Origin of the sequence: Sphingomonas sp. 28-62-11, from assembly GCF_002278865.1 — a bacterium.
Taxonomy (GTDB): domain Bacteria; phylum Pseudomonadota; class Alphaproteobacteria; order Sphingomonadales; family Sphingomonadaceae; genus Sphingomonas.
Genome location: NZ_NCGB01000008.1, coordinates 1 through 57,543, shown reverse-complemented (window position 1 = coordinate 57,543; position 57,543 = coordinate 1). Strand labels below are relative to the sequence as shown.

The following is a 57,543-nucleotide window of genomic DNA, read 5'->3' as shown; positions in this document are numbered from 1 at the left end:
CACGCCCATTGCCAGACCCTTTGGCGGCTGACGCTTCAGATCCTTGAGTTCATAGGGCTGATATTCGGGGCCACGCTGCACGGCATCGGCCTGACCCCGCACGTCGCGCGCAATTGCCACTTCATCCATGCCGATCGCGCGGGCATAGGCCTTGGCGAACCCGACCGAGTACGTGTGCGACGGCAAACCCGAATAGTTCGACTGCTCGATCGCCTCCAGATGGCGCAGCGGCACGCGGGTGCGCGCGGCCACTTCAGCAAGCGTCAACCCTTGCGATTCGCGGGATTCGCGCAACCGTTCGCCCGCCGTTTTGGGGAACAACGTTGCTTCTTCGCGCGGATCAGAATCTTGCATTGTCTTCTCCGGCATGGGGAATCGTGGCGGCTATGTCCCAAAGGGCATGAAGAGTGTCAACGCGTGAAAACCGGCTTTGGTTCTGCATCATACCAATTCGACGCCGTGGTCACTCGCCCACTCGCTGAGCGCCGCGCGCATATCCCGCGGCGGATGGGCGAGCATGACGGCCACATCCTCGATCAGTTTCGCCCGGTCGAGCGACCGGATCATCGCCTTTACGGGGCCAACCGCCGCTGGCGTGATCGACAGCCGCTCAATCCCGAGCCCGATCAGCGCCATCGCTTCAAGCGTGCGCCCGCCCATTTCCCCGCACACCGCAAGATCGACGCCCGCCGCACGGGTAGGGCCGACGACACGGGACAGGAAGCGTAGAATCGCCGGGCTCAGCCAGTCGTAGCGCTCGGCGAGCTTGGGATTGGCCCGGTCGGCCGCGAACAGGAATTGCGTCAAATCATTGGTGCCGATCGACAGGAAATCGAGCCGAGGGAGCAGCACATCGAGCATCTCGGCAAGTGCCGGGACTTCCAGCATCGCGCCGTAGCGGATCAACGTTGGCAGCTTGCGCTGGCGCGAGGCAATCCAGGCGCGTTGCGCCTCGAACAGCGCCTGCGCCTCGTCAAACTCCCAGGGTTCAGACACCATCGGGAACATCACATTGAGTGTCCGTCCCGCCGCCGCCTCGATCAGCGCACGCGCCTGTGCCTTCATCAACCCGTCGCGTTCCAGCGCCAGCCGGATCGCGCGCCAGCCCATTGCCGGATTTTCCTCATCGCCGTCATCGCCCTTCAGATAGGGCAAGGCCTTGTCCCCGCCGATATCGACGGTGCGGAAGATGACGGGCCGGTCACCGGCGGCATCAAGCACATCCTTGTACAATCGCTGCTGGCGCTCGCGCTGCGGCAGGGTGGCGGACACGAGAAACTGGAATTCGGTACGAAACAGCCCAATCCCGTCGGCCCCGGTCAAATCGAGCGCGGCGACATCATCGCGCAGGCCGGCATTCACCATCAGCGTAAGCCGAGTGCCGTCGCGCGTCGTCGGCGGCTCGTCACGCATGGCCGCAAACGAAGCACGCCGCTTCTGGCTGAGCAGCAGCTTGCCCTCAAACGATTCCTCGATCAGCGCGGTCGGGCGGGCGAATACGGTCCCCGCCGTCACGTCAAGCAACAGCAGATCACCGTCGCCGATCAGGCGACGCACATCCTTGACTCGGCCGAGCACGGGCACGCCCATCGCGCGCGCCACGATCGTGACATGCGCGGTTAGCGATCCTTCCTCCAGGATCACCCCCTTCAGCCGCCGCCGGTCATATTCGAGCAGTTCTGCGGGCCCCAGGTTGCGCGCGATGAGGATCGAATCCTGCCGCAGCCCCATTTGCGCTGCCGTACCCATCTGGCCTGACACGATCCGTAACAGACGATTGGAGAGATCCTCCAGATCATGCATCCGTTCGGCGAGCAACGGATCGTCGATCTGGCGCATCCGCATCCGGGTGCGCTGCTGGACGCGCTCGATCGCCGCTTCGGCGGTCAGCCCGCTGTCGATCGCCTCGTTGATGCGGCGGCTCCACCCTTCATCATAGGCGAACATCTTGTAGGTCTCGAGCACTTCGTCATGCTCGCCGCCCTTGCCGAACTCGGCCTGCGCCGCCATCCGCTCGATCTGCTCGCGCATCTTGTCGAACGCGCCATAAACGCGGTGCCGCTCGGCGTCGGCGTCCTCGGCGACGGTGTGCTCGATCGTGATGCGTGGCTGATGATACACCGCCACGCCACGCGCCATGCCGTCGACCAGCTTCAACCCAGATATGCGCATCGCCGCCGTTGATTGCGGACGAGTCGTGGCAGCACCCGTCGCATCGATCAGATCGGCATTGGCGATCAGCTCCGACAGTACCATCGCTACCGTCTGCAGGGCCTCCACCTCGACATCGGCATAACGGTGCGGCTCGATATGCTGGACGCAGAGCACGCCCACTGCGCGCTCGCGCCGGATAATCGGCACGCCCGCAAAGCTATGGAATTTATCCTCGCCGGTTTCGGGCTTGTAGGCGAAATCGGGGTGCGAAGCGGCTTCGTCGAGGTTGAGAATCTCGACATCCTCGGCAATCGTGCCGACAAGGCCCTCGCCCAGCGCCAGTTTGGTCACGTGCACCGCCGCCTGATCGAGCCCCTGGGTCGCGAACAGCTCAAGCACGCCGTCGCGCAGCAAATAGATCGAGCAGACCTCGCTGTCGGTGGCCTCGCCGATGATCTTGACGACGCTGTTGAGCTTGGCCTGCGCGGTGGTGCGCGCCGCCATCACATCGTGAAGCCGGACGAGCATCTCGCGGGCAGAGGAGGAAGCGGCTATCGGCACGGTATCGGGCTAACAGAAAGCATTGCGTGATGACAGCGCCCCAAAGGACCGTTCACCGGTCGAGCGCCGAAAACCGGCTGTGCTGGCCAACGCGCCATTCGAATTCGACCGGCTGATCCGTCAACGGCCGACCATCGCGCATCGGCGGGCGCATCCTCAACAGCGGCAAGCCTTTGAGGACGGCGGTGCGCACGCCCGGAATCGTCGGCGATTCGCTCAAGATGCGGCAATCGATGCGGGTATCCGCCGCGACCAGGCAGCGCAGCCGGAAGGTGACGTCCATTGGCACGCGCCACAGATCCTCCTGCATCAACGGGAAGAATTCCTCGTCGGTGATCTTGCGAATCCAGCGTGCTGGCGCGAGCCCGACCGGGGGCGATCGGGTGCGGCCGCCACCCATCACGATATCGCCGTCGGGGCTGGGGATTGTCGACGGTGCTGCAGGAGCGGCGGGAGGGGTTGGAACGGGTAACGCTACCGGGCGGGGCGTCTCACGGATGGGCGGGGTTGGTTCGGCTGCGTTCTCAGGCGTCGAAGGTGCGGGCTTCGGGGCCGATGAAGCGGCGGGCGGCGCCGGTGCCTCGCTGGCAGGCAGGGGTAACAGCCTAACGATGAATGGGCTCGCGCGCTCAGCGACGCGCCTGACCGCCGGGGCGAGCGTAAGCAGCAATAGCAATGCGAGATGCAGGGCGATAACAATCGCCAATGTCGACACCCGGCGCAGCGCCCCCGCGATGCGTCCGTCCAACCATCCCGGCGATGCTGCTATCGCATTCATCCGGCGATACTATCCATCAAAGGTACAGCGCCACAACGGCTAAACGGGCTGGATCACGCCGCGCGCTTCTCCAGCGCCTGCGCTGCCTCGTCCATAAGCTGGGCGATGATCTCGGCCACCGGCTCTTCCTTGGTCACCATGCCGACCGATTGGCCCGCCATCAGCGATCCATGCTCGACATCGCCGTCGATCACCGCGCGGCGTAATGCGCCTGCCCAGAAATGTTCGATCTGCAATTGTGCCTCGCCCATCTCGACACTGCCAGCATCAAGTAAGGCGGCGACTTCGCGCTGCTTGGCGGTGAAAAGGTCAGCGCCCGCATTCTTCAGCGCGCGTACCGGGATCACGGGCAAGCGCGGATCGATCTGGACGCTGGCGATCGCGTCACGCGCCGAGGCGCGGAAAAACGCCTTTTTGAAATTGGGATGCGCGATGCTTTCGGTCGCGCAGGCAAAGCGCGTGCCGAGCTGCACGCCCGCCGCGCCCATGTCGAGATAGGCGGCAATCGCCTCGCCTCGGCCGATGCCGCCTGCGACGAACACCGGCACCTGATCGGCGACTTGCGGCAATATCTCCTGCGCCAGCACGCTGGTCGAGACCGGGCCGATATGGCCACCGGCCTCCATCCCCTCGACGACCAGCGCATCGACGCCCGATCGGATCAGCTTCTTCGCCAGGCTGAGCGCCGGGGCAAAGCAGATGACCTTTGCACCGCTCGCCTTGATCGCATCGAGCGCGCCCGCTGGCGGCAGACCGCCCGCCAGCACGACATGCGTCACCTGATGCTTGGCGCACACCGCGATCAGATCGAAGAGTTGCGGATGCATCGTGATCAGGTTCACGCCGAACGGCTTGCTCGTCAGTGCCTTGGTCGCCGCGATCTCGGTATCAAGCAGCGCGGGCGTCATCGCCCCGCACGCGATCAGCCCGAATCCGCCTGCGTTAGAGATCGCTGAGACAAGGTGGCGTTCGGACACCCATGACATCGCGCCACAGATAATCGCGGTCTCGCTGCCGAGGAAATCACATCCACGCGCCATGCGCGCGGCGAGCCGATCGGCGCCGCCGCTCAAGCGACCTCCTCCGCATCGAGCCCATAGGCCGTGTGCAGCACCCGCACCGCGAGTTCGGTATAATCCTCCTCGATCAGCACGCTGACCTTGATCTCGCTGGTCGAGATCGCCTGAATGTTGATGCCGCGATCGGCGAGCGCCTTGAACATCGTCGAGGCGACCCCGGCATGGCTGCGCATGCCGACGCCGACCACCGAGATTTTCGCGACCTTGGTGTCATGCACCAGGCTTGAATAGCCGATATTGGCCTTTGCCTTGTCGAGCGCATCGAGCGCGCGGGCCAGTTCGGCCTGTGGCACGGTGAAGGTAACGTCGGTCGATCCGCTGTTGTGCGCGATGTTCTGGATGATCATGTCGACATTGATGTTGATATCGGCGAGCGGGCCGAAAATCCGCGCGACCGCGCCGGGCTTGTCGGGCACCTCGATCAGCGTGATCTTGGCTTCGTTCTTGTCATGCGCGATGCCGGTGATGAGCTGGCGTTCCATATCGTCTCCGATTTCGTCGTCACCGACGATCATTGTACCAGGCAGCGTATCCGCCGTGGCCGAGTTGTTGGGATCATCGAAGCTGGAGAGCACCTGAATGCGCACCCCTTCCTTCATCGCCAGTCCCACCGACCGGGTCTGGAGCACCTTGGCACCGACGCTCGCGAGTTCCAGCATTTCTTCGTAAGTCACGCGGGTGAGCTTGCGGGCGCGCGGCACGATCCGCGGATCGGTGGTGTAGACCCCGTCGACATCGGTGTAGATATCGCAGCGATCGGCTTTCACTGCCGCCGCCACCGCGACGGCCGAGGTATCCGAGCCACCCCGGCCAAGCGTCGACACCCGGCCCGCCTCGGTCATGCCCTGAAAACCGGGGATCACCGCGACCTCACCCGACTCCATTGCGGCCACCAGCGCCTCGGTGTCGATATCGTCGATCCGCGCGGCGGCATGCGCACTCGACGAGCGGATCGGCAATTGCCACCCGAGCCAACTCCGTGCCGGGACGCCTGCCGCCTGCAGCGCGATGGCGAGCAGCCCGCTCGTTACCTGCTCCCCGCTGGCGACGACCACGTCATATTCGGCCGGATCATAGAGTGGCGATGCCTCACGGCAGAAATTGACGAGCCGGTCGGTCTCGCCCGCCATCGCCGAGACCACGACTGCGACCTGATGGCCCGCCGCCACTTCGCGCTTCACCCGCGCGGCAACATTCCTGATCCGCTCGATCCCGGCCATCGACGTGCCGCCGAACTTCATCACGATGCGCGCCATGGGGAAACGGAAATCCTTGGGTTGGGAAGGGGCGGCTGATAAGTGGGGGTCATGACAATGGCAAGCGACTCCGCAACGATCCCCACGACCATCAACCCTGACGAGGCTGCGCATTTCGGTAAACTCGCGGCCGATTGGTGGGACCCCAAAGGATCGTCAGCAATGCTCCACCGGCTGAACCCGGCGCGGCTTGGCTTCATCCGTGCTGCTGCGAACGCACACTGGCAGCTCGACAACCGCAGCTTCACGCCGCTGGCGGGCAAGACCGCGCTCGATGTCGGGTGCGGCGCCGGACTGCTGTGCGAACCGCTGGCGCGGTTGGGCGCCCGGGTGACCGGGCTCGATGCCGCCCCCGAAAACATCGCCGCCGCGCGGGCCCATGCCGCGCAATCGGGCCTGACAATCGATTACCGCGCCGGCAGCGTTGAAAACCTCGGCAGCGAGCGCTTCGATCTCGTCACCTCGATGGAAGTGATCGAGCATGTGACCGATCCGGCAGCATTCATCGCCGGGCTGGCGGCAGCGCTGGCTGATGACGGGCTGTTGATCCTCTCCACCCCCAATCGCACCGCACTGTCGCGGATCGGGCTGATTACCGTGGCGGAGGGGCTGGGCCAGATCCCGCGCGGCACGCATGACTGGGACAAGTTCCTGACCCCCGACGAACTCACCGCGCTGGTCGAGGCGGCGGGGCTTCGGATGACCGATGTGCGCGGCCTCAGCTTCTCCCCCGCCAAGGGCTTTGTGGTGGGTGACGATATGAAACTGAATTATCTGATGACCGCGGTTCGGGGGTAAATCACGCCCCACAGAAGCTTACCGTCACCCCGGAACGAGTCCGGGGTGACGGCTCAACCGCGTTAACTCCTCTGTACCTTCACCCCATCACATTCCGGCCGCGCATCACCGTCGCGGTGTGCCCGATGGTCGCCGCGACCGATGGTGTCTTGATGGTGTCGACGAAAATCCAGTCGTTGCTCACCTTGGTGGGCGTGATCGTCATCGCCATATAGCCGCGGCGGCTGGTGTCGCACCATTTCAGTTCAGGATTGGTATCGACCAGTGCCTTGGCAACGATCTTCGGATCGACGCCGAGCGCGCTTTCGAAGCCGGGTGACGTAACGCCCTGCCCGGCGAATTCAACGCCTGCGGCCTTGCCGTCCTGCCCCAGATCATAGGCCCAGGCATTGTGGCTGTCACCCGACAGCACGACGAGATTCGCCCCCATGCCCTGCGCCGATTTCAGGAACCGCGAACGGGCGGCGGGATACCCATCCCATGCGTCGAGGTTGAACGGCAGGCCCGCCTTGGTCGCGGCAATGCCGGCGCGCATATAGGCCTTGGCGCGCGGATCGGCATCGGGGCCAAGCCAGCTTTCGGCGCTGAGCGGGGTCTTCGTCTTGCCCATGATCGTCCCGAAGCCGACCACCTGCCACTTGGTGCCGGACTGCACCGATGCGCGCATCGCATGCGCCAGCCAGTCTTCCTGCTGCGATCCCATCATCGACGATGCGGGATCCTGCCAGCTGCCGTTGCGGAAATCGACCAACGCCTTGGCGGGATCGGCGCTGAACAGCAGCGGCGCGAGTTCATGCGGCTTGGTGCGGCCGATCAGCCGGGTTTCGGTCCGGAACAGCGTCGCGAGCGTGCCGATCGAATAGGCTTTCCAAGGCTCGTCGGAAATCGGCATCCATTCGCGGTACGCCTGCATTGCCGCCGAGCGGCGGGTGCTCCATTCGCCTTCATTCTTCTGGTGGTTCTGCGCACCACCTTCCCAGCTGTCATTGGTCGATTCATGATCGTCCCACTGGACGATCATTGGCACCAGGCTGTGGAGTTTCTGCAGATCGGGGTCGCTGCGATAGCTCGCGAGGCGCAGGCGGTAATCGGCGAGCTGGACGATCTCGGCAATAGGCTGCGGCGTGCGACCACCCACGACATCCTTGACCGGCGGGTACACCCCCGGCTGATACTCGTAATAATAATCGCCGAGATGGACCGCGAGATCGATATCATTGCGCGCGGCGGCATGGGCATAAGCGTTGAAATAGCCGAACGGCATGTTCGAGCAGGAGAAGATCGCCACCTTGAACGACTGTGCCGCGCCGACGGGCAGTGTCTTAGTGCGGCCCACGGGCGAAAAGCTGCCATCGGGGGCGACGAAGCGGAAATAATAACGCGTGCCGGGCTTCAGCCCTGCGACGGTGATCTTGCTGGTGAAATCGCGCCAGCTGCCGGTGATCTGCGCGCCGCCCGACACGACCTTCGCAAAATCCGCAGTTTCGGAAATTTCTGCGGTCAGCCGGGCCGAATCACCCGTCGTCGGTACGTAACGCGTCCAGAGCAGCACCGAATCGGCGGTTGGCTCGCCGCTGGCGACAGAATGGGTGAAGCCGCGCGCATCGGCGACGTTGGGGGTCTGCGCAAAACCGGGGATGGCAAAGGCACCAAGGCCGATCGACCCGGTTACAATGAACGAACGACGATCGATGCGGATGGTCATGCTGTCTCTCCCCTTGGCCTTGTTGGCGGCCATTGCACGCCGACATGGACGATATGTGACAGCTTTACGCAAGACCGACTTTGGACAGATGCGTCGCCAAAAGGCATGAGGGATGCGATGACCCTGCCTTCACGCCGTGCCACCGATCATCCCGACGCCCCCGCTATGTCGGCGCTCGCGCTGGTGGCATTGCTGGGCAGCACATTGGCGATGCTCGCCATGGCTAGGCCGATTGACCATGACGAGAGCCAATATGTCGCGGCTGCCGTGCTCGCCTGGGGAAAGCTGCCCTATCGCGATTTTGCGTATCTGCAGACACCGCTGCAACCTTTGGTCTTTGCGCCCATCGCGGCGATGGCGGGCACCTTGGTCTATCCCGTACTGCGGCTCGTGAATGCGCTGCTCGGGGCAGGCACCGTTGTCGCCATTTATGCCGCGGCGTGCGCGGGAGGTGTCAGCCAAAGAATCGCGTTGGCCAGTGCCGGTCTTTTTGCATCGTGCGATATCTTTCTGTTCAGCATATCGGTCGCGCGCAACGATGCCCTGCCAGCGGCGATGTTGGCGATCGCCTGCTGGCTGATCATGCGCGCCGAAAACGGGAAGGCGAACACGGTAAGCGCAGCCCTGATCGGTGCGCTGCTGGCAGGCGCAGCGGCGGCGAAAATTTCCTATGCGATTCCAGCCGCGGCTTATGGGCTCTATGCGCTGGCCGATCGCACCCATCGCCCGGTGACGGTGGCGCTCGGGGCAGCGCCAATTGTTGCGCTGGTCGGCTGGCTTTGGGCGCTGGTGCCGGGCGCCTTCTGGTTCGAGGTCATCACTTTTCCCGCCCGCGCCCCGGTCGACTGGTACGCGGGCGGCGCACGCGCATTCAAGCTGACGCTGGCCGCAAAGTTCGGCGATACGCTGAAGTTTCTGGCGCTCGGTCCCGCGCTGCTGGCGGTGTGGGCGGCCATGCGTGGCGGGCTACGCGGTCACGCTACCCGCGTGCTCGACATCCTGATCATCGCCGGCTTGATCGCCGCACTGCTGCCAACGCCGACCTGGCGGCAATATCTGTTACCCCTGCTGCCCGCGCTGTTCATTCGGTTGGGGCTGGTATGGCAGGCACGGCCACCGGGCAGCGGCCAGCGCGTCACCGCGATCGTCCTCGCCTGTGCTGGCATCGCGCCGTCAGTCGAAGCCCTGATCGGGGCCAGCCGACACGGCCTACCGGTGGTGCAGGCCGCGCATGAAAGCGCCGCCATCGCCGCCGCGCTCAATGCCGCCCGGATTACCGGCCCGGTCGCCACGCTATCGCCCCAATTCGTGCCTGCCACGGGCCGTCCGATCGATCCGCGTTTTGCAACGGGGCCGTTCTTCTATCGCAGTCGATCGCTGCTTCCCGCCGCGCAGGCTCGCCGATGGCAGATGGTCTCGCAGGACCAGTCGCTGCCCGTCACCCCCCCGCCTGCCGCCTTGTTGATCGGCGGGGAAGATCGCTGGACGAGCGGCAGTGCGGCGATTGAGGCGGCCTTGTTACGGCATCCGCCGTTCGATCGCTGGCGGCGCTTGCCGGTCGCCAGCGACCGGTTCCGGCTTTACGCGCCGCCTGCGGGCGAACCTTAGTCGTCGGACTTGATCGGGCCCAGCCCGCTCAATCCGCGCAGATATTGCGCGCGGATATTCGTTACGGTGACGCCGGCCCCAACCTCGATCGTCGCTGTGCTCAGCTTCGGCCGCGCCGCGCCGATCCGGATGTTACTTGGCACACCGCCGCCATCGCGCCAGAAGTTGAACTTGTTCTTGCCGTCCCGGTCATGCGTGAAGAACAGCCCGTAACGGCCGGGCTTCGGCACCTTGATGCAAATGGCGACGGCACCGGTTGCGGGCATGGTCGCCCAGACGCGGTGAAATGTTTTGCCCGCCGCAAGCAGGTTCGTGTCGCTTTCCAGAAAATCCTGCTCATTGGCTGGATAGAGCTCAAGCTTTACCCGCCCGGTACGATCCTTCAGCCCGGTGATATTGGCCTGAATCGCGGGGCCATCACCATCAATGCATGCCGCGGCGTCCTGACCGCCGACACGGGCATCGGCGCCCGATGGCAGGGCAAACAGCGCGGTGGCCAACAGGGCCACACTCAATCGAAACGTCATACGCGATTCCTAATCAACGAAAACAGGCTGAACATGGCAATCAGCCCAGCATGGATCAGCAGCGTAATCCCTGCCGTCACCGCCAGCAGCGCCGACAGTCCGTTGTCATAGCCGATCAAGGTGATGGCAAAATTGGCGAAAAGAAGGTCTTTGTTCGGCACCAGCGGCAATCGGGACACAAGCATGCGGGCCGCGCACAGCATCAGCCACACACCGATAGCGATCGTCGGCAGCGCAAAATGCCAGGCAAGCGCGAGCAGGATAGTGCCGCCAACCAGCCGCACCACATGCACCCCGAAAATCCACCACAAGCTGCGGCGGGGCAGCGTGAACACCCGTCGCGCGAAAATGAGAAACGGGAGCGAAATCGCGACCAGAATCGCCACTGACCAAGCCAGCAGCCGGAAATCTGCGGGCCGGAGCACTTCCCCCACAAAAGGCAGCGCCATCACCACCAGGGCGAGCGTGATGACATTGCCGGCCATCGCAGAGAGAATGCTGACGTCCTTTACTGCCCCGAACGGCGCCGCCACCATCCTCGACCGTGCCTTTGCCCAGGCATAAAAATAGGCCTCGCCCGAATAGCCGATGACGATTTCGTTCGCGATCCGCTTCTTGAACAGCGCCGCCAGCCCCTCGACCGGAATATGCCACAATCGGCGAAAGATGATGAAGTCACCAACCGGCAGCGCGACGTAGACAAAAACGAAGGTGATGTAGAATAGTGGGTTGGCGGGCAGCGCCTGCCAAAGCCCCTGCACCCCCGAACCGGCGATACCGCGCGCCAGCCCAGCCACCATTGCCAATGTCAGCAAGGCACCCAAAATCGCCGGCCAGCGGCTCTGCGCGGTCACTGCGCTGGCCCCTGGCAGTGGTTCATCCGGCGGCGCCGTCGCTTGGGGCTGCTCGGCCGCCTGAATTACCATTGCACCATCATCGCTTGATCATCGGCCTTTTGAGATAACAGGAAGCAGAGCCACGATGCCGCGGTGCCACAGGATAAAGACGAAATCCTGCGCTCGCGATGATGTTCCCTATCGGGCACCACCGGACGGCCACCAAATGATTACGCGACATCCGCGCCTGCGATTGCCTAGATTATCGCTTTCAACGGCAGGTATCTGGGATAAGGGCGTAATCATTACAAGATGACGTCTTTTTCCTCCCCTAAAGCCGCGCATATCCTGTCGCTGGTTCAAACGCTGCGTGGCGGCGGGGTGGAGCGCACCTTGTTACGCCTGGCGGGAGACTGGGTTGAGGCGGGGCGGCAAGTAACGCTGCTGATGGGCATGCGCGAAGGGCCGCTTGTAGCCGAATTGCCCGATGGTGTCAGAATCGTCGAACTCGGCACATCATCATTCCCCGCGCTGCGGGCGTTGCCGGCCATTGCCCGCGATGTGCAGCCCGATCTAATCTTCTGCCCCGGCAACCACTATACCAGCATCGCCGGATTCACCCGGCTTCAGCTCGGCCAGGCGGCCCCGCCCATCGTCGCCAAGATATCGAACGCGCTTGCCCGGCCCGATCACCGCTTTCCGCTGGCACAAGCCTATCGCTGGTGGTTGCGCCGACATCCCCGTTTTATCGATCATTTCGTGGCGATGAGCCCGGCAATGCGCGATGAGGCGATCTGCGCGATGCGCGCCGATCCGGCCCGGCTGAGCATCATCGCCAATCCCGCCCCACGCCTGCCGTCAGGCACATCGCCCGCCGATATCCCGGCGCGCCCTTTGCTGGTCGGGGTTGGTCGACTCGAACTCCAGAAGCGCTGGGACCGGCTGATCGACGCCATCGCGCGCATCGATGATGCGTCGACCCGGCTTATCATTGTTGGGCAGGGTAGTGCACGCCCAGCATTAGAGGCACAGATTGCGCGGCTTGGGCTTGGCCAGCGGGTCACACTGATCGGCTATCGCAGCAACCCCGCCCCCTATCTTGCGGCGGCCAGCGCGGTGGTGTTGACATCCGATTTCGAAGGCGTGCCCGGCGTGCTGCGCGAGGCACTGGCGCTAGGAACCCCGGTCGTTGCGACCGAATCGAGCGTTGCTGTCCGCGAGATCATCGCTGATCCCACACGCGGCACGATCGTCCCGATCGGCGATCAGATGGCGCTTGTGGCTGCGCTCAACTATTGGCTTGGCCCTGATGTGACCAGGCCGATGCCAGTCGCCCCGGCGGGCGAAGATGCGGCCAAAGCCTATCTGGCCCTGTTCGATCGGCTGGTCCGCGAAAGGCGCGATCCAGTGCGGACCCGAGATCGCCGATCAAAACGGAGGTAGCCGCCGGGCGTTATCGTGCGCGGCTGCTTGCACCTACCTGTGCCGCCACCTTGGGTGCTGTGTCGGCGGGCGCCCGCGCTGCCTGGAGCGACGTACCGGCACGTCCGCTACGGAATGCAGTAAACCAGCTGATCGGGTTCCAGGTGCTGCTGCCATCGACGGAGAAAGTGATAAACTCGGCCCGCCCGCCCAGATTTTCCCATGGCACCGGGCCGCCAAGCCCCTTGTCGGGCTCACCCAGCGCAAATCGGCTATCAGCGCTGCGATCACGGTTATCCCCCATCAGGAAGACATGGTTCGCCGGAATTTTGACCGCCGGGTAATCATCGCCCGGGCTATAGCCCAGCTCGACGGTATCGTACGTCCGGCCATTGGGCAGCGTTTCGGTGACGATCGGCAAATGACATTCGAACACGCCATTGCGCCCAGCCCGCAATGCCCCCGAATAATCGGTGCAGGTGGCGTTGGCATCGACCGGGATCAGTTTGTCATGGATGGGCCCGCGCTTCACCGGGGTGCCATTCAGCACCACCACGCCGCGCCGAACCTCGAGAGTATCGCCGGGCAGGCCAATCACGCGCTTGATATAATCCTCGTTCGATCCCGGCGGGGTGACGATCACCACATCACCCCGCGTCGGCAACCGGCCGAACAACCGGCCCGGAATGAATGGCAGCAGGTGAAAGGTCGGCGATACGAACGAAAAACCGTAAGGGTATTTCGTCACCACCAGCCGATCACCGATCAGCAAGCCGGGCAACATCGATTCGGATGGAATATAGAACGGCTTGGCGACCAGACTGTGAAAGCCGAGCACGGCGAGGATCAGCCAGAAAATGCCGCGTGCCTCGCCCAGCCAGTCGGTACCTGCCTTTGCCGCCGCCGGTGAGTCATCACCGCTATTGGCATCGTGCTGACCAATACCGTCGACCGTCAACTCTTCACCCGACATCACTATCGTTCCTTACGCGTGTTTCCGTCTTGACGGCTTCAATGATAACAAAGGCCTGCGCCCAGGGATGATCATCGGTTAGCGTCAAATGTATGTGCGCGCGGTGGCCTTCGGGCGTCATTGCGTCAAGCATTGCCTTTGCTCCCCCGGTCAGCGCGAGCGTCGGCGCGCCGCTGCGCGCATTGACGACCCCGATATCCTTCATGAACACGCCGCGTTTAAATCCCGTTCCCACCGCCTTGGAAAATGCCTCCTTGGCAGCAAATCGTTTGGCATATGTGCCGGCGCGGCTGAATGGACGCTGAGCGGCTTTGGCGCGTTCGACATCGGTGAACACCCGGTTTTCGAACCGTGCGCCAAATCGGTCGAGCGACGCCTGGATGCGTTCGATGTTGCACAGGTCTGATCCCAGGCCGATGATCACTGAAACCCCCATGCGGCAAAGAACAGCGCCGCCAACACGGGGCAGAAAAACAGCGCAACGCAAACGATGGTCGTCGGCCCATATCGCGCCCAGGCGAGGAGCCCCATCGCTTTCATCCCGACGCTCGCAATCACCCCCGGTCCGGCGCGTTCGACCAGGATATCAATCATGCCGTGGCCGGTAAGATCAGGCTTTACCGCAATCGCCACGATCAACGGGCTGAGCGCGATCAGAACGCACAACGCCAGATCGAGCGCCACCAGCAGCCGCACCGGCACCGACATGCCTGCGCGCACGCGGCGGCCGGTTGCGTTCACCGCGCCACATCCATCGCCGCGCGCATCGCCCGCACGGCATCGCCCAACCCCAGAAAAATCGCATCGGCGATCAGCGAATGGCCGATATTCAATTCACGCAGCTGGGGGATCGCGGCGATCGGCGCAACATTATCTACCGTCAGCCCGTGCCCGGCATGCACCTCGATCCCATTCTTGGCGGCAAGCGCAGCGGCATCAATCAGGCGCTGCAGTTCGGCAGTGCGCGCATCGCCGGTCATTTCGGCATAGGCACCGGTGTGCAGCTCGATCACTGGCGCGCCCAGGCGCAGTGCTGCATCAATCTGACGGGCGGCAGGCTCCACGAACAGCGAGACGCGGATTCCCGCATCCTGCAGTGCGCTGACCATCGGGGCGAGGTGGTTATGCATGCCGGCCGCATCCAATCCGCCTTCGGTGGTGCGTTCCTCGCGCTTTTCGGGAACGATGCACGCGGCGTGCGGGCGGTGGCGCAGCGCAATCGCCAACATCTCTTCGGTTGCCGCCATTTCCAGATTGAGCGGGATCGTCAGCTCGGCGACCAGCCGGGCGATATCATCATCGGTGATGTGACGCCGGTCCTCGCGCAGATGCGCGGTAATGCCGTCGGCTCCCGCCTCAGCCGCCACCAGCGCGGCGCGCACAGGATCAGGATAACCCACGCCGCGCGCATTGCGCACCGTCGCGACGTGATCGATGTTGACGCCGAGCCTGAGGAATTCGGTCATGCCGCCAGCCCCCGGCTACCCGGCTTCACCGCCGGAATCGCCGCCAGTTCAGGCGGCAAGGCGTCGGCGGGATAGGCCGGGATGTCGAGCGTGCAGAGCGACACCAACGGCACACCGATATCGGCGCGACCGTTCGACCGATCGATCAAGCAGGCTGCGCCCAGCAATTCACCGGGATGTTGGCGGATGGCAGCGATACACTCGCGCGACGACAAGCCGGTCGTTACCAGATCCTCGACCATCACGATGCGAGCACCCACTGGAATCTCGAAATTGCGGCGCAGCTGAAATTCGCCGGCCTCACGCTCGACGAACACCGCCAGGCACCCCAGCGCCCGTGCCGTCTCATACCCCGGAATGATTCCGCCGATCGCGGGAGAGACGATTATGTCGACATGCCCAAATTGGGTAGTGATCAACTCGGCAAGTGCGGTGCACAGCCGGGCGGTCCGCACCGGATCCTGAAACACACGCATCTTTTGCAGGAAAACCGGCGACCTCAGGCCCGACGAGAGGATGAAATGCCCTTCCAGCAGCGCATCGGCGTCGCGAAACTCGGCCAGCACCTCGTCCTGGGTCATGATTGTCGTGCGTCCTTGGCCATTTATCTTGGGGGATTTAGGGCGGCGTGATAGGGTTCACCATAGTGTCGCGCAACGCCAGTGCCAAAAAAGCTGCGCAAAAGCTTGAGGCCGGGGGGGTGGGTGCGTATAGGCCCCGCCTAAAGGGCGTATCCCCGCGCAGGCGCAGGGCTGATAAGCGCTAATAAATATAGGGTAACGAATCGAGATGACCATGACCGGGCGTATGACGGGGCTGAAGACAATCGCGATAGCGGCCGGGCTGATGCTCGCCAGCGTCGCGCAGGCAGCGGCACCGGCCCCTGAACAGGCACCTGCTGCGGCACCCGGCGTGACCATTTCGGCCGAAACCGCGGCAGCACCAGCCACAACCACGCCCCCAACTGCCGCACCCGCCACAGTTGATCCGATGCTCGCCGATAATGGCGGCCCTGCGATCGCCCCCGTTACCGGGGTCGGGCAGCCAGTCGACAAGTTCATGGGCGTGCAGGATCAGGTTACGCCCACCGGTCGTCGTGCAGCGTGGATGCATGATGTTATTCTGATGCCGGTCATCACGGCGATCTCGATTTTCGTCCTGCTGCTGCTGATGTACGCGATGTGGCGTTATCGCCGCGCGGCCAACCCGGTCGCCTCGAAGACGTCGCACAACACGACCATTGAAGTGATCTGGACGCTCGCGCCGGTCGTCATCCTGGTGCTGATCGCGGTGCCTTCGATCGGGCTGTTGCAGGCCCAGTTCAAGCCAGCCCCCGCCAATGCCATTACGCTGAAGGCAATCGGCAACCAGTGGTACTGGTCTTACCAGTATCCAGACAATGGCGGGTTCGAAATCACGTCGAACATGCTGAAGGAAAAGGGCGCGACCGCGCCGGGCGAGCGTGCCCGCACCGATGCTGACGGCCCGGCGCTGCTCGCGACGGACAACCGCATCGTGCTGCCGGTTGGCGTGCCAATCCGCTTGCTGACCACCTCGAACGACGTAATCCACGCCTGGGCGATGCCTGCCTTCTGGATCAAGCTCGACGCGATTCCCGGCCGCATCAACGAAACCAGCTTCACCATCGAAAAACCCGGCGTCTATTTCGGCCAGTGTTCGGAACTGTGCGGCGCGCGTCATGGTTATATGCCGATCACGGTCGCAGCCGTGGACAAGGCAACATTTGACAAATGGGTGGTCGCCAAGGGCGGCACGGTAAAGGGTGCGGCGCCTGCTCCGGCAGCTGATGCACCTCCAGCACCTGCAGCCGACGCTGCCCCAGCCAATGCAACTGACACCGCGGCTCCTGCCGCCGGTGCCCCACAGGCGGACAAGTAAGACCATGACCGATATCGCCCTCACCCCCTCCGCTTTCCAGGCGCATGGCGACGATGCGCATCATCATGATGCCGATCACAAGCCGGGTTTCTTCGCGCGTTGGTTCATGTCGACCAACCACAAGGATATCGGCACGCTGTATCTGATCTTCGCGATCGTCGCGGGAATCATCGGCGGCGCGATTTCGGGCATGATGCGCGCCGAACTCGCCAATCCGGGCATCCAGTATCTCGGCTATTGGGCAACCTTCCTGCCCGGCGGTGAGCAGGGCCTCGATCATTCGCTACATCTGTGGAACGTGCTCATCACCGCGCACGGCCTGATCATGGTGTTCTTCATGGTCATGCCCGCGATGATCGGCGGCTTCGGCAACTGGTTCGTGCCCATCATGATCGGCGCGCCGGACATGGCGTTCCCCCGGATGAACAACATCTCGTTCTGGCTGCTGATCCCCAGCTTCACGCTGCTGCTGGCATCGCCCTTTTTCGGCGGCGCGGGCACCGGCTGGACGGTCTATGCACCGCTGTCGACCTATGGTGAGCCCGGCCCTGCGGTCGACATGGCGATCCTGTCGCTCCATCTTGCGGGCGCAAGCTCGATCCTGGGGGCGATCAACTTCATCACCACCATCTTCAACATGCGTGCGCCGGGTATGACGCTGCACAAGATGCCGCTGTTCGTGTGGTCGGTGTTGGTCACCGCCTTCCTGCTGCTGCTCGCCCTCCCCGTGCTCGCCGCGGCCATCACGATGCTGCTGACCGATCGTAACTTCGGTACCACCTTCTTCGATCCCGCCGGTGGCGGCGATCCAGTGCTCTACCAGCATCTCTTCTGGTTCTTCGGCCATCCCGAAGTGTACATCATGATTCTGCCCGGCTTCGGCATCGTCAGCCAGATCATCTCGACCTTCTCGAAAAAGCCGATCTTCGGCTATCTCGGCATGGCCTATGCCATGGTCGCGATCGGCGTGGTCGGTTTCGTCGTGTGGGCGCACCACATGTTCACGACCGGCCTCAGCGTGAACGTGAAGATGTACTTCACCGCCGCAACCATGATCATCGCGGTGCCAACCGGCATCAAGATTTTCAGCTGGATCGCAACGATGTGGGGCGGCTCGATGAGCTACAAGACCCCGATGATGTGGTCGATCGGCTTCATCTTCATGTTCACCGTCGGCGGCGTCACCGGCGTCGTGCTCGCCAATGGCGGCATCGACGATTACATGCAGGATACCTACTACGTCGTCGCGCATTTCCACTATGTGCTGTCGCTTGGCGCGGTGTTCAGCCTGTTTGCGGGCTTCACCTACTGGTTCCCCAAAATGTCGGGCAAGATGCTCAGCGAAGGGCTTGGCCAGCTGCACTTCTGGATGTTCTTCGTCGGCGTGAACGTGCTGTTCTTCCCGATGCACTTCCTGGGCCTGCAGGGCATGCCGCGCCGCATTCCTGACTATACCGGCGAATATGCGACCTATAATTATGTCGCGACGGTCGGCTATATGATCATGGCAACGAGCATGATCGTGTTCTTTGCCAATGTTTTGATGGCGCTGCGGTCGGGCAAGCCCGCGGGTGACAACCCATGGGGCGAGGGGGCGACGACGCTGGAATGGACGCTGTCCAGCCCGCCGCCGTTCCACCAGTTCGAAACACTGCCTGTGATCGAGGACGCCCCCAAGCACTGATGTGCTGAACCCCCTCCCGCATCGCGGGAGGGGAGGAAATTGACATGACGACGACGACTATTGCCCATCCGATCCCGGCCGACTGGCGGGATTTCCTCGCGCTCACCAAGCCGCGGGTGATGCGCTCGGTCGTGTTCACGGGGCTGTGCGGGATGCTTGTGGCCCCAGTCAGCCTGCCCCCGGTAATCGCCTTCACCGCGATCCTCGCGATTGCGATTGCGGCGGCGGCGGCTGGCACACTCAACCAGTGGTATGAAGCCGATATCGATGCGCTGATGAAGCGCACTGCCAAGCGGCCACTGGCCGCCGGGCGTATGGACCGTGAAAGCGCGCTGCATTTCGGCATCGGGCTGGGCGTGTTCAGCGTGCTGCTGATGGGGCTGGTGGTGAACCTGATCGCGGCGGCGTTTCTGGCCGTGTCGATCCTGTTCTACGTCGTCATTTACACGATCGGCCTGAAGCGCTTTACCCCGCAGAACATCGTTATCGGTGGCGCAGCGGGGGCGTTTCCGCCCCTGATCGGCTGGGTTGCGGCGACCGGAGAAATTTCGCTGCTGCCGGTCCTGATGTTCGGCCTGATTTTCCTGTGGACACCCCCGCACAGCTGGGCGCTCGCGCTGCTGATCCGTGATGATTATGCCAAGGGCGGCGTGCCGATGATGCCTGTCGTCGCTGGTGCGCGCACGACCCGCTGGCAGATGCTGTTCTATGCCGTGGCGATGGCGATTGTCGCGGTGATGCCCTGGCCGCTTGGCCTGGCAGGCGCATTCTACGGGATTGTCGCGGCTGTGGCATCGGCAGCATTCGTCGCGCTCAACATCTGGGTCGTGATGGTCGCCGCGCCAACGCCGGCGACGATGAAACCCGAACGCGTGCTGTTCGTCTATTCGATCGGCTATATTTTGGCGATGTTCGCCGCCCTTGTTGTTGATCGGTGGATCGCATGACGCCCGACGAAGAAAAACTGATCCGCGCGCGGCAGAAGTCGCGCTCGCTGGTGATGGCGCTGATCCTGGGCGGGCTTGCTGTGCTGTTTTTCGCGGTCACGATCGCCAAGATCCAGGCGGGTCACGCATGACGCCCAATTTGCGCATCGCGACGCTGGCGGCGATCGGCGTGGGGTGCATGACGGGCCTCGGCTATGCGAGCGTGCCGCTGTACAAGATGTTCTGCCAGGTGACCGGGCTGAACGGCACCACCCAGCGCGGCGGCACTGCCCCCGGTGCCGTGGACGCACAGGTGCGCGTCGATTTCGACAGCAATGTGAACCCCAAGCTGCCTTGGACCTTCAAGCCCGAAAAGACGTCCGAAACGGTTGCTGTCGGCGCGCGTGACATGGCGTTCTTCACCGCCACCAACAATTCGGACAAGCCGGTAACGGGCATGGCGACCTTCAACGTCACGCCCGCGATGGCAGGCAAATATTTCAGCAAGATTCAGTGTTTCTGCTTCAACCAGCAAACGCTGAAGCCGGGCGAGACGGTGCGCATGCCGGTGATCTTCTTCGTCGATCCGAAAATGCTTGCCGATCCCGATGCCAAGGATATCCGCACAATCACGCTCAGCTACACATTTTACCCTGTGGATTCCGCGAAGACCGCAGGCTAGAGCGCACTCCAACAGCTTCTAACGGGAAACGACGATGGCCGGCGCCAAGAACCACGATTACCACATCCTACCGCCCAGCATCTGGCCCTTTATGGGGGCGATGTCGTCGCTCGCATTGGCGGCTGGTGGAATCATGTGGATGCACAAGGCACCCAATGGCGGCCTGGTGTTCTATCTTGGCCTGGCAGGCGTCTTGGCGACCGCCTATCTTTGGTGGCGCGACGTGATCAAGGAAGCGCATTCGGGCGATCATACCCCGGTGGTGCAGCTTCATCTGCGCTATGGCATGATCCTGTTCATCGCCTCCGAAGTGATGTTTTTCGTCGGCTGGTTCTGGGCATTCTTCGATTTCTCGCTGTTCCCGGCACCGATCGAGGTGATGGAAGGCGAAGTGACGCGTCTGACCGAAACGGTGGTAAACCTTGCCGGCCAGTGGCCGCCCAAGGGCATCGAAGTGATCAGCCCCTGGGGCTTCCCGTTGCTCAACACCGTCATCCTGCTGCTGTCGGGCACCACGGTGACCTGGGCGCACCACTCGCTGATTCACGGCGACCGCCAGGGCCTGAAGAATGGCCTGTGGATCACGATCGCGCTCGGCCTGCTGTTCAGCACGATCCAGGGCTATGAATATGCCGAAGCGCCCTTCTCGTTCGCGGGTACCAATTTCGGCGCATCCTTCTTCATGGCGACCGGTTTCCACGGCTTTCACGTGCTGATCGGTACGATCTTCCTGATCGTGTGCCAGTTCCGCGTTTATGCCGGGCATTTCACGCCCCGCCAGCATTTCGGATTCGAGGCGGCGGCCTGGTATTGGCATTTCGTCGACGTCGTCTGGCTGTTCCTGTTCGTGTCGATCTATGTCTGGGGCGGTGCAGGCGCGCCGGTCCACGGCGGCTGAGCTACTGATGCACTCACCCTGGCAGCTTGCCCAGATCAACATCGCCCGGCTGATCGCGCCGGCGGGGGATCCGCAAGTTGCCGGGTTTTTCGATGAACTGGCGCGGATCAACGAGCTCGCAGATGCGTCGCCAGGCTTTGTCTGGCGGCTGCAGGACGGGAATGGCGATGCCACGGCGATACAGCCGACGCCTGATCCGCTGTTGATCGTCAACATGTCAGTGTGGCAGGATGCCGAAAGCCTGTTCGATTTCACCTATCGCACCGCACATACCGAAGTGATGGCGCAGCGCCGAAGCTGGATGGAAACCACCCGAACCGCTTATCAGGCGCTGTGGTGGATCGAATCGGGTACGCTGCCGACGGTCGAGCAGGGCCTGTCGCGGCTGTGGATGCTCGATCGATTCGGGCCAACCGCGCATGCCTTCACCTTCAAAGCGCGTTTTCCCGCACCGAACGACATCGGCCCCCCAATCGACATGCGCCCGGACCCGTGGTGCCTTGGCCGCGCCTGAAACCTCAGCGGTAACCCCGCCCACGCCGATTCAGGTAGCATTACACGGCCAGTGCCCGCGTTGTGGCGCGAAGACGCTTTTTGCGGGAATCACCAACTTCGCGGATCGCTGCGCGGTATGCGATCTCGATATCGGCGCCTTCAATGTCGGCGACGGTCCGGCGGCCTTCCTGACGCTGATCATCGGCACGATCGTGATGATCGGCGCGGTGACGCTGACGCTAACGATTGCGCCGCCAATCTGGGTGCACCTGCTTCTCTGGACCCCGCTGACCGCAATCGGAATCATCGGCGCGCTTCGGCTATCCAAGGGGGCGCTGATCAGCCTCGAATATCGCAACGCCGCGCACGAGGGTCAGCTGAAAAAGCCGAAACCATGAACCGCATTCCCGTCATCCCCACCATCATCGTCGGCTTGGCGGTCGCTTTGATGATCGCACTTGGTTGCTGGCAGCTATTCGATCGGTTGCCAAAGAAAGAAGCGTTCCTGGCCCAGTTGGCAGTCAACCCGTCACGACCGCCGATCGCTTTTCCGAGCATTCCGACCGACAAGTCGCTGCTGTTCCGGCGCACCGGTGCCTTTTGCCTTCAGCCGACCAGCTGGAAAACCGAAGGGGCAGGCCGCTTTGGCTGGCGTTACATCGCCCAGTGCCGCACCGGGGCGGAAGGGCCGGGCTTTGCCGTCGAAATGGGCATTTCGCGCGATCCCAATGCCAAGCCGCAATGGCGCGGCGGCGACGTGACCGGCACGATTGCACTCGCCCCTGCCAAGCGCAGCCTGATCGGCAATCTATTCAGTACCGAACTCGAAACGCTGATGATCGTGGCGGATACTCCGCCGCCGGGCTTCACCCGCGCGCCCCGCCCTAAGATCGATTCGATCCCGAACAATCATCTGGCCTATGGCGTGCAGTGGTTCCTCTTCGCCGCGATTGCGGTGGGGATTTATGTACTGGCGCTGCGCCGCAAATGGCGGGATGCGCCTGCCCCGTCGCCGCCCGCTACCTGAGCCAAGCTTGTGCAGTGCGGCACCGCCCGTTAACGCGGGCGTAATGCGCTATATCAGTACCCGCGGGGCCGCCCCCGTTCTCGATTTCGAACAGGTCACGCTGGCCGGGCTCGCCAGCGATGGCGGGCTGTATGTGCCCGAACACTGGCCCACGCTAAACACCGACCAGATCGCCGCGCTGCGCGGCCTATCCTATGTCGATACCGCGGTAGCGGTAATGACCCCATTTATCGGCGATACGATGAGCAGCGCCGATCTGCGCACCTTGTGCGTCCAGGCCTATGGCCGCTTCTCTCATGCGGCCGTCACCCCGCTTGTCCAGCTCGACCAGCAACACTGGCTGCTCGAGCTGTTCCACGGGCCGACGCTGGCGTTCAAGGATGTCGCGCTTCAGCTCGTCGGACTGCTGTTCGAACGGTTTCTGACCGGGTCGACACAGCAGCTGACCGTGATCGGCGCGACCAGCGGCGACACGGGTTCCGCCGCGATCGATGCGCTGGCGGGGCGTGCCGGGGTCGATGTGTTCATGCTCCATCCCAAGGGCCGCGTTTCCGATGTGCAGCGCCGCCAGATGACGACGGTGCTTGCCCCCAATGTCCACAACATCGCGCTGGAAGGGGCAAGCTTCGACGATGCCCAGGCGTTGGTGAAGGCGATGTTCAACGATTCGTCGTTTTCGACGCGCTTCACGCTGTCAGCGGTCAATTCGATCAACTGGGCGCGGCTGATGGCGCAGATCGTCTATTATTTCTACGCCGCCGTACGGCTGGGCGCGCCGGAGCGGCCGGTTGCCTTTTCGGTGCCGACAGGCAATTTCGGCGACGTCTTTGCAGGCTATGTCGCCGCAAAAATGGGCCTGCCCGTCGCCCGGCTGGTCGTTGCGACCAATGTGAACGACATCCTCCACCGCGCGATCAGCGATGGGGACTATTCGCAAGGAACGGTCGTCCCCACGCCGAGCCCGTCGATGGACATTCAGGTAAGCAGCAATTTTGAACGGCTGCTGTTCGATCTGGGTGGCCGCGACGGTGCTGCGATGGCAACCCAGATGCGCGGTTTCGAAGCCAGCCGCGCGATGCAGCTTACCAACACCCAGCGCGATGGTGCCGCAAGGTTGTTCGACAGTGCGCGGGTCGACGGGAATGAAATGGCGCTGGCCATGCGCTGGGCGCAGGCCGAGGCCGGGCAGATTATTGATCCGCACACCGCCATCGGTCTCGCCGCCGCGCGCCGCCTCGATCTGGGCGACACACCCGTTGTGACGCTCGCCACCGCACACCCTTCCAAGTTTGGCGATGCCGTCGAACGGGCGACGGGTATCCGCCCAGCGCTGCCCAGCCGTATCGGCAATCTGTTCGACCGGACCGAGCGCTATACGACGCTGCCAGCCACTTTCGACGCCGTGACCTCGTTTATCGCGGCGCGGGCAACAGCACGCTCGTGAACCTGATTACGCTGATCGGTGAGCCTTGGGCCGATTACGGCTTGGTGGATAGCGGCGATGGGCGCAAGCTGGAGCGATATGGTCGCTTTCGCTTCATCCGCCCCGAACCCCAGGCGATGTGGGCACCCGCCAGCGACCATTGGGAAGCCGACGGCGATTTCATCGGCGCGTCGGACGAGGAAGGCGGCGGGCGCTGGCATTTGTCAAAGGACGTGCCACGCGGCGGTTGGCATATCCGGTGGGAGGAGCTGTTGTTCCTCGCGCAGAATACCCCCTTTCGCCACCTCGCCTTTTTCCCTGACATGGCGCCGCAATGGGCGTGGATGCGTGAACGGGTGTCCGAGGGGGATCAGGTGATGAACCTGTTCGGCTATACAGGCGTCGGCACGCTTGCGCTGGCGGCGAGGGGCGCCGCGGTGACGCATGTCGACGCATCGAAGAAATCGGTCGAGGCGGGCAAAGCAAACGCGTTCCTATCCGACCTCGCTGATCGCCCGATCCGCTGGATGGTCGACGACGCGGCGAAGTTCACCGCGCGTGAGGTCCGTCGTGGCAAACGTTATGACGGCATTTTTCTGGACCCGCCCAAGTTTGGTCGCGGGCCGACCGGGGAGGTTTGGCGGCTGGAAGAAAACCTGCCTGCCCTGATCGCCGATTGCCGCGCGCTGCTCGATGCCGACAGCAAGTTTTTGGTGCTAACGGTCTATGCGGTGCGCATGTCGGCGCTAGCGATCGGCGAGCTGGTTCGGCAAGCGATGGCCGATCTGGGCGGCACGGTCGAAGTCGGCGAAATGGCTGTTCGCGAAGAAGCGCGGGGGTTGTTGCTACCCACCGCGATCTTCGCGCGGTGGACGCGCTAAAGATCAGGCTTGAAGCCAATCTTTAGCGCGTCGACGCTGCGATCAGGGCTTGGTCTTCAGAAAGGCGATCACATCCGCACGGTCCTGCGGCTTCTTCAGGCCACCAAAGGCCATCTTGGTGCCGGGCATGAACTTCATCGGCGCTTCGAGATATTTATAAAGCGTCGGCGCAGTCCAAACGACACCACTTTTCAAGTTTGCGGCAGAATATTTGAAGCCTGGCACCGTCCCAGACTTGCGGCCGACGACGCCCGCCAGCGACGGACCGATACGGTTCACGCCTTTGTCGGTTACATGGCAAACCTTGCACTGATTAAACACCTTCTGGCCCGCAGCAGCATTGCCTGCTGGCATGGGCTGCGCAGCGGCAGGGATAGCGATGACGGTGGCAGCGATGGCAGCGGGAAGCAGATACCTGACCATATTGGTTTCGTTCCTGATATTGATGGACCTCCCCAATTTAACGGGCGACGAGACGCAATCAAGCGTTCAATGAATCCAAGGCGATTTATCGGGATGAGGGCCGTTGCGGCATCGCTTCGAACCCTTCCGATGAATCCGGCTCATTCCCGCCCTACGCGGATCGCCGCGGCTGCCACCACCGGAGCGCCCACCATAAGCAGCAACGTTACCGCGCCGAGCAGCTTCAACGCCCCCTCGCCCCCCTCGATCGATCCTGCGCCAAAGATGAGCAAGGGCACCGCCAGCGGGAGCATCACCAATCCCGCAACCGAACTCGCCCCGCGAAGCCCCGCTACCAGTGCCGATGTCGCCACCGCCAGCGCGGCCAGCCCTGGCGTGCCGACCAGCAGCCCCAACTCGATCGCCCCCAATGTCGCCGCATCAATGCCCAGCAAGCCGCTCGCCACCACCGCCGCCAGCATCAGCGGCGGGCCAAAACTGATCCAGTGCGCGATCATCTTGGCCGCTGCTACCTCGACCAAACTACCGCCGCGCACCGCGATCTGATCGAGCACGCCGGCATCGGCATCGGGCGACACCAGCCGCTCGACCGGCAACAATGCCGCGAGCAAGGCCGCCGCCCAGATCACGCCGCCGCCGATCCGCGCGAGCAGTTCTCGATCCGGCCCGACGCCGAAGGGAAACAGGATGCAGGCGAGCAGGAAGAAGGCGACCGGAAACACCGCCCCGCCCCCGGTCCAGGCCCGGCGGACATCGCGCACGATCAGCAGCCAGATCATGCCACCGCCTCCACGCCCGCCAGTGTCATCTCGCGCGCGCCGGGGACGTCGATCGGCTGATGTGTCGCGATCAACACCGCCCCACCCCGCCCACGGTGTGCCGCGATGATTTCCCCCAGCCGCGCCACCGATGCCACGTCGAGTCCACTTGCCGGTTCGTCGAGCAGCCACACGGGCGCCCGCCCCGCAATCAACGGTGCAAGCGCCGCACGGCGGCGCTGCCCGGTCGACAGCAACCGCACCGGCACGGTGGCGATATGCGCGAGGCCAATCTCCTCCAGCGCCGCCGCGACCTCGGCACGCCCCGCGCTGTCGATCCGCGCCCAGAACAGCAGCGAATCGGCCAGTGTCCGTTCGGGGTCGAGCGCATGTGCTTCGGCGAGATAGGCGCGCGCCACGCTCCCCGCCACAGTCCCGGCGGAAGGTGGCAGCAACCCGGCAGCGATCCGGATGAGGCTCGATTTGCCGATACCGTTCGGGCCGCTGACGATCAGCGCATCACCGCCATCCAATGCAAACGAAACATTGTCGAACAGCAGCCGCCCGCCGCGTGTGCAGGCGACAGCGTCAAACGCTAGTCCGCTCAAGCTTGAGCTTCCAACGCATGCATATCATCATCCGACAGCCCGAAATGATGTCCGACCTCGTGTACGACGACATGCGTGATCAGCGCCTTCAGATCGACGCCGGTATCGCACCATTCGTCCAGGATCGGGCGGCGATACAGGTGAATCCGATCAGGCAGCGCGCCCGATTGCATGCTGCTTTTATCGCCGACCGGCTGGCCGTGATACAGCCCGGTCAGGCCGAACGGATCCTCGATTTCCAGATCGGCAAGCGTCTCCTCATCGGCGAATTCCTCGACGATCAGCACGATATCGGCCAGATGTGCGGCGAACGGGTCGGGCAGGCGCTTCAGCACCCCGCGCGCCAGTGCCTCGATTTGCTCTGCAGTCGGTGCTTGCCCTGTCATGGCAAGGCACATAGGCTCAGGCGGCAAGCCACGGCAAGAGGACGAAGATGGTCGAGCAGTTAAGCGAAGCGGAACGCGCCGAGGCGCTTGATGGCCTGCCCGACTGGGATTGGGACGAAGCCCGCGATGCCATCACCCGCAGCCTTGTGTTCACCGACTTCGTCGAGGCATTTGGCTTCATGAGCCGGGTCGCGCTGCTCGCCGAAAAGGCGGACCATCACCCCGAATGGTCGAATGTTTGGAACCGCGTCGATATCCTGCTGACCACGCACGATGCAGGCGGGCTGAGTCACCGCGATACCGAACTGGCGGCGGCAATCGACGCGCTGGTCGATTAGTGTGACATTTCACTAAAATCGCCCAACATCCGTTCGCCCTGAGCGAAGTCGAAGGGCACGCACAGCGCCTGGGCTTCGACTTCGCTCAGCCCGAACGGAGGAGGTTGATTGTAAAACGAAGGGCCTCGCCCCCTTAGCGCAGCGCCTGCCGCGTCTTCATTTGCTTACGCAGCCCGCCTGGCATCCAGCGCGCAGCAAAAGCGAGGCGCTTTGCCGTTTTGCCGACGAGCGTGTGCAGCTTGTCACCGTGCACCGCATCCCATGCCGCTTGTGCAACGTCGACCACGGGCGTGATTTCCATGCCGCCATCGATCACCGCTTCCTTTACCGATCGGTTCGATCCGGTGATCCCGGCCTGCAACAACGGCGTATCGATAAAGCTCGGCATCAACGATCGCACCTTGATGCCATCCGCTGCCCATTCGCCATCGAGTGATTCGGTGAGCGCCCGCACCCCGAACTTGGTGACCGCATAGATGCCGATCCCGGGCCCGCCATAAATACCCGCCGCAGAGGCCGTATTGAGCAGGCAGGATCCGGGCGTTGCCTTCAGATAAGGATAGCCGATCTTCGCGCCGTTGATGACGCCCATGAGGTTGATGCCGACCACCCGGTCGATCTCATCGAAGCTGTTGTCGGCCAGCGTGCCGCCTGCCGCGATCCCGGCATTGTTGAACAGCACGTCCAGCCGCCCGCCGCTTGTGGCGACAAAGGCATCGAGCGCGACTTTCCAGCCATCGCGGTCGCGCACATCCATAACATGCGTCGTTGTCTGCCCGGCGGGGAGCAAGGCCGCGGTCTCAGCGAGGGCGGCTGCATTCACATCGGCCAGGCCCACATGCCAGCCCCGGCTCGCGAACAGGATCGCCACTGCGCGGCCAATGCCCGATCCACCACCGGTGATGAAGATTGCCTTGGTGCTGCTCATGATACCCCCTGTTCGCCCCTGTTTGACCTTGCGCGCTTCATCCCGCATCACCAGCGGCGATGCCACAAGAATCGCGCAATACTGGCCCGTCCGTCTCGTTTGAGGCCGTATCGAAGCGATATGCAGGCGGCGCGAACGCCGTCGACACGGTATCGGTAACGATCGCTGCGGGCAGTTTCGTCGCGTTGGTCGGCAGTTCGGGCTCGGGCAAATCGACGCTGCTGAAGATGATCAACCGGCTGGTCGAACCGAGCAGCGGCCGCGTGCTGGTCAATAATGCGCCGGTGGGGGAGGAAGACGCCCATCTGTTGCGCCGCCGGATCGGCTATATCTTCCAGAATGTCGGGTTGTTTCCGCATCTGACAGTGGCCGAGAATATCGCGATCGGGCTGCGGCTGAGCGGCAGCAAGGATAATGCGGCGCGGGTGGGCGACTTGCTCGATCTGGTCGATCTGCCGCGCGATTTCGCCAGTCGCACTCCGGATGCGCTGTCGGGCGGACAGCGCCAGCGCGTCGGCGTGGCGCGCGCGCTGGCAACCGAGCCGGGGCTGCTGATCATGGACGAGCCGTTCGGCGCGCTCGATCCGGTCACCCGCGATCAGCTGGGCGCCTCGATCCGGGGGCTGCACGACCGGCTTGGCCTGACGACGATCATGGTGACGCACGACATGGCCGAGGCATTGCTGTTGGCGGACCGCGTGCTGGTGATGGACGCCGGCCGGATCGTCGCGGATTGCACGCCGCGCGCTCTCATCGCAGGCGAGGGCGGCGCGCAGGCCGATGCGCTCGTCGCGGTGCCGCGCGAGCAGGCGCGGCGGCTGCGCGCGCTGGAGGGCGAGGCATGAACAGCCCGTTCTTCGATGCGCTGGCGCGCGTGCCCGATCTGTTGGCGGCGCATCTGTTGCTGGCGGCGTCCGCGCTGATGCTGGGGCTGGTGATCAGCCTGCCGCTCGCCATCTGGTCGGCCCGGCGACCATTGGTGGCACGCACCGCGCTCGGTTTTGCGAGCCTGGTGCAGACGATCCCGAGCCTCGCGCTGCTCGCTCTCTTCTACCCGCTGCTGCTGTCGCTATCAGCGCTGGTGGGCGGCGGCATCCCCGCGCTCGGCTTCCTGCCCTCGTTGCTGGCGCTGACGCTGTATGCGCTGCTGCCGATCCTGCGCAACGGCGTGACGGGGCTGACCAGCCTCGATCCCGCAGTAATCGAGGCCGCCGACGGCGTGGGGATGACGGCATGGCAGAAACTGCTGCTGGTCGAAGCACCCCTCGTCTCGCCCGTGCTGATGGCCGGCATCCGCACCGCCGCCGTCTGGACGATCGGCGCGGCCACCCTGTCCACCACGGTCGGGCAACCAAGCCTCGGCGACATGATCTTCGCCGGGCTGCAGACGCAGAACTGGGCGCTGGTGCTCGCCGGGTGCCTGACGGCGGCGACACTGGCGCTGGTGGTCGATGCGCTGCTCGGCGTGGTCGAGCACGCCATCGCATACCGCAAACGCATCCGCGCCTTTGTTGCACTTGGCGTGCTGGCAGCGGGCATTCTGCTGGCACTCACGCCGATGCTGCCGACCGGGCAGAAAAGCGTCGTCGTCGGCGCAAAAGGATTTTCTGAGCAATATATTCTTGCCCGGCTAATCGGCCACCGGCTCGAACGCGCGGGCTACCGCGTCACCTACCGCGAGGGGCTGGGATCGGCGGTGGTGTTCGGCGCGCTCGCGAGCGGCGATATCGACGTCTATGTCGATTATTCGGGCACGATCTGGACCAACGAAATGAAGCGCACCGATGTGCCGCCCCGCGCCGCCATCGTGCAGGGAATCGCCGGCTGGACCGACAAGACCCACGGCATCCGCATGCTCGGCGCGTTGGGTTTCGAAAACGCCTATGCCTTTGCGATGCGCGGGGACCAGGCAAAAAAGCTCGGTATCGCGACACTCGATGATCTGGTGGCGCAGGCGCCGGCGCTGGCGTTCGGCTCCGACCTCGAATTTCTCGAACGCCCAGAATGGGCGGCGGTGAAGCGCGCCTATCCGCTCAGCTTCAAATCGGCCCAGGCGTATAACCCCACCTTCATGTACCGCGCGATCGACAGTGGCCGTGCCGATGTAATCTCCGCTTTCTCCTCCGACGGGCGGATCGCGGCGCAAAAGCTGACGGTGCTTGGCGATCCCAAAGGCGCGATCCCCGGCTATAACGCGATCCTGATGGTCGACCGCGACCATGCCAAGGACGACCGCTTCCTCAACGCCGTGCGCCCGCTCATCGGCCATATCCCGGTCGAGCTGATGCGCGAGGCGAATTACATGGTCGATCGCGACACCGACAAGGCCAGCCCCGAAGAGGCAGCGACCTGGCTAGAGGCGCGGATCGGGCGATAGCCCGTCTATCATGCAGGGCGACAAGGTCTATTTTGACCGAAGACGTTCCTTTTGGTTGAGTAGCCCCCTCACCCCTTACCGTTCGGGCTGAGCCCCGGGTATCGCCTTTGCCGATCCCGAGGACAGGCTACGTCGAAGACCAGGCGCTGCGCGTACCCTTCGACTTCGCTCAGGGCGAACGGACGTAGATGCCGGGAGAAGCGATCTGTATGACAACCACCGAAGATGCTGGTGTGCCGTCGATCACCCTGCCCGCGCTTTTCCTGAAATTCCTCCGCTTCGGCGCGCTCGCCTTTGGCGGGCCGGTCGCGCAGATTGCGATGATCCGGCAGGCGCTGGTGGATGATGAGCGCTGGATTTCGGTACCGCGCTTCAACCGGTTGCTCGCGGTGATGCAGGTACTGCCCGGGCCGGAAGCGCATGAGCTGTGCGTGCATCTGGGGATCATGGCGCGCGGGCGGATCGGTGGCCTTCTCGCCGGGCTCGGGTTCATGCTGCCGGGACTGGTGCTGATGCTCGGCTGTGCCTGGGCCTACGCGACCTATATCGCCGGACAGCCGGAGCTGGCGGGAGTATTGCTGGGCGTACAGGCGGCGGTGATCGGCATTATCGTGCGCGCGATTTACCGTATCGGCAGCCACATCCTGATTGAGAACAGCCTGATCGCGATCGCCGTGGTGAGCGCGCTGGCGACGCTGGTCGGCGTGCCCTTTTGGGTGCCGCTCGCCGCCGGGGGGATCGTGCACGCGCTGGGGCTGCGCATGATCGCGGCAGCATTGCTGATGGCGGTTGCCGCCTTGCTCGGCTGGGGCGTTACCGGAAGCGGGATCGGCGTAACACCGAACCTTGCTACAACGGCTGCCATCCAGGCGACAACACTTGCGCTGTTCGTTGCCGGACTGAAAGGCGGGCTGTTGACGTTCGGCGGTGCCTATACCGCCATTCCCTATGTCCGCGCGGATACCGTTGGGCGGGGCTGGATTAGCGACGGCGCGTTTCTGGACGGGGTTGCGATTGCCGGGGTGTTGCCCGCGCCGCTGGTGATTTTCGGCACCTTTGCCGGATTTCAGGCTGGCGGCTGGGCCGGGGCGCTGGCGTTGACGGCGGGGATGTTCTTGCCGGCTTTTGCCTTTTCGATGGTCTTTTTCGAACGGCTCGAGCAACTCGTCGAAGCCCCGGCGTTGCACCGTCTGCTCGATGGGATCGCGGCTGCGGTCGTCGGCATTATCGCTACGACCTGCGCCCAGCTGACGGTGGCAACGCTTGACCGGGCGCCGACCACGTGGCCGATTGTACTACTGGGCACCGCCGCCCTGATCGGCACATCGCGATGGAAGAGCAAACTCGCGACGCCGGTGCTGTTGGCGCTCGGCGGGATAGGCGGGGCGCTGCTGTTCGCATAACCCCGCCGATCAACGTCTACCCTACCCCGTCACCGCCACGACATTATCGTCCGAATTGCGATCGATATATTTGTTGTACGGGTCCACCCCGGCAAAGGCGGGTTTGCGCTTGGAAATTACGCGGATCTGCTGCTCGCCCGATTTCACGGGGCGGCGTTCGATGAAATCCACGTCCTTGCTGTTGAACGCGCCAATGCCGGGGCGGGCCGCGAACAGGCCGATCTCGATAATGTCGTCGAGCGTCGCCTTGGTCTCCTTGCCCTTGCCATCGGCGTAGAATTTATCGCCCGTCACGGTCACCACTGTTTCAAACCGGCCATCGGGCAGCTTCTTCACCGTCGCGGTCGTGGCCTTCAGATCATAGATCGTGATCTTCTCAAACAGATCGCTGATCAGCGCGCGTTCGGCATCGTCACGCGCGATCGATTTCAGGCCGTTCACCAGATCGAGCGACCGGGCATAAGGCTGGCTCTTGAACCGGTATTTGTTGAGCAACTGCGCGAGCATCGCGTTCATGCGGTCCTCACCCAGCCGGTCCTGGAGCAGGTACATCACCACCGCGCCTTTGCGGTAATGGATATAGCCCTGGTTCTCGACGCGCTCGAGCGGCAGTTCCTCAATCGCTTCGGAGCCCCGCGCGCGCAGATAATTGTCGAGCTCATACTTCAGGAACCGGCGCATCTTATCCTCGCCATAGAGCTTCTTCATCACCATCATCGCCGAATATTGCGCCATCGTCTCGACGAGCACGGTGCCGCCCTGCATTTCGGCCGAGATGATCTGGTGTGCCCAATATTGGTGGCCCAGTTCATGCGCGGTCACATAGGTGACGTAATCGATCTCGTTCGCGTCACGCGTATCGGCGATGAACCCGATCCGCTCTGAGTAAGGCACCGTCCCGGCAAAGGCCTGTGCGAAGGTCTGATAGCCCGGAAACTCGATGATCCGCGTGTAATCGAACTGATAAGGCCCAAAATTCGCCCGGTAATAATCGAGGCTGAGCTTCATCGCCTTGAGCATGCGATCGACATTATATTCGTGCTTGGGATCGTAATAGACCGTCGTCTTCACGCCACCCGCATCGGCCGATTTTTCGGCATAAGCCGCCGACTGGACGGAGAAAAAAGCCAGAATCGGCGCGGTCGCGACAAAATGCGCCGTCCGCCTGCCGCCCGCCGTCACGTCGGACACCTTCTTGCCCGGCGCGATTGGCGTCTGCCCGGCATCGGTGGAAACGGTGATATCCGATCGCACCCAATCAGCATCGCCGATATAGTTGCGCGCCTGGGCGGCGGTATCTTCCAGCTTGGCCATACGCAATTCGGCGGGCAGCCCGTATTTGCGGCGTGTCACGCGATCAGAAAGCAAGCCCGCCCGACCCATGCCGATCTGCGGCGAGAAATCGCTGTTGTTCAGGAAGGTGCCGTTGGCGATCATCTGAGTATCGTCGCCATTGGCCCGGAAACCCTGCTGCCAGCGCTGCGTCTTGAACGTCAGGCTGGCCGTGCCCCCCGGCGCGAGCGGCGTGCCAAAGCGATAGATGCGATATTTGAACGCCGGATCGTCCATCGCCAATTTCGCCCCCGGCACCTGCACATCAAGCACCTTGATATTCTGATCGGGGAAACGGACGTGCAGATCGGTGAGCGGCGCACCAGTATCGTTGACCAGCTTGTAGCTGCCCGAGGCCTCCATCCGCTGTTCCTTGGGATAGAGATCGACCTTGAACACGATATCGGTGGTGGATGGCTGTTTAACGCTCTCGTATTTCAGATATTTCTTCTCATAATCGGCGAGTTCCTTCTGCCGATCATCACGCACCTTATACTCGTTGAGCACATTGGTGTTGTAGAAGATGAACCCGCCGGTCGCCGCGGCCGTCACTGCGCCAGCGCCCATGATCAGGCCAGGAACGCCGGCCAGCCGGGCAGGCATCCGGCGCAGGCGGGGCATCAGATTGGCGATCGTACCGCGCCGCCATAGCAGATGCGCGAGCACCGCCAGCATCACGGCAACGCCGCCCCAGTAAAGCCGAAGCCACCAGCCCATAGCCCCGCCGACCTGGTCCCCGTTCATGTCCGACAGCTGGGTATTGCCCGTGCTCCCATAGGTGTAGAGCGGGTGTTCGAAACCGATATTGATGAGGGTGATCGTCGCAACGGTATACACGACCATCACGCCCCAGCCGACGAACTTGTTCGGGCTGAGCGCCTGGACGAAGATCGCCAGCACCGCGAGCAGGATCATGTCGACCGTGGTCGGCACCAGATACCAGGCAAAATACTGGCCGAGTTCCAGATTAGTCTGCCCGCGCCCGAGCTGGATAAGGACCGCTGCGACTATCGAAATCAGCAACGTGGCGAACAGCACGGCGGAGAGCGCCAGCGTCTTGGGGATCAGATAGGCCCAGTTGGGCAGCGACGTTGCATCGATAATCTCGTGCATCTTGCGCTCGCGATCGCGCCAGACGAGTTCACCCGAATAATAGATCGCAATGATGATCGGAATAATCGTGAAACTGCCGAACAGCTGCTGGATAACGGCAAACGTCAACGGCCGCGGGGGCGTGCCGTAAATTTCGCCCGCAAACATCAGGCTGCCGCCTGCATTGAACAAGCCGACCAGCATCAGGACGAAGAAAGCCGGGCTCTTGAACACCTGGGCCATTTCGAAGCGAATGCGCGCCATCATCCGCGCCGCCGCGGCAGCCTGGGGGCGAACCGCGGGCAGTTTGGTGACCAGCAGCGGTGCCGTCTTGGCCAGCTTTGCCTCGCTCTTCGCCAGCTTCTTCAGCTTGCGCTTCGATACGCCGCGTTCGGCAAAGCTGAAGCGCGAATAGGCAAAGCCCAGCACCGCTACCGACACTGCAAGCCAGATCGCGCGGTTGGCGATGAGCATGCCGTTGATCGGCGGGGTCAGGGTGTTTGATTCGGTTGCTGTCCAATATCTGGTGACGGTGCCGAAAGCCGCAATCCCGAACGGTTCGACATAGCCGATCCATTCGCGCACGTTGGGCTGGGTGCGCGCGACACTATTGAACACCAGATAGGCGACCAGAAACACGACGACGCCGACATAGGAATACATCATCGATCGCGTCATCGTCGCAACCGCAAAGAAGATCGCCGATGTCAGGAAAACATTGGGCAGGGCCATGACGAAATAGGCATAGGCGTAAGCCGTCAACCGATTCGGCCCGAGCGTCTCGCTATCGACCCAGGGCATGAACGATCCGATCCAGATCGCCAGTGGTACCGCCGCAAATGCTACCGCCGCTGCCAAAAACGCGCCGAGAAAGCGCGCCATCAGGTAATCGAATTTGGTGACGCGCGTCGAGCGGACCATCGGCCCGAAGCCGCTTTCGTCGTCCCGGACGATGACGTTGGCAACAAACGCGGTCGTCACGAACATGAAAAACAGCGACAATATCAGATGCGTCTGGGTAATGGCGAACGGGCTGTTCTTATGAACATTACCCCCGCTGCCGATCTGAATCTGCTCGACCGTCGCCGCCCCAAAGGTGAGCAGGAAAAACAGGATAGAGACGACCCAAAAAACGGGATTGCTGAACTGATAGCGCAGCTCGAATGCGGCGATCTTGGCGAACATCGGTCTGGCTCCCCTTACGCTGCAGCAGCGACGGGGGCGCGGCGGGTGCGGGCGAGCGTGGAGAAATATACATCCTCCAACCCGCCATCGACGGCGGTGAAGCCGTTGCCCGGATCATTCTCCGACAGGATATGGATAATCGTGCGACCAGCGAACAGCCGGGTCGAGATCACTTCGTGCGCAGCAGCGTAATCGGCCATCTGCTCCCGCTCGATCGTCTTGGCCCATACCGTCCCGCGCGAGCGCGCGATCAGGTCGAGCGGTGCGCCCTCCAGCTGGATCTTGCCCGCTGCCAGCACCGCCATGCGCGGGCACAGATCGGCCACGTCGTCGACGATATGCGTCGACAGGATGATCACGACATTGTCGCCGATTTCCGCCAGCAGATTGAGGAAGCGGTTGCGCTCTTCGGGGTCGAGCCCTGCAGTTGGTTCGTCGACGATGATCAGCTCGGGGTTCCCGATCAGCGCTTGCGCGATGCCGAAGCGCTGGCGCATCCCGCCCGAAAAGCCCGCAATCGCTTTCTTGCGGACGTTCCAGAGGTTGGTCTGGTTGAGCAGCGTCTCGACCGTTTCCTTGCGCTCGCGCGCCGAGGCAACGCCCTTCAGCACGGCCATGTGATCGAGCATGTCATAGGCCGAAACGCGCGGGTACACGCCGAAATCCTGTGGCAGATAGCCGAGCCGCTCACGCAGCTTCTCCGGATCGGCAATGATGTCGATGTCACCGAAGCGAATGCTGCCCGAAGTCGGCGTCTGCAGCGTGGCGACCGTGCGCATCAGCGTCGATTTGCCCGCGCCGTTGGGACCGAGCAGCCCATACATTCCCTTGGGGATCGTCAGCGTGACATCGTCGAGCGCGCGCGTACCATTGGCGTAGACATGCGTGACCTGGCTTAGTTCGAGCATCGTTATGTCCCCCCGGAAAGCTGGCCTGATCGTTGAATCAACGACCCAGTGTATTAAAACAGTATAGCAGAAGAGTCGTGCGGCCTGTCAAGGTCTTGAGTCGAGGCGCTGAATCTGCGTGCCAATCGCATAAACGCGGTTGCCGCCGGGTCCCGGCACCACGCGAAACTTGTTTGCGGCGCGCGCAATCGGCACCGGCGTAAAGCTCTTGCCGCCGTCTGCGGTATAATAACCGCCAGCCATTGTTCCCACCCAGCCATGCAGCGCATCGGCAAAACCAATGCCGAACTGGCGCGCGGCGGCATTTTCGACCATTGGCAGCTCGGTCCAGCTCTTGCCACCGTCAACCGTCTTGGCGATCAGCTGGATGGTGCGCGCCACATCATAGCTTTGCACGGTGGCATAGCCGATTTTGGCATTCACGAATGATGCCTTCCAGATCAGCTCGCCTGGCCGGGTGCCGCGATACACCTCGGTCCAGCTTTTGCCGCCATCAGTCGTGCGCAGGATGAGGCCGTTGGCGTTCGAGGATTCGCGTTCGGTCGAGGCGAAGACGAGGCCGGTATTCTCATCGAAGAACTTCACGTCGAGGATCATCCCCGCCTTGTCGCTCATGTCGATGACGGTCCAGCTCTTGCCGCTATCAGTCGATCGGATGATCCCGGTCGGCCCGCCGACGCGGCCCGCGGCGGTGATCACAATGCGCGGCTCGAGATTGCCCTGATAGATGCGGCTGGTGCGCACGATATCGATCGCACACACGCCCGCAATCGTCTTGCCGCCCAGATCGACCGGCACCCAGGTCACGCCGCCATCGTCGGTGCGGTACAGCGGCGTCGTATCGGTGACGCCGGGATAATAATCCGTCCCGACATTGCCGATATAGCCCGTCTTCGCATCGATAAACCCCAGCGCGCGGATGAAGGTGCCGGGCTTGCTTGCAACCTTGGTCCAGCTTTCGCCGCCATCCTTGGTCGCAAACAAGTCACCTTTTCCGGTGCCATACCAGCCATGCTGGGCATCGGCGAAGCTGATATCGTCGCGCTTGCCGGGATAGGCTTCGGTCGGCAGTGTTTTCCATTCGCCAGCCGGGGTTGCGGCCGCAGCGGGCTCGGCAGCGCGCGCCTTGGTCACCCGCGCGATCAAGGTGCCGACAGCAAAGCCGGCAACCATCAGCGCGATATAGAACAGGATCTTGCGGGGCATCGTCACGTTCAGGCCTTTGTGCAGTTGCGACGGCCGCGCTGGGTGCCGATCAGCGCGAGCTGCGATCCAGCGAGCGCGAACATCACGACGCCGGTCGTGGCATCATTACCGACCAGCCACAGATACAGCCCGATCAGCGTGATGAAACCCGCCGAGATACCAAGCAACGTCGCTGTCATACCTGCTGTCATCGCCACCTCCTGAAACAACCCTGTTCCGATCGGCCACATGTCATTCGATACTGACTATATGTCATGGAACGCTGACATAATGACCGCGAGTCGCGACCCTGTCAAGATGCGTGTCAGGTGACCCTGTCTTTGCGTGCGGGGGTGGAGATCAACTCTTGAAACCGTTCCGGCGGTGCGTGCCATCGCAGAACGGCTTGTTGGCAGAACCGCCGCAGCGGCACAGCAAGGTTGACGTAACGCGGTCGACGGTCCGTCCGGTGCCGGCGCAAATCTCCAAATTGCCGCTGACCTGCAATGGCCCGTCCTGTTGCGGGTCAATCATCAGCGGGCCACCCCGCACAGCCAGCGGCTGCGATTCGCGCGTCGCCGGCTCGCCCGAAGCCGAAAAGCCGATCGCATTATGGCTGCCATCGCAGAACGGCTTGTTCTTCGATGCGCCACACCGGCACAGGGTCGCGCGGTAGCCGACACGCTCGCCGGCCAGTACCATGTCAGCGCGCACGCCGATCGGTCCGTTTTCACGCAGCTGCACCAGATTGATGGGCGGGGCTGCTTCGGCCGCGCCGCCATCGTGGCGACGATACTGGATCGCGCCCGACGGGCACATATGCGCCACCGTCACCAGTCCTTCGGTGCTGGTCGCGTCAGGATCGATCCATGGCCCTTCGACATTGGCCTTGAACACCTGGGGCTGGCCAAGCACGCAGTGGCGCGCATGAATGCACCGTTCGGCCGAAAAGATCAGGTCGATTGCCTGGCCAAGGATAATCTCTCGCCCATCGGCGGCGATTTCGGGCACCGGCGGTGTCGATATTGGCACATTGTGCAACGGCACCGTCGCTGCGATGGGGGCTTCGACAGGCGTCATCACGGCCTCCGGTGCTGGCGGGGGAAGGATCGCCACGGTCGCGAGCCGATCGGCGAGGCGGTTAAGATCGGCCCCGGTTTTCGCGGCTAGCTCGGTTATGTCACCCTGCCGAGACGCCAGCCCGATCGCCTTGTCAGCGATATCGCGCAGCCGCTCGACGAGCACCAGCATGGCACCCACCGTCACCGGCAATGCCGCAGCCGAACGCAGCGTCGCAAAGCTGAGGCCAGCGGTGCAGCCCGGTTGATCGGCATTGGCGGGCAGCGCCGTCAACCGCTCGGCAACCGGTGTCAGGATCCGCATCAGATCGACCGCCGCATTCACCAGCGATCGCTGCGCCGCGCCGTCGACGCCTGCATAGCTGAGCGCCAAACAGCGCAGGCTGTGGTTGTAAATCGCGTTGCCGATATCGAGCAGGCTCGCAGCGGGTTCGGCGCTGATCCACACCTTGCCATCGGACAAAGGCGGGCGGCGCATGACCGGATTATGCGCCGCCTTGCGCGCGGGGCGAAAATCGGGCCGCGCCTCCAGCAGCGCCTGATATTCGGCGCGAATCGCCAGGAAACGCTGAAAATGCGATCCCGCTTCGTCCGGATCAGCGCCCTCACCTTGCCGGACAATCGCATCGATCGCCGCGCACGCCGTTTTCACGCAGCGCACCACCGTCACATTGGGCAATGCCATCACGTCTTGGCTGATCTGGTGGTCGGCATCGCCAACGAACAGCGCGTCCTCGCCAATCTCGTCGGCGAGAAACCGGATGCCATCCTCGATGGCCTGATAGAGCTTGCCGACGGTCGCATAGTCCATCGTTGCGGACATCAGCCGATCGGGCGCGAGCGCACGGATATAGCTGCGTTCGGGCGCAAAGCCCTCGCCATCGGCGATCTCGACAGTTTCAGGGCGTTCGAGATAGATGAAATGGTCAAGCGTTTCGACATTGAACGGCGCGAGCTTCACCACCACACCCGCCGGATGATAGCCCGGTGCAATCGGGAAATTTTGACGCCCAAAATGCGCGGGCGCGCCGAGTGCTGACAGGATGTTGGACACGATCGCGAGATGCGCCATCTCCTCGATCGCGACATCCATGATCTCGCCACGCCAGCGCCGAACCGCAGCAAGTTCGGCCTCGTTCAGGTCTTCATCGACCGAGTCCTTCAGGCTGAACATCGCGTAGAGATAACAGCACATCAGATTGTGCTCGATCTCTGCCGCTTCGAACAAAATGCCCCATAATTGCTCGCGCGATACCGGGATGGCGGTGGCGGATGAGGATGATTGATCGGCGATCGGCATTGCCTGAACTTCCTTGATACCGCGCACGGCACCACCCGCTTTCGCGGAATCGGCGGGCGCAAAAACTGGGGGTCAATTAGCTGAAATCACGCCCATCGCCTACCCGATCAAGGGGCAGGGGTCTGCGCCGGATCGGGACGGCGGACCGGATCGGGGGCTTCTTCCCAGCCGCCGCCAAGCGCCTTGAACAGCGTGATCTGCGCGTCCGCCACCGCCGCGTCCGATGCCGCCCGCGCGGCACGCGTATCGGCGCGTTCGCGTTCAGCCTCGATCAGCTGCAGAAAACTGTCGGCGCCGCTGTCGAACCGTAGCCGCGACAGTGCGGCGGCCTTACTGCTTGCCTGTTCGGCTCGCAGCAGCGCAGCATTGCGATCAAGCGCACCCGCATAGCGCGCCAGTGCCGTTTCGGCCTCGCGCAGCGCCGTCAGCACCGCCCCGTCGAAGCGCGCGAGCGATGCATCCGCCCCGGCGCGCGCCTGGGCAATCTGCGCACGCGCCGCCGTCTGGTTCGGGAAATTCCATGAGATGAGCGGCCCGAACGAATAGGTCGCCGATGTCGCCTTGAACAACTGGCTGCCGCGCGTTGCGTTGAACCCGATCGATCCCGCCAGCCGGATCGACGGATAAAGCGCCGACACCGCAACGCCGATCCGCGCCGTATCGGCCGCCAGCGTGTGTTCTGCTGATCGCACATCGGGGCGGCGGGCAAGCAGCGCCGCGCCATCGCCGGTCGGGATCGTGGTCGTCACCCGGGGCGCGGCTGTGCAACGGCTCGCATCGGCGTCAACCTCGGCAGGGGGGCGTCCGGTGAGTGTCGCAAGCGCATAGAGGGCAGCGCGTTTTTCGGCATCGAGCAGCGGCAATTGCGCCTGAGTCTGCGCGAGCAGCACATCGGCGCGCTCGACATCGCGGCGCGTGCCCCGCCCGGCGTCGAACAAGGTCTGGGTCAGCCCCAATGTCTTCTGCTGCAGATCGACTGTTTCCTGTGCAACGGCGGCTTGCGCTGCATTGCTGCACGCAGTCGCATAGGCTCGCGCGGTTTCCGCAGCGACTGACACGCGGGCGGCATCGAGCGTTGCTGCGGCAGCCTCTGCATCGCCCCGTCCGGCTTCGATCGCGCGGGAAATGCCCCCGAACAGATCGAGCTCATAGCTCGCATCGAGCCCCAGATCGAACAGGTTGACGACAAAGGTCTGCGGCCCGCCCCCGCCCGCCCCGCCGCCACCAAAGGCGGCAGCACTCGCGCCGTTGAACTGGTTACGGGTCACCTGTGCGTTGGGCGTGATCGTCGGCAATCGCTGGCCGCGCTGCTCGGCGAGGACGGCGCGCGCGCGTTGCAGATTGGCGGCGGCGACGCGAATGTCGGTATTGTGCGCCAGCGCCTCTGCGACCAGCCGGTCGAGCACCGGATCATCGTATAGCCGCCACCAGCGATCGGGTAGCGGCGATATCGGTGGCGAAGCAGCAATCGACCGCGTTGCTTCGGTAAGTGGCCCCGATGCGCTGGGCGCCACCGAAGGGCGGGCATAATCGGGCCCGACCACACAGCCGGACAAGCCGAGCGCCGCCATCACCGGGAATATCAACCGCTTCATGGCAGCACCTCCTGGGCGGGCGCGCTGCCCGCCGAATTGCTGTCTGGCGTATCGCTGGCGGGTTTGCGGTTCCGCTTCAGCCAGCGATCGGCGCGGTCACCTATCGTACGGCTGATGACGTAGAAGCTCGGCGTGAACAGCAACCCGAAGGTCGTCACCCCGATCATCCCGAAGAATACCGCCACCCCAAGCGCACGCCGCATTTCAGCGCCTGGGCCTGATCCGGTCACCAGTGGCAGTGTGCCGAGAATGAACGCGATCGACGTCATCAAAATCGGGCGCAGGCGCTGGGCAGCGGCGTGCTTGGCGGCTTCGTACAGCTCCATCCCGGCATCTTCATTGGCCTTGGCGAATTCGACGATCAGGATCGCGTTCTTGGCCGCCAGCCCGATCAGCACGACGAGCCCGATCTGCGTCAGGATGTTATTGTCCATCCCCATCAGGTTCACGCCCACGATCGCCGCCAGCAGGCACATCGGCACGATCAGGATCACGGCGAAGGGCAGCACCAGGCTTTCGTAATTCGCTGCGAGCAGCAGGAACACGAACAGCACCGCGAGCCCGAACACTAGCGTGCCGGTATTGCCCGCCTGCTGCTGTTCAAACGCCAGTTCGGTCCATTCGAAGCTCATCCCGGCCGGCAGCGTTTCCTTGGCAAGCCGCGCCAATGTCGCCAGCGATTGCCCCGATGAATAGCCCGGCGCGGTATCACCCTGAAGTTCGGCCGCAGGATAGAGATTATACCGCACCACTCGGTATGGCCCGCTGTCGTTCTTCAGCGTCATCACTGCATTCAGCGGCACCATCGCCCCCGATGCCGATCGCGTACGTAACTTACCGACATCGGCAACATCGTCACGATACGGCGCATCGGCCTGCGCCGTCACGCGGTAGGTGCGCCCCAGAAAGTTGAAATCATTGATGTAGGTGGAGCCGAGATAGGTGCCGAGCGTGCGGAACACATTCTGCACCGGTACGCCGAGCTGCTCTGCGCGCTCGCGGTCTATGTCGGCGTTCAGGCGTGGGGTGCGCACGTTAAAAGTGGTGAAGCCTCCTGCCAGCCCGGGCGTCGTGTTCGCCCGCATCATCATCGCAAAAGCAGCTCCTTCCAGCGCGGCATAGCCTTGGTTCTGGCGGTCCTCGATCAGCATTTTCCAGCCGCCACCGGTGCCGATGCCCGCGACGGGCGGTGGCGGGATGACGAGCAACATGCCATCGGTAATCGGCCCGAACGCTTGGCGCAGTTCATTGGCGATTTCGTTGGCGTGCTTGCGTTCTTCGCTGGGCTTCAGCGACACGAACATCGCCGCCGCATTGGGCGCTGTGGAGAAGGTCGCACCGTCCAGCCCGGCAAAGGCAACCGTCGAATTGGTCGCAGGATTTTTCAGTGCGATACTGGCGGCGCGTTGCAATACGTCGGTCGTGCGCTGGAGCGACGATCCCGGCGGCAGCTGTGCAGCCACGATTAGATAGCCCTGGTCCTGAGCAGGAATGAACCCCGTCGGCGTTGCGGTGAAGCGCCAGCCGGTCAAGCCGATCAGTACGGCATAACAGACAAGCACCACCCCGAGCGAACGGATCGCGCGCGCCGTGAAACGACCGTATCGCCCGCTGAGCGAATCGAAGGCGCGGTTGAAGCCACGGGCAAATCGGGTGGGATAGCCGCGCCAGCCCGATGCTGGCTCGCCCGGATGCTTGGGCTTCAGGATGATCGCCGCCAGCGCAGGCGACAGTGTGAGCGAAACGAATGCCGAGATCGCCGTCGCCGACACGATCGTCAGCGCGAATTGCTTGTAGAATTCGCCCGAAATGCCAGGAATGAAGCTGGTGGGAATGAACACCCCGCACAGCACGAGCGCGATAGCGATCAGTGCGCCGGACACTTCGTCCATTGTCTCATGCGCCGCCGCTTTGGCGGACAGTCCCTTTTCCTCCATCAACCGCTCGATATTCTCGACGACAACGATCGCATCGTCGACGACGATACCGATGGCCAGCACCATGCCGAACAGCGACAAATTATTGATCGAAAAGCCGAACGCCGCGAGCACCGCCAGGCTGCCGATCAGCGACACCGGAATGGCGACGATCGGGATCAAGGCGGCGCGCCAGCTCTGCAAGAAAAGTAGCACGACAATCGCGACCAGGATCAGCGCCTCGAACAGCGTATCATACACTGCCTCGATCGATGCCTCGATATACTCGGTTGGGTTATAGGGGATGCGGTACGTCATCCCGGCCGGAAAGCTCTTCGCCGCTTCGGCCAGCTCGGCCTTCACCGCTGCAGCCGTGCTCAGCGCATTCGATCCGGGCAGCTGCGTCACCGCGATTGCGGTGGTGGGATTGGTGCTGAGGAATGCGTTGATCCCGTAATCCTGTGCGCCCAGTTCGATCCGCGCAACATCACGCAGCCGCGTCATCCGGCCCTGATCATCGCGCTTGATGATGATTTCGCCGAACTGCTCGGGCGAACTGAGTCGCCCCTGGGTCTGGATGCCCAACTGAAACGCCGTACCACCGCGATTGAACGGCGCCTGCCCGATCGAGCCGACCGCGACCTGCGCGTTCTGCGCCCGCACCGCGTTAGTGATCTCGTCGACGGTCAGATTGCGCGACGAGGCGAGATCGGGATCGATCCACACCCGCATATTATAGTCGCGCCCGCCAAAGCTGCGTGTGCCGCCAACGCCGGGAATACGCGCCAGACGGTCGACGATCTGCGTCGTCGCATAGTTCGAAATATATTGCTGCGACAGCGACTTGTCGGGCGAGAACAGCGTTGCCACCAGCAGAATGTCGGGCGAATTCTTGCGCACCGTCACGCCGATCTGGCGCACCTCTTCGGGCAGACGCGGTTCGGCGGACGACACCCGGTTCTGCACCAGCACCTGTGCCTGATCGACATCGGTGCCCTGCTTGAACGTCACTGTAATCGCGATCGCGCCGTCGCCGGTCGACGACGACGACATGTAGATCATATCCTCCACCCCGTTGATCGATTCCTCGAGCGGGGCAGAAACGGTTTCGGCCAGCGTTTCAGCGGTGGCACCAGGGTAGTTGGCGCTCACCACGACGGTCGGCGGGGCAATATCGGGATATTGCGCGACCGGAAGCCCGGGATAGGCCACCGCGCCGAACACGATGATCAGGATCGACAGCACCGCGGCAAAGATCGGTCGGTCGATGAAGAAATGGGGGAAGCGCACCGGCCTTACTGCGCCTGGGCTTCGGCGGCAGGCGGCGCGCTGACCGGTGTCGATACCGGTGCCTCATTGGCGGCGCGCGGGGTGATTTTCACCAGCGTTGCCTTGACCGGCATACCCGGCTGCAGCCGGGTGAGCCCGTTGATGACGATTCGGTCGCTGGTCGAAATGCCCTCGCGCACCACGCGCAATCCTTCCACGGGCGGGCCGGTGACGACCGGTCGCGGGTTCACCTTGCCGTCTTTGCCGACCACGAACACCAGCTTGCGGGTCTGATCGGTGATGATCGCCTCATCGGGCACCAGCACCGCACGGTACGTGCCCGATCCCAGCAACCGCGCGCGACCGAACAGGCCCGGGGTCAGGAAGCCATTGGGGTTCGGCACCACGGCATGCGCGCGAATGGTGCCCGAATTGGCGTCGATCGCATTATCAACAAACGCCATCCGGCCACGCCAGCGAAAACCGCTTTCATCGGCCAGCTGGATCTCAACCGGGTTAGGCGTATCGCGTGACGACCCGCGCGAGCCTTCCTGATCCTGGCGCCGATATTTGAGGTAGAAACTCTCCGCCCCATCGAACGAGAACCAGATCGGATCGGTCGAGACAACACGCGTCAGCACGGTCTGCCCCTCGGCGACCAGATTGCCCCGGCTGACACGGCGATCAGAGATGCGCCCCGAGATCGGCGATCGCACCGTCGTAAAGCCAAGGTTGAGCATCGCGGCACTGGCCGCTGCGCGCCCGGCAGCCAGATCGGCACCGGCGGTACGGACCATCGCCTGCTTCGTTTCGAACTCTTCCTTCGAAATCGCTTGCGCCTCGAGCAATGTCTTGGCGCGCGCCAGTTCCGTGCCGGCATTGGCGAGCGATGCCTGTGACCGCGCAACCTGTGCCTGCGCCTGCATCAGCGTGGCACGATAAGGGCGCGGATCAATCGTGAACAATGCCTGGCCCTTGCGGACGACTTGGCCGTCGCGGAAGAGCACCTGATCGATCGCGCCGGAAACGCGCGGGCGGATTTCGACATCCTGAATCGCTTCAAACCGGCCGACATATTCGTCCCAGTCGACGATGTTACGCTGCAATGGATTAGCGACAGATACCTGCGTGATGGGCGGCCCCGGCGGTGGCCCACCAGCCGAACAGCCCGTCACCCCAGCGATCGCCAGCGCCAGCATTCCCCCGGCAACCAGCCGACCGCCATTAAACTTCATATGCCTGTCCCCAAAACATGCGACGCAACGTCAGTCCGGTGACTTGGCGTCCCCTGTCATGCTGCACCTGCACACACTCAGTAAGGTGCGGTTGCGACATGATTATTGCAAGGGGTGGAGGGGACCAAAGCTTTACTGGCGCGGTGCAAAGCAAATCTAAAGCGCAAGATTGGCCGGTTCTCGGCAATTTCAGGCCCGTAACAATGTGCTGGAAGTGCGCTGCCTTGCCCAAAACAGGCTTGGCGTTGGCTACCGCTCGCGCCTAGACTGGCGGCTCGCTTTGGCTTGCCGAGGAGCAGCGCCGTGCAGATTGATCGCCTTCCCCCTGTGCTGTCGACGCTGAAACCCAGCAACCATCCCTATTTGAACGGGGCATGGACGCCGCAGCATGAAGAGGTAACCGCAACCGCGCTTGAGGTGATCGAGGGTGCCATTCCGAACGACATTGCCGGTGTGTATCTGCGCAATACCGAAAACCAGCTGCACCAGCCGCTTGGTCGCTATCACCCGTTCGACGGGGACGGGATGATCCACCAGATCAGCTTTGCAAACGGCACTGCCAGCTATCGCAACCGCTGGGTGCGCACGCGCGGCTTTCAGGCCGAGCAGGAAGCGGGCGGATCGTTATGGGGCGGGCTGATGGACCGGGCGGGCACATCAAAACGCCCCGGCTTCGGCGCGCATGGCAGCCTGAAGGATTCATCGAGCACCGATATCATCGTCCATGCCGGGAAGGCGATCTCCACCTTTTACCAGTGCGGCGAAGGTTATGTGCTCGATCCCGAAACGCTCGAGCCGCTTGGGCTGGCCCCCTGGGTGCCGCTAGACGGCATATCGGCGCATCCCAAAGTCGATGATCGCACCGGCGAGCTGATGTTCTTCAACTATTCGAAGCACGCGCCGTTCATGCATTATGGCGTCGTCGATCGTGACGGCCAACTGGTGCACTATATCCCCGTCCCCTTGCCCGGCCCCCGCCTGCCGCATGACATGATTTTCAGCGAGCACTGGTCGATCGTCAACGATCTGCCGATGTTCTGGGATCAGGAACTGCTGAAGCGCGATATCCATGCCGCGCGGATGCACGAAGGCTTGCCAAGTCGCTTCGCGTTGATCCCGCGCCACGGCCAGCCCGAAGACATCCGCTGGTTCGAAGCAACGCCGACCTACATCCTCCATTTCCTCAACGCCTATGAAGAAGGCGACGAGGTGGTGATGGACGCCTATTTTCAGGACAATCCCCAGCCCGCCCCGCTGCCGAACGAAGACGGCTATGGCCATATGATGGCCTATGTCGACGAGCACAGCTTTCAGCCCAAGCTACACCGCTGGCGCTTCAATCTGGCCGACGGCACCACGCGCGAAGAGCGGCTTGATGATCGGGTACTCGAATTCGGCATGATCGATCAGCGCGTCGCGGGGCGCAAACACCGCTATGTCTATTCCACCACCACAAAGCCCGGCTGGTTTCTGTTCAACGGCTTTGTGAAGCATGATCTGGAGACAGGCGAGAGCTGGTCGCTGATGCTCGAGGAGGGGCGCTACGCCAGCGAAGCGCCTTTCGCGCCGCGGATCGGCAGCACAGCAGAGGATGACGGCTACCTCGTGAGCTTCATCATCGATGAGAATCGCGGCACCAGCGAGTGCGTGCTGATCGATGCCCGCGATATCGAGGCAGGGCCAGTGTGCCGGATTGCCTTGCCCCACAAGATTTCCAGCGGCACGCACAGCTGGTGGGCGGACCGGGCGGTGCTGCGCGGTTAGGTTTGCTGCGCACCGACAGCCCCATTTCGGGTATGTGGTCAGCTTGATGGAGGTTGGGCGCCACCAATTGCCGACGGCTTGTCAACCATTGGCCCGCTATCCAGCCTCAGGGAGTGACGCAATGACCTATGAACGGCTGATGCAAGAACATGATCGGATCGACCACCATCTCGATCGCATGACCTATTTGATCCAACAGGAAAACGAAGATGCCGTCGGCGCGACGCTGATCCTCAGCGATCTTGCCGACGAGCTTCGGCTACACCTGGCCCATGAAGACAGCCTGATGTACCGGCCAATGGTGGCGGCACATCGGCCTGCGTTTATAAAAACCGCAGATGATTTCTGTCGGCAGTTCGAGACGCTTCGCTGCGACTGGGATCGCCACCTGGTCGAATGGACGACGGGCATCATCCGCGCTGACTGGGTCGGATTTCGGGCGAGCACCTTGATCATCATCGAGCGATTGAAGGCGCGCGTGCGGGCAGAAAACGACCTACTCTATGCCGCCGCGCTGCAGGCAGGTGCCATCACCTTGCGCGAAACTGTGAATGCCTGAACCCCGGCGTTAACGGGGGGCTGGGGGCGACGTGCCCCCCGCCCGCCTTTAAGCCTTGGCCTGCGCCAGGATCGGCAACTGCCGCACGCGCTTACCCGTTGCCGCGAACAGCGCGTTCGCCAGCGCGGGCGCGGCAGGTGGCAGACCGGGTTCGCCCAACCCACCCATTTCGGCACCGCTGTTGATGAAATGGACGTCAACAGCTGGGGCATCGGCGAGCTGCAGCACAGGATAATCGTTGAAATTGCGTTGCTGCACCGCGCCCTTTTCCAGGGTGATCGCCTCTCCGATCGCGGTCGACAGGCCCATCACGATCCCGCCCATCACCTGCGCCTCACCATTGCGCGGATTGACGACGGTGCCGCAATCGACAACCGCGGTCACCTTCAGCACCTTGGGTGTGCCGTCTTCCTTGAGTGTCGCCTCCGTCACATGCGCGACGATACTGCCAAACGATTCGACAATCGCGATTCCCCGCCCCGTGCCCGCGGGCAGCGGCGTGCCCCAGCCGCCGCGCTTGGCCGCTTCTTCCAGCACCGCCAGATGGCGCGATCCTGGTTTCAAATGGCGCTTGCGAAACTCGAAGGGATCCACGCCAGCAGCATGCGCCAACTCGTCCATGAAGCTTTCGGCATAAAAACCATGCTGCGTCGCATTGACCGATCGCCACGCGCCGACCGTCTGGTTCGACACCTGCTTGAAGTGCCGCCGGGTAAGCGCGGGCAAATCATAGAAGAACGGGATTTCGTTCAACCCGTCTTCGGGCTGCGCGAAATCATAATGCAGCGCAGTGATCTTGCCGTCCTTGCCGACCGCGCCCTTGATGGCGGCTGAGCTTTGCGGGCGATACGCGCCCTGCGCGACTTCTTCCTCCCGCGCCCAGATCAGCTTGACCGGATAGGGCACCTGCATCGCAACCCGCGCGACCTGATCGACGATTTCCATGTACATCGGCAGACGACGGCCAAAGCTGCCGCCGATCAGCATCGGGTGGAATGTCACCTTGTCCGGCGCGAGACCTGCTGCCGTCGCCGCGCCCATTTTCGAGGCGAGCGGATCCTGCATGCCGCCCCACACATTGAGCTTGCCGTCCTTGTGATGCGCCGTCAGCGCAAATGGCTCCATCATCGCGTGGTGAAGGAAGGGCAGCCGGTAATCGGCCTCGACCAACTTTACGCCCGCCGCTTTCAACTCGGCATCCACATCACCGCTGCCAGCCGATGCATCGGGCTTGTTCGCCGCCCGCAATTTATCCTGATCGGCAAAGACGGTGGCGGTAGAAATGCCGCCATTGCCACCATCGCTGAATTTGGGGGATAGCGCACGCAGGCCCTTGATTGCCTGCCAATAGCCCTTCGCGATAACGACCACAGCGGCGTCGAGCTTGATCACCTTTTCAACACCGGCAATTGCCAACGCGGGGGCAGGATCGACCGAGACGAGTTTGCCGCCCCGCACGGGTGCTGCCATTACCGTCGCGACGCGCATGTCGGGCAGGCTGAAGTCCATGCCATATTGCGCGGTGCCGTTGACCTTGGCCGGAATATCAAAGCGCGGCACCGATTTGCCGATATACTGGAAATCCTTTGCGTCCTTCAACGGCACGCCGCTGTCGAACGAACGCCCCGCCGCTTCGGCCGCGAGTTCGCCGTAGCGCAGGCTGCGCCCCGATTTGGCGTGCGTAACCTTGCTATTCGCCGCCGTCAGTTCCTCGGCGGGCACGCCCAGGCGACCGGCAGCTGTCTTGATCAACGCTCGTCGGGTCGATGCACCGATCACCCGAACGCTCTTCTGACCGGTAAAGCGCAGCGCGGATGAGCCGCCGGTGATCTGCAGGTTCATCGACCGTGCGATCATTGACAGCAGCGACGTCGGCAGTGCGCCGACGATGCCGGGCGCGCCGGTCATTAACGCCAGGAAGCCGCGCCCCAGCGCCACATTGGCAAAGGGCGATTCGGCGGGGGCGGAGACAACCTCGATCTTTGCCCAATCGGCGTCGAGTTCTTCGGCGAGCATCTGCGCCAGGCCGGTATTCGATCCCTGACCGATATCGGTGTGCGGCGAATAGAGCGTAACCTTGTCGTCCTCGCCGATCCGCAGCCATGTAGCGAAGTTATGCCCGTCCTTGCCATTGGTCATGGCGGCAGCGGCCGAACGCGCCGAACCATCGGCCCATTTGATCGCGAAAATGCCGCCGCCGACAATCGCCGCGCCACCGATCAGGAAAGTTCTGCGGATCACGCCCATCTGCTTGCTCCTCAGGCCTGGCCGGCAACGGCGTGGATCGCCGCGCGGATACGGGGATAGGTGCCGCAGCGGCAGATATTCGTCATCGCCGCGTCGATCTGCTCGTCACTCGGGTTCGGGCTATCCGCGAGCAGCGCCGCCGCCGCCATCAACTGGCCGGACTGGCAGTAACCGCATTGCGGCACCTGATGTTCGATCCATGCCGCCTGCAATTTGTGGAGCGTGCCATCCGCACCGCCCAAGCCCTCAATCGTCGTGATCGCCTTGCCCGCCACGTCGCTCACCGGCACGCTGCACGACCGCGCTACTTCGCCATCGATATGGACGCTGCAGGCCCCGCACGCCGCGATGCCGCAGCCGAACTTGGTGCCCGTCATCCCCAGTTCTTCGCGGATCACCCACAGCAAGGGCGTGTCGCCCTCAGCGGTAATCGTCACGGGTTTGCCGTTGACCGTTGCTGTGATTGCCATGTCGTGATCCCCACCGCGAAAATTGGCCGATAAGCCTATTTAGGTTTCGTATAGCAACGAACGTTGCCGATTGCCATCACCCTGCCTTCGGAAACCACGGCAGGAACCCGCTCGTCCGGCGGACATAGTCCTCATATCCCGGCTTCTTGCGCTTCAGCCGTCCCTCGATCGTCGGCACGCCAGACCATTTCATCAGCGTCCAGGTCAGCAACACCGGCCCCGGCAGCGCCCATAGCCCGGTCGCGCTTTCCGCCGCGATCAGGTAAAGCCCCCACCAGGTGCAGGCATCGCCGAAATAATTGGGATGCCGCGTATAGCGCCACAGCCCCGTCGCCAGCACCTGGCCTTGATTAACGGGGTTGCTGCGGAACCGGACGAGCTGCCAGTCGCCGATCGACTCGAACGCGATACCAATAATCGCCGTCCCGGCCCCGATCATGCCCACCAGTCCGACTCCCGGCGTCGGATCGATCGGCCCGAGCTGCACCGGCAGGCACACGATGAACAGCAACGGCGCCTGAAGCACATAGACAAGCAACGCCGATGAGGTGGCAAAGCCCCAGCCGCGCTTTTCCTTGGCACGGGCAAACATCGTGACATAGCGCCGGTCTGGCCCATGGCTGCGCCACCGCCACAACAGATAGGCGCCCAGCCGAACGCCCCACAACGCGCACAGGCCCAGCAACAGCAATTTACGCTGCGAATCGCCACTGGTCTGGAGGAACGAAGACCCTGCCAGCACCACCATGCCCAGCCCCCAGACACTGTCGACCGGCGTCACGTCGCGCGTCTGCAATGTCACCAGCCACAACAGGCAGAACATCGCCACCAGCACCACGGCGTTGGTGGCGAGCACACTCAAGACGATCATCCCGCAGTCTCCAGGTCGGCGCGTTCGACGATGAAGCTGACCGTGGTGGTGGTCGATCCACCGATGTTGAGGGTTTGGATACGGCGCGCGCCGTCGACCTGATAATCGCCCGCGCTGTCCGTCACCTGCTTGAACCCGTCGAGCAGCATCCGCACGCCCGTCGCCCCCACCGGATGCCCCAGCCCGATCAGCCCGCCCGATGGATTGACCGGCAGCGCACCACCCATCTCGATCGTCCCGTCCTCGATCGCCTGCCAGCTTTTGCCGGGCGGCGTGATGCCGAGATGGTCGATCTCCATATACTCACTCGACGTGAAGCAATCATGCGTCTCGATCGCGTCGAGCTGGCTGACCTCCCCAATCTGCGCGCGGGCCCGCGCGTCCATCACGGCGCGGTGGACCTGTGGAAAGACGAAATCCTCGCCTGCGCTGTCGGCCACCTTGCGCGCATAGCCGATCGGCGCCGATCGGTGGCCCCAGCCGCTGATCCGCGCCAGGCTTTCGATCGGCATGCCGCGTTTGGCCGCATAAGCCGCCGCCCGCGCGGGCGAGGCGAGAAACACCACCGCGCTGCCGTCAGTCACCTGCCCGCAGTCCATCTTGCGCATCCGCCCCTCAACCACCGGGTTGGCGTCGTCATCCTCGGTGAAGCTTTCGTCGGAAAAGTGGTAACCGCGGGTCTGGGCATTGGGGTTCCGCTTTGCATTGGCGAAGTTGATTTCGGCGATACGGCGCAGATGCGCGGGGTTCAGCCCGTGGCGGCGATCATATTCCTCAGCCAGATCGGAAAAAGCGCGCGGCCAGACGAAGTCGGCGTCGCCAAATTCATGCCCCGCCCATGCCGCACTGCCCAAATGCTGCGCAGCAATCTTGCCCGGTACATTGCGCATCTGCTCGATACCGACAACACAGGCCAGGTCATACCGCCCCGCCTCGATCTCTGCGGTGGCGGCCAGAATGGCGACGCTGCCCGATGCACAAGCTGCTTCGTGCCGTGCACTTGGCATCCCGTTAAAGGCCGGATCGACCAGCCCGAAAAAGCCACCAAGCAACCCCTGCCCCGCGAAAAGCTCCGCCGTGAAATTGCCGACATGGCCGGTTTCAACCTCTGCGGCGTCAAGGCAAGTTGCGTCGAGCCCGGCCTGGACGCATTCGGTAAAGGCATCGGCGATGTCCATGCCCTGCCGCTGCCAGTTGGCGGCAAAATCGCTCTGCCAGCCGCCCAGAATATAGACCATGCGCACGCTCCCCCATCGCCCCGCGTTGTTGCAACTCCGGACGGCTTTGGCAAATCAGCTGCAACGCAGAATGGCAGTGCCCGGTGCGCAACGCTTGACCTGCTGTCGGCGAATGCGCGGGCGCGGGCGCGGGGGATGATCCGGAAGGAAGAAGTTGCGGAAGTTGCGGGTCTCGCGCGGTTTCTTGCGGGTCGACGCAAAGGGCGGATAAGCGCCGGGGCGACGGGGCTAACGGGTAGAAAGAGCGATGCAATGAAGGTTGCAGATTTTTGCCTTGTAGGAAAGCCGATCATAAAAAGAGCGATCGTCGGCGATTACCGTGCGGCGTAGCATGACCCGACGCATCAGGAATAGGTAGGCGAACAATCGCACTATGGCCTATCAAGGTAGCGCGGCTATCAGCTAGTCGTAGTTCGGTATTGTGTGCGGAGTTCCCCAGTTTCGATAAGCTTGTCGTCTTTGTTATAGACGTTGACAGTCGCGCGACTCAGCAAGATTTACGGCCTCGACTAGCTTGGTCGGGTCGCCACTGGAACCTTATTCGAAGTTCGAAACAAGGGCCGCACTCGTTTCATTACATAGCGGAGATGGTGTTCGCGAGGATAAACAAAGCGACAGTTGGTGCTAACGGACCCGCTCGTAGCGTCGGCCGCGACGGGCATGTCTGTTGTCAGGACGTGCTACGGTCCACAAGCACATGATTATCGTCTATCTTAGAAGACATTTACCGAAGAACTGATACTATTTATTTCAATTGACCAGACAAATTATCGCACCTGGAAATCTCATTATCTATTTCACTTTCCGATAATGTTACCCAATTGTGATCGCCGTCTAGCATTTTCACCATGTGATCGCCCTTAGGTAAATCTCCTGGCCTAGACAGTATGTCATGCTTCCCGAAATAATACGCAACGTTAAACCGACGAGTCTCAGATACTCCCTCAGTCATTAGTTTGTTAAAATCGTTTCTATTTGATTCATTTACACCCAGATGGATGTTCTCGAATTTTTCCTGATATTTTACCTTTATGGTACTACTATACAGTTCGCTGGGCCTCCTCAATTTTAGCAAAGGAGCAACTGCAATTACGCAACTAACACTTCGATCATTCGAAGCAGTCAACATGCGGTACATTGGTACGTAGCCAAAACTAAGCCCAATAAAGACTACAGTTGATTGTTCAGGAATAAGCTTCCAAACTTGCTCGCCACACGATGCAAAGTCTGCAGCAATCGATGCTGCTTTGATATTATCTGGTCCAAAACCGATTTGCCCAGGATACCCAACCAAATATGTTATGAATTTGTGCGCTCTTAAATATTTGACGTATCCAGAGTCTATTAAAGACATTGGATTCGAAAGGGGACCGCCACCGAAAACTAAAGCAATCTTATTTTTGTCTTTTTTAGACGGTTCTATTTTTACTGCAAATTGAGAATCTGATATCAAAGAAATCGAAATTGAATTCGATAAATAGCAAGAGTTCAAGTTTCTATTCCAATCAGCGCGAACATTGGTCTTGCTTACTTGCCCTGTTGTCAAATTGATTTCTAACCCGACATCTCTCAGCACGTAGCGTTCACCGTTGCTCTTGAACATTGGTTCAGAAAAATAGTTAAAAGGAATTCCAGTATCGACGTATATCCGATCCTCATTTTCCAGATAAAGGCGTAAGTTCTCTAAGTTTTCGATCAGGAACTGGAACTTTCCGTTTATATATACGATTCCCTTTAAACTGTATACATGGCCGAGAATGTCTTCTATTTCTGAAGCACTTGGAAAGTCCTTTAATATTCTATCGATCTTAACTCCTGAAGATCCGTTATTCAAAAAATAGGATTGATATACATTATCAAATCTTATTTGTTTTATAAATTGGTAATTCTCGTCATAAATATAGAGATAGCCGCTTCCATCAGAAAAGACTCGCTCATTAGCATTATCGGAAACGAGCATTACGCCATCTGGATGGAAAAGTTCTGGAAATATGTGCCCATTAAGGCGGAGACGATCGAACGGGCCATGACAGGCGCCACGATCGTATTGATCGCGGGCACCATCGTGACGGCCAGCGTTTATGCCGGTGTGCCCCAGTTCGTGGGCACGGAAATGGGGCAGGTCGCCGGGCGCGCAGGCTTCAAGGTGAAGCGAGTTGAGGTGAAGGGCCTCGACCGCATGGACTCGCTGACCGTCTATGCCGTCGCTCTGGATCAGCACTCAATGGCCATGCCGCTTGTTGATCTGGACAAGGTGCGCGGTCAGCTTCTGCAATATGGGTGGATTGAGGACGCACGCATTTCGCGGCGCTGGCCCGACACGCTGGTGGTCGACATTGTTGAACGCAAGCCGGCAGCCGTGTGGCAGAACAACCAGAAGCTCTCCCTGATCGACGGCACAGGCGTGGAATTGGAACGGGTTGATCCAAACGCTATTCCGGATTTGCCGCTGGTCATCGGGCCAAATGCAAATCGCCAGATTGAAGATTTGCATGATCTGTTGGCGACCGTGCCTGCGCTTAAGCCCATGCTCGCTGGGGCCTCATGGGTTGGCAATCGTCGATGGGACCTGCGCTTTGAATCCGGCGAAGTGCTTGCCCTTCCGGAAGGGCAGGACATTGCATCCAATGCCTTGAAGCGGTTTGCGCGTCTGGATGGGACGCAGCGCCTGCTTGGCCGCGGTTTCGTGCGCTTTGACATGCGCGATCCGTCGAAATTTGTGGTGCGACTGAAGCGCAATAATGGGGCTATTGCCGAACCGGTGGCACCGCCGGCTGAACCCGCACAGGCCGCAATCAAGACCGACACCACGTCGGCAGATCTTTAGGAGGGAAAGACATGGCCGCAGCCAAAACGTCCGGGTTGATCACTGCCCTCGATATCGGGTCTTGGAAGGTCTCTGCGCTCATCGCGGAGGTGTCTGACAGCGGCGACGTTCAGGTGCTGGGCACCGGTCAGCGCGAAAGCAAGGGTGTCCGGCGCGGCTATATCGCCGACATGGACGCCACAGAACGCGCCATTCGAGAAGCCATGGAGCAGGCCGAACGCATTGCCGGCATCAGCATTGAAGATGTTTGGGTCGGTTTCTCCGCAGGTGGCCTCGTCAGCGATATCGCCTCGGTTGAAGTGGAACTCGGCGGCCACCGGATCGAGCAGGATGACATTGACGAACTGCTCGCGGCCGGGCGCAATTCGCTCGACCCCGATGGTCGGATGATCCTGCACGCGCAGCCAACACTTTACACGCTGGATGGTTTGCAAGGCGTCAAACGTCCGCTCGGCCTTCATGCCGATACGCTGGGCGTCGACATCCATGTTGTCTGTGCGGATGGCTCACCTGTCCGTAACATCGATCTGTGCGTGCGCAGCGCTCACCTTGAAGTGAAGTCGATTGTGGCCTCTCCGGTCGCGACAGGCATGGCTGTTCTTTCAGAAGAAGAGCGCGAGCTTGGCGTGGCACTTGTGGAAATCGGGGGCGGCGTCACCAACGTCTCGCTCTTTGCCGGGGGCATGCTCGTTGGCCTGACTTCAATTCCGTTTGGTGCGGCGGATATTACAGACGATATCGCGTCAGCCTTTGGTGCCCGTCGCAATCAGGCCGAGCGGATGAAGTGTTTCTACGGCTCGGCCACGGCCAGCCCAAGAGACAATCATGATATGATCGACGTGGCGCCGCTTTCGGCGGATGATGAAGGCGAAAGCCACCGCATCACCCGCGCACAGTTGATCGCCGTGATCCGCCAGCGGTTGGAGCATCTGGTGGGTGAGATTGCCAAGGCGCTCAAGGATCTTGGCTTTGCAGGGCCCGTTGGCCGTCAGGTTGTGCTGACCGGCGGCGGAGCGGAGCTGAAGGGCATGGCTGATTATGTCCAGGGCGTTCTGGGACGCGCCGTACGGATTGGTCGTCCCCGCGGCCTTCTGGGACTGCCGGATGCGCACAGCGGTCCCGGCTTCGCCACGCTTGCCGGCCTTGTCCATTATGCAGCTTCGGACCCGATT

53 protein-coding genes (1 of these 53 only partly in view) are annotated in these 57,543 nt (G+C 62.4%); 22 read left to right on the top strand and 31 right to left on the bottom strand.

Annotated features, from left to right (window positions below):
• From B7Y49_RS03890 to B7Y49_RS03870, 5 genes are all read right to left on the bottom strand, one after another.
• Positions 1-354, bottom strand: partial view of a helix-turn-helix domain-containing protein gene (locus tag B7Y49_RS03890; RefSeq protein ID WP_374126258.1) — the beginning only. The gene continues 651 nt to the left of window position 1, outside the view; the window shows 354 of its 1,005 coding nt (coding positions 1-354); it begins with the start codon at positions 352-354; its stop codon lies beyond the left edge, outside the window.
• Between the two features lie 87 nt (positions 355-441).
• On the bottom strand, positions 442-2,658 hold the full coding sequence (gene ptsP / locus B7Y49_RS03885; RefSeq protein WP_374126288.1) for a phosphoenolpyruvate--protein phosphotransferase: 2,217 nt from the start codon (positions 2,656-2,658) through the stop codon (positions 442-444).
• Positions 2,659-2,767: 109 nt separating this feature from the next.
• Positions 2,768-3,463 carry a hypothetical protein gene (locus B7Y49_RS03880; protein ID WP_374126257.1) on the bottom strand — a complete coding sequence of 232 codons (696 nt, stop codon included), beginning with the start codon at positions 3,461-3,463 and terminating at the stop codon, positions 2,768-2,770.
• Between the two features lie 83 nt (positions 3,464-3,546).
• On the bottom strand, positions 3,547-4,533 hold the full coding sequence (locus B7Y49_RS03875) for a nitronate monooxygenase family protein (RefSeq protein WP_374126287.1): 987 nt from the start codon (positions 4,531-4,533) through the stop codon (positions 3,547-3,549).
• Between the two features lie 29 nt (positions 4,534-4,562).
• Positions 4,563-5,828, bottom strand: a complete 1,266-nt coding sequence (locus B7Y49_RS03870; protein WP_374126256.1) for an aspartate kinase — start codon at positions 5,826-5,828, stop codon at positions 4,563-4,565.
• A 57-nt stretch (positions 5,829-5,885) separates the two neighbouring features.
• Here B7Y49_RS03870 and ubiG point away from each other — a divergent pair, with 57 nt between their 5' ends.
• On the top strand, positions 5,886-6,626 hold the full coding sequence (gene ubiG, locus B7Y49_RS03865; RefSeq protein WP_374126255.1) for a bifunctional 2-polyprenyl-6-hydroxyphenol methylase/3-demethylubiquinol 3-O-methyltransferase UbiG: 741 nt from the start codon (positions 5,886-5,888) through the stop codon (positions 6,624-6,626).
• Positions 6,627-6,705: 79 nt separating this feature from the next.
• On the opposite strand, the gene B7Y49_RS03860 is transcribed toward ubiG, so the two are convergent.
• Positions 6,706-8,331 carry an alkaline phosphatase gene (locus tag B7Y49_RS03860; RefSeq protein ID WP_374126286.1) on the bottom strand — a complete coding sequence of 542 codons (1,626 nt, stop codon included), beginning with the start codon at positions 8,329-8,331 and terminating at the stop codon, positions 6,706-6,708.
• A gap of 117 nt (positions 8,332-8,448) precedes the next feature.
• On the opposite strand from B7Y49_RS03860, the gene B7Y49_RS03855 reads away from it, so the two are divergent.
• Positions 8,449-9,939: a DUF2029 domain-containing protein gene (locus tag B7Y49_RS03855; protein ID WP_374126254.1), complete on the top strand. Its 1,491-nt coding sequence runs from the start codon at positions 8,449-8,451 to the stop codon at positions 9,937-9,939.
• On the opposite strand, the gene B7Y49_RS03850 is transcribed toward B7Y49_RS03855, so the two are convergent.
• Positions 9,936-10,466, bottom strand: coding sequence for a DUF2141 domain-containing protein (locus B7Y49_RS03850; protein ID WP_374126253.1), 531 nt, complete (start codon positions 10,464-10,466; stop codon positions 9,936-9,938). The two genes, B7Y49_RS03855 and B7Y49_RS03850, sit on opposite strands and share 4 nt — an antisense overlap.
• Positions 10,463-11,320 carry a hypothetical protein gene (locus tag B7Y49_RS03845; RefSeq protein ID WP_374126252.1) on the bottom strand — a complete coding sequence of 286 codons (858 nt, stop codon included), beginning with the start codon at positions 11,318-11,320 and terminating at the stop codon, positions 10,463-10,465. The genes B7Y49_RS03850 and B7Y49_RS03845 overlap by 4 nt, the downstream gene beginning before the upstream one ends.
• 294 nt (positions 11,321-11,614) lie before the next feature.
• Here B7Y49_RS03845 and B7Y49_RS03840 point away from each other — a divergent pair, with 294 nt between their 5' ends.
• Complete coding sequence (locus B7Y49_RS03840) at positions 11,615-12,745, top strand: glycosyltransferase (RefSeq protein ID WP_374126251.1); 1,131 nt, start codon at positions 11,615-11,617, stop codon at positions 12,743-12,745.
• A gap of 10 nt (positions 12,746-12,755) precedes the next feature.
• Here the strand turns inward: B7Y49_RS03840 and lepB are convergent, their stop codons facing one another.
• Genes lepB through pyrE form a run of 5 tightly spaced genes read right to left on the bottom strand, consistent with a single transcriptional unit; the run spans position 12,756 to position 15,744 of the window.
• Positions 12,756-13,697: a S26 family signal peptidase gene (lepB, locus tag B7Y49_RS03835; RefSeq protein WP_374126250.1), complete on the bottom strand. Its 942-nt coding sequence runs from the start codon at positions 13,695-13,697 to the stop codon at positions 12,756-12,758.
• A complete protein-coding gene (acpS, locus tag B7Y49_RS03830; protein WP_374126249.1) occupies positions 13,687-14,121 on the bottom strand; it encodes a holo-ACP synthase in 435 nt (144 codons plus the stop codon). The genes lepB and acpS overlap by 11 nt, the downstream gene beginning before the upstream one ends.
• Complete coding sequence (locus B7Y49_RS03825) at positions 14,118-14,438, bottom strand: hypothetical protein (protein WP_374126248.1); 321 nt, start codon at positions 14,436-14,438, stop codon at positions 14,118-14,120. Before B7Y49_RS03825 ends, acpS begins: the two co-directional genes overlap by 4 nt.
• Positions 14,435-15,163, bottom strand: a complete 729-nt coding sequence (locus B7Y49_RS03820) for a pyridoxine 5'-phosphate synthase (protein WP_374126247.1) — start codon at positions 15,161-15,163, stop codon at positions 14,435-14,437. The genes B7Y49_RS03825 and B7Y49_RS03820 overlap by 4 nt, the downstream gene beginning before the upstream one ends.
• Positions 15,160-15,744, bottom strand: a complete 585-nt coding sequence (gene pyrE, locus B7Y49_RS03815; RefSeq protein WP_374126246.1) for an orotate phosphoribosyltransferase — start codon at positions 15,742-15,744, stop codon at positions 15,160-15,162. The genes B7Y49_RS03820 and pyrE overlap by 4 nt, the downstream gene beginning before the upstream one ends.
• Positions 15,745-15,958: 214 nt before the next feature.
• Here pyrE and coxB point away from each other — a divergent pair, with 214 nt between their 5' ends.
• The 11 genes from coxB to B7Y49_RS03760 are packed head-to-tail and all read left to right on the top strand — an operon-like array spanning position 15,959 to position 25,078.
• Positions 15,959-17,062 carry a cytochrome c oxidase subunit II gene (gene coxB / locus B7Y49_RS03810; RefSeq protein ID WP_374126245.1) on the top strand — a complete coding sequence of 368 codons (1,104 nt, stop codon included), beginning with the start codon at positions 15,959-15,961 and terminating at the stop codon, positions 17,060-17,062.
• 4 nt (positions 17,063-17,066) lie between these two features.
• On the top strand, positions 17,067-18,746 hold the full coding sequence (ctaD, locus tag B7Y49_RS03805; RefSeq protein WP_374126244.1) for a cytochrome c oxidase subunit 1: 1,680 nt from the start codon (positions 17,067-17,069) through the stop codon (positions 18,744-18,746).
• A gap of 44 nt (positions 18,747-18,790) precedes the next feature.
• Positions 18,791-19,693: a protoheme IX farnesyltransferase gene (locus B7Y49_RS03800; protein ID WP_374126243.1), complete on the top strand. Its 903-nt coding sequence runs from the start codon at positions 18,791-18,793 to the stop codon at positions 19,691-19,693.
• Entirely contained in the window at positions 19,690-19,824 is a 135-nt protein-coding gene (locus tag B7Y49_RS03795; RefSeq protein ID WP_374126242.1) for a hypothetical protein, read from the top strand. The genes B7Y49_RS03800 and B7Y49_RS03795 overlap by 4 nt, the downstream gene beginning before the upstream one ends.
• Complete coding sequence (locus B7Y49_RS03790) at positions 19,821-20,354, top strand: cytochrome c oxidase assembly protein (RefSeq protein ID WP_374126241.1); 534 nt, start codon at positions 19,821-19,823, stop codon at positions 20,352-20,354. Before B7Y49_RS03795 ends, B7Y49_RS03790 begins: the two co-directional genes overlap by 4 nt.
• A 34-nt stretch (positions 20,355-20,388) precedes the next feature.
• Positions 20,389-21,252, top strand: coding sequence for a cytochrome c oxidase subunit 3 (locus tag B7Y49_RS03785; protein ID WP_374126240.1), 864 nt, complete (start codon positions 20,389-20,391; stop codon positions 21,250-21,252).
• Positions 21,253-21,259: 7 nt separating this feature from the next.
• Positions 21,260-21,766 carry a DUF3291 domain-containing protein gene (locus B7Y49_RS03780; protein ID WP_374126239.1) on the top strand — a complete coding sequence of 169 codons (507 nt, stop codon included), beginning with the start codon at positions 21,260-21,262 and terminating at the stop codon, positions 21,764-21,766.
• Entirely contained in the window at positions 21,753-22,145 is a 393-nt protein-coding gene (locus B7Y49_RS03775; RefSeq protein ID WP_374126238.1) for a DUF983 domain-containing protein, read from the top strand. Before B7Y49_RS03780 ends, B7Y49_RS03775 begins: the two co-directional genes overlap by 14 nt.
• On the top strand, positions 22,142-22,774 hold the full coding sequence (locus B7Y49_RS03770; RefSeq protein WP_374126237.1) for an SURF1 family protein: 633 nt from the start codon (positions 22,142-22,144) through the stop codon (positions 22,772-22,774). The genes B7Y49_RS03775 and B7Y49_RS03770 overlap by 4 nt, the downstream gene beginning before the upstream one ends.
• A gap of 43 nt (positions 22,775-22,817) precedes the next feature.
• Positions 22,818-24,218, top strand: coding sequence for a threonine synthase (gene thrC, locus B7Y49_RS03765; RefSeq protein ID WP_374126236.1), 1,401 nt, complete (start codon positions 22,818-22,820; stop codon positions 24,216-24,218).
• Positions 24,215-25,078: a class I SAM-dependent methyltransferase gene (locus B7Y49_RS03760; RefSeq protein ID WP_374126235.1), complete on the top strand. Its 864-nt coding sequence runs from the start codon at positions 24,215-24,217 to the stop codon at positions 25,076-25,078. The genes thrC and B7Y49_RS03760 overlap by 4 nt, the downstream gene beginning before the upstream one ends.
• 42 nt (positions 25,079-25,120) lie before the next feature.
• On the opposite strand, the gene B7Y49_RS03755 is transcribed toward B7Y49_RS03760, so the two are convergent.
• From B7Y49_RS03755 to B7Y49_RS03740, 4 genes are all read right to left on the bottom strand, one after another.
• The gene (locus B7Y49_RS03755; protein ID WP_374126234.1) at positions 25,121-25,501 is read right to left on the bottom strand and encodes a cytochrome c family protein; all 381 of its coding nucleotides are present in this window, start codon (positions 25,499-25,501) and stop codon (positions 25,121-25,123) included.
• Positions 25,502-25,641: 140 nt separating this feature from the next.
• A complete protein-coding gene (locus tag B7Y49_RS03750; protein ID WP_374126233.1) occupies positions 25,642-26,280 on the bottom strand; it encodes a heme exporter protein CcmB in 639 nt (212 codons plus the stop codon).
• Positions 26,277-26,867 carry a heme ABC exporter ATP-binding protein CcmA gene (gene ccmA, locus B7Y49_RS03745; RefSeq protein WP_374126232.1) on the bottom strand — a complete coding sequence of 197 codons (591 nt, stop codon included), beginning with the start codon at positions 26,865-26,867 and terminating at the stop codon, positions 26,277-26,279. Before ccmA ends, B7Y49_RS03750 begins: the two co-directional genes overlap by 4 nt.
• Entirely contained in the window at positions 26,864-27,253 is a 390-nt protein-coding gene (locus B7Y49_RS03740; RefSeq protein WP_374126231.1) for a metallopeptidase family protein, read from the bottom strand. Before B7Y49_RS03740 ends, ccmA begins: the two co-directional genes overlap by 4 nt.
• Before the next feature lie 47 nt (positions 27,254-27,300).
• Here B7Y49_RS03740 and B7Y49_RS03735 point away from each other — a divergent pair, with 47 nt between their 5' ends.
• Positions 27,301-27,591: a 4a-hydroxytetrahydrobiopterin dehydratase gene (locus B7Y49_RS03735; RefSeq protein ID WP_374126230.1), complete on the top strand. Its 291-nt coding sequence runs from the start codon at positions 27,301-27,303 to the stop codon at positions 27,589-27,591.
• 133 nt (positions 27,592-27,724) lie between these two features.
• Here the strand turns inward: B7Y49_RS03735 and B7Y49_RS03730 are convergent, their stop codons facing one another.
• Positions 27,725-28,519 carry an SDR family oxidoreductase gene (locus B7Y49_RS03730; RefSeq protein WP_374126229.1) on the bottom strand — a complete coding sequence of 265 codons (795 nt, stop codon included), beginning with the start codon at positions 28,517-28,519 and terminating at the stop codon, positions 27,725-27,727.
• A gap of 59 nt (positions 28,520-28,578) precedes the next feature.
• Here B7Y49_RS03730 and B7Y49_RS03725 point away from each other — a divergent pair, with 59 nt between their 5' ends.
• The 3 genes from B7Y49_RS03725 to chrA all read left to right on the top strand — a co-directional run bounded on the left by B7Y49_RS03725 (position 28,579) and on the right by chrA (position 32,299).
• On the top strand, positions 28,579-29,364 hold the full coding sequence (locus B7Y49_RS03725; RefSeq protein WP_374126228.1) for an ABC transporter ATP-binding protein: 786 nt from the start codon (positions 28,579-28,581) through the stop codon (positions 29,362-29,364).
• Positions 29,361-30,896 (top strand): ABC transporter permease/substrate-binding protein, encoded by a 1,536-nt coding sequence (locus B7Y49_RS03720; protein WP_374126227.1) that lies wholly within the window; start codon positions 29,361-29,363, stop codon positions 30,894-30,896. Before B7Y49_RS03725 ends, B7Y49_RS03720 begins: the two co-directional genes overlap by 4 nt.
• Before the next feature lie 209 nt (positions 30,897-31,105).
• Positions 31,106-32,299 carry a chromate efflux transporter gene (gene chrA / locus B7Y49_RS03715; protein ID WP_374126226.1) on the top strand — a complete coding sequence of 398 codons (1,194 nt, stop codon included), beginning with the start codon at positions 31,106-31,108 and terminating at the stop codon, positions 32,297-32,299.
• Between the two features lie 21 nt (positions 32,300-32,320).
• Here the strand turns inward: chrA and B7Y49_RS03710 are convergent, their stop codons facing one another.
• The 8 genes from B7Y49_RS03710 to B7Y49_RS03675 form a co-directional block, all read right to left on the bottom strand.
• Positions 32,321-35,908: a M1 family aminopeptidase gene (locus B7Y49_RS03710; RefSeq protein ID WP_374126225.1), complete on the bottom strand. Its 3,588-nt coding sequence runs from the start codon at positions 35,906-35,908 to the stop codon at positions 32,321-32,323.
• A gap of 14 nt (positions 35,909-35,922) precedes the next feature.
• The gene (locus B7Y49_RS03705; RefSeq protein ID WP_374126224.1) at positions 35,923-36,816 is read right to left on the bottom strand and encodes an ABC transporter ATP-binding protein; all 894 of its coding nucleotides are present in this window, start codon (positions 36,814-36,816) and stop codon (positions 35,923-35,925) included.
• An 87-nt stretch (positions 36,817-36,903) separates the two neighbouring features.
• Positions 36,904-38,028, bottom strand: a complete 1,125-nt coding sequence (locus B7Y49_RS03700; RefSeq protein ID WP_374126223.1) for a WD40/YVTN/BNR-like repeat-containing protein — start codon at positions 38,026-38,028, stop codon at positions 36,904-36,906.
• A gap of 2 nt (positions 38,029-38,030) precedes the next feature.
• Positions 38,031-38,213: a hypothetical protein gene (locus B7Y49_RS03695; RefSeq protein ID WP_374126222.1), complete on the bottom strand. Its 183-nt coding sequence runs from the start codon at positions 38,211-38,213 to the stop codon at positions 38,031-38,033.
• Positions 38,214-38,361: 148 nt separating this feature from the next.
• A complete protein-coding gene (locus B7Y49_RS03690) occupies positions 38,362-40,407 on the bottom strand; it encodes a ferritin-like domain-containing protein (RefSeq protein ID WP_374126221.1) in 2,046 nt (681 codons plus the stop codon).
• A gap of 80 nt (positions 40,408-40,487) precedes the next feature.
• Positions 40,488-41,975 (bottom strand): efflux transporter outer membrane subunit, encoded by a 1,488-nt coding sequence (locus B7Y49_RS03685; protein ID WP_374126220.1) that lies wholly within the window; start codon positions 41,973-41,975, stop codon positions 40,488-40,490.
• Complete coding sequence (locus tag B7Y49_RS03680; RefSeq protein ID WP_374126219.1) at positions 41,972-45,181, bottom strand: efflux RND transporter permease subunit; 3,210 nt, start codon at positions 45,179-45,181, stop codon at positions 41,972-41,974. Before B7Y49_RS03680 ends, B7Y49_RS03685 begins: the two co-directional genes overlap by 4 nt.
• Before the next feature lie 5 nt (positions 45,182-45,186).
• Positions 45,187-46,395 carry an efflux RND transporter periplasmic adaptor subunit gene (locus B7Y49_RS03675; RefSeq protein WP_374126218.1) on the bottom strand — a complete coding sequence of 403 codons (1,209 nt, stop codon included), beginning with the start codon at positions 46,393-46,395 and terminating at the stop codon, positions 45,187-45,189.
• A gap of 303 nt (positions 46,396-46,698) precedes the next feature.
• Between B7Y49_RS03675 and B7Y49_RS03670 the strand changes: the two genes are divergently transcribed.
• Both B7Y49_RS03670 and B7Y49_RS03665 read left to right on the top strand, forming a co-directional pair.
• The gene (locus tag B7Y49_RS03670) at positions 46,699-48,159 is read left to right on the top strand and encodes a carotenoid oxygenase family protein (RefSeq protein WP_374126217.1); all 1,461 of its coding nucleotides are present in this window, start codon (positions 46,699-46,701) and stop codon (positions 48,157-48,159) included.
• Between the two features lie 121 nt (positions 48,160-48,280).
• Positions 48,281-48,718 (top strand): hemerythrin domain-containing protein, encoded by a 438-nt coding sequence (locus tag B7Y49_RS03665; RefSeq protein WP_374126216.1) that lies wholly within the window; start codon positions 48,281-48,283, stop codon positions 48,716-48,718.
• A gap of 48 nt (positions 48,719-48,766) precedes the next feature.
• Here the strand turns inward: B7Y49_RS03665 and B7Y49_RS03660 are convergent, their stop codons facing one another.
• The 5 genes from B7Y49_RS03660 to B7Y49_RS03640 form a co-directional block, all read right to left on the bottom strand.
• Positions 48,767-50,965, bottom strand: coding sequence for a molybdopterin cofactor-binding domain-containing protein (locus B7Y49_RS03660; RefSeq protein ID WP_374126215.1), 2,199 nt, complete (start codon positions 50,963-50,965; stop codon positions 48,767-48,769).
• An 11-nt stretch (positions 50,966-50,976) separates the two neighbouring features.
• A complete protein-coding gene (locus B7Y49_RS03655; RefSeq protein WP_374126214.1) occupies positions 50,977-51,435 on the bottom strand; it encodes a (2Fe-2S)-binding protein in 459 nt (152 codons plus the stop codon).
• A gap of 76 nt (positions 51,436-51,511) precedes the next feature.
• Positions 51,512-52,306: a DUF1295 domain-containing protein gene (locus B7Y49_RS03650; RefSeq protein ID WP_374126213.1), complete on the bottom strand. Its 795-nt coding sequence runs from the start codon at positions 52,304-52,306 to the stop codon at positions 51,512-51,514.
• A complete protein-coding gene (locus B7Y49_RS03645; protein ID WP_374126212.1) occupies positions 52,303-53,544 on the bottom strand; it encodes an acetyl-CoA acetyltransferase in 1,242 nt (413 codons plus the stop codon). Before B7Y49_RS03645 ends, B7Y49_RS03650 begins: the two co-directional genes overlap by 4 nt.
• A 745-nt stretch (positions 53,545-54,289) precedes the next feature.
• Entirely contained in the window at positions 54,290-55,504 is a 1,215-nt protein-coding gene (locus B7Y49_RS03640) for a hypothetical protein (RefSeq protein ID WP_374126211.1), read from the bottom strand.
• A gap of 12 nt (positions 55,505-55,516) precedes the next feature.
• Here B7Y49_RS03640 and B7Y49_RS03635 point away from each other — a divergent pair, with 12 nt between their 5' ends.
• Entirely contained in the window at positions 55,517-56,371 is an 855-nt protein-coding gene (locus B7Y49_RS03635) for a cell division protein FtsQ/DivIB (protein WP_374126210.1), read from the top strand.
• Between the two features lie 11 nt (positions 56,372-56,382).
• Positions 56,383-57,543: cell division protein FtsA (gene ftsA / locus B7Y49_RS03630; protein WP_374126209.1), on the top strand; the 1,161-nt coding region annotated here is incomplete at its 3' end.

What these genes read in the sequence shown, in the direction of transcription:
- B7Y49_RS03850 (WP_374126253.1), bottom strand. Translation starts at nt 10,466, where the DNA reads ATGACGTTTCGATTGAGTGTGGCCCTGTTGGCCACCGCGCTGTTTGCC.
- lepB (WP_374126250.1), bottom strand. Translation starts at nt 13,697, where the DNA reads ATGTCGGGTGAAGAGTTGACGGTCGACGGTATTGGTCAGCACGATGCC.
- B7Y49_RS03770 (WP_374126237.1), top strand. Translation starts at nt 22,142, where the DNA reads ATGAACCGCATTCCCGTCATCCCCACCATCATCGTCGGCTTGGCGGTC.
- B7Y49_RS03650 (WP_374126213.1), bottom strand. Translation starts at nt 52,306, where the DNA reads ATGATCGTCTTGAGTGTGCTCGCCACCAACGCCGTGGTGCTGGTGGCG.
- B7Y49_RS03665 (WP_374126216.1), top strand. Translation starts at nt 48,281, where the DNA reads ATGACCTATGAACGGCTGATGCAAGAACATGATCGGATCGACCACCAT.
- B7Y49_RS03795 (WP_374126242.1), top strand. Translation starts at nt 19,690, where the DNA reads ATGACGCCCGACGAAGAAAAACTGATCCGCGCGCGGCAGAAGTCGCGC.
- pyrE (WP_374126246.1), bottom strand. Translation starts at nt 15,744, where the DNA reads ATGACCCAGGACGAGGTGCTGGCCGAGTTTCGCGACGCCGATGCGCTG.
- B7Y49_RS03875 (WP_374126287.1), bottom strand. Translation starts at nt 4,533, where the DNA reads ATGGCGCGTGGATGTGATTTCCTCGGCAGCGAGACCGCGATTATCTGT.
- B7Y49_RS03855 (WP_374126254.1), top strand. Translation starts at nt 8,449, where the DNA reads ATGACCCTGCCTTCACGCCGTGCCACCGATCATCCCGACGCCCCCGCT.
- ptsP (WP_374126288.1), bottom strand. Translation starts at nt 2,658, where the DNA reads ATGGCGGCGCGCACCACCGCGCAGGCCAAGCTCAACAGCGTCGTCAAG.
- B7Y49_RS03740 (WP_374126231.1), bottom strand. Translation starts at nt 27,253, where the DNA reads ATGACAGGGCAAGCACCGACTGCAGAGCAAATCGAGGCACTGGCGCGC.
- B7Y49_RS03840 (WP_374126251.1), top strand. Translation starts at nt 11,615, where the DNA reads ATGACGTCTTTTTCCTCCCCTAAAGCCGCGCATATCCTGTCGCTGGTT.
- B7Y49_RS03785 (WP_374126240.1), top strand. Translation starts at nt 20,389, where the DNA reads ATGGCCGGCGCCAAGAACCACGATTACCACATCCTACCGCCCAGCATC.
- ubiG (WP_374126255.1), top strand. Translation starts at nt 5,886, where the DNA reads ATGGCAAGCGACTCCGCAACGATCCCCACGACCATCAACCCTGACGAG.
- B7Y49_RS03780 (WP_374126239.1), top strand. Translation starts at nt 21,260, where the DNA reads ATGCACTCACCCTGGCAGCTTGCCCAGATCAACATCGCCCGGCTGATC.
- chrA (WP_374126226.1), top strand. Translation starts at nt 31,106, where the DNA reads ATGACAACCACCGAAGATGCTGGTGTGCCGTCGATCACCCTGCCCGCG.
- B7Y49_RS03645 (WP_374126212.1), bottom strand. Translation starts at nt 53,544, where the DNA reads ATGGTCTATATTCTGGGCGGCTGGCAGAGCGATTTTGCCGCCAACTGG.
- B7Y49_RS03725 (WP_374126228.1), top strand. Translation starts at nt 28,579, where the DNA reads ATGCCACAAGAATCGCGCAATACTGGCCCGTCCGTCTCGTTTGAGGCC.
- B7Y49_RS03790 (WP_374126241.1), top strand. Translation starts at nt 19,821, where the DNA reads ATGACGCCCAATTTGCGCATCGCGACGCTGGCGGCGATCGGCGTGGGG.
- ctaD (WP_374126244.1), top strand. Translation starts at nt 17,067, where the DNA reads ATGACCGATATCGCCCTCACCCCCTCCGCTTTCCAGGCGCATGGCGAC.
- B7Y49_RS03675 (WP_374126218.1), bottom strand. Translation starts at nt 46,395, where the DNA reads ATGAAGTTTAATGGCGGTCGGCTGGTTGCCGGGGGAATGCTGGCGCTG.
- B7Y49_RS03755 (WP_374126234.1), bottom strand. Translation starts at nt 25,501, where the DNA reads ATGGTCAGGTATCTGCTTCCCGCTGCCATCGCTGCCACCGTCATCGCT.
- B7Y49_RS03635 (WP_374126210.1), top strand. Translation starts at nt 55,517, where the DNA reads ATGGAAAAGTTCTGGAAATATGTGCCCATTAAGGCGGAGACGATCGAA.
- B7Y49_RS03660 (WP_374126215.1), bottom strand. Translation starts at nt 50,965, where the DNA reads ATGGGCGTGATCCGCAGAACTTTCCTGATCGGTGGCGCGGCGATTGTC.
- B7Y49_RS03750 (WP_374126233.1), bottom strand. Translation starts at nt 26,280, where the DNA reads ATGATCTGGCTGCTGATCGTGCGCGATGTCCGCCGGGCCTGGACCGGG.
- B7Y49_RS03695 (WP_374126222.1), bottom strand. Translation starts at nt 38,213, where the DNA reads ATGACAGCAGGTATGACAGCGACGTTGCTTGGTATCTCGGCGGGTTTC.
- B7Y49_RS03640 (WP_374126211.1), bottom strand. Translation starts at nt 55,504, where the DNA reads ATGCTCGTTTCCGATAATGCTAATGAGCGAGTCTTTTCTGATGGAAGC.
- B7Y49_RS03710 (WP_374126225.1), bottom strand. Translation starts at nt 35,908, where the DNA reads ATGTTCGCCAAGATCGCCGCATTCGAGCTGCGCTATCAGTTCAGCAAT.
- B7Y49_RS03655 (WP_374126214.1), bottom strand. Translation starts at nt 51,435, where the DNA reads ATGGCAATCACAGCAACGGTCAACGGCAAACCCGTGACGATTACCGCT.
- B7Y49_RS03860 (WP_374126286.1), bottom strand. Translation starts at nt 8,331, where the DNA reads ATGACCATCCGCATCGATCGTCGTTCGTTCATTGTAACCGGGTCGATC.
- coxB (WP_374126245.1), top strand. Translation starts at nt 15,959, where the DNA reads ATGACCGGGCGTATGACGGGGCTGAAGACAATCGCGATAGCGGCCGGG.
- B7Y49_RS03720 (WP_374126227.1), top strand. Translation starts at nt 29,361, where the DNA reads ATGAACAGCCCGTTCTTCGATGCGCTGGCGCGCGTGCCCGATCTGTTG.
- B7Y49_RS03820 (WP_374126247.1), bottom strand. Translation starts at nt 15,163, where the DNA reads ATGACCGAATTCCTCAGGCTCGGCGTCAACATCGATCACGTCGCGACG.
- B7Y49_RS03735 (WP_374126230.1), top strand. Translation starts at nt 27,301, where the DNA reads ATGGTCGAGCAGTTAAGCGAAGCGGAACGCGCCGAGGCGCTTGATGGC.
- B7Y49_RS03705 (WP_374126224.1), bottom strand. Translation starts at nt 36,816, where the DNA reads ATGCTCGAACTAAGCCAGGTCACGCATGTCTACGCCAATGGTACGCGC.
- B7Y49_RS03870 (WP_374126256.1), bottom strand. Translation starts at nt 5,828, where the DNA reads ATGGCGCGCATCGTGATGAAGTTCGGCGGCACGTCGATGGCCGGGATC.
- B7Y49_RS03685 (WP_374126220.1), bottom strand. Translation starts at nt 41,975, where the DNA reads ATGAAGCGGTTGATATTCCCGGTGATGGCGGCGCTCGGCTTGTCCGGC.
- B7Y49_RS03800 (WP_374126243.1), top strand. Translation starts at nt 18,791, where the DNA reads ATGACGACGACGACTATTGCCCATCCGATCCCGGCCGACTGGCGGGAT.
- B7Y49_RS03730 (WP_374126229.1), bottom strand. Translation starts at nt 28,519, where the DNA reads ATGAGCAGCACCAAGGCAATCTTCATCACCGGTGGTGGATCGGGCATT.
- thrC (WP_374126236.1), top strand. Translation starts at nt 22,818, where the DNA reads ATGCGCTATATCAGTACCCGCGGGGCCGCCCCCGTTCTCGATTTCGAA.